Source organism: Enterobacter sp. FW301-JW81, assembly GCF_058788735.1.
In genome coordinates this window covers 146,061-203,560 of sequence record NZ_JBYTBA010000007.1, presented here as the reverse complement: position 1 = coordinate 203,560, position 57,500 = coordinate 146,061, and the positions used below count along the sequence as shown (strand labels likewise).

Genomic DNA, 57,500 nt, shown 5'->3' with positions numbered 1-57,500 from the left:
GCGGGGGCCGGATTTGAACCGACGACCTTCGGGTTATGAGCCCGACGAGCTACCAGGCTGCTCCACCCCGCGTCCGTGGATGCGCACTATACTCGGATAGGTTTGTGATGCAACCCCTTTTTCACATAAATCATGATTTTGTATGCAAATTGAACGACATGGCATTGTTTGGGCTATTTTTTGCGCAAAATTTGCCAAAGGGCATGCGATTGCATTTCATTAGCCCTGGCGGTTTGTTATCTTCATCACGCGGAAATGGGCAACTTAAAGACGAGATATAATGAAAGGACGTTGGGCGAAGTATCTGATGACGGGCGCAATGGTAGCCATTCTTGCGGCCTGCTCTTCTAAACCGACCGATCGCGGTCAACAGTATAAAGACGGGAAGTTATCCCAGCCTTTCTCTTTAGTTAATCAACCTGATGCCGTTGGCGCACCGATTAACGCCGGCGATTTTTCCGAGCAGGTTTACCAGATCCGCAACGCGTCGCCGCGTCTGTATGGCTCTCAGAGTAGCGTCTATAGCGCGGTTCAGGACTGGCTGCGTGCGGGCGGTGATACGCGCAATATGCGCCAGTTTGGTATCGATGCCTGGCAGATGGAAGGGGCGGATAACTACGGCAACGTCCAGTTCACCGGGTATTACACGCCTGTGATTCAGGCGCGACACACGCGTCAGGGCGAGTTCCAGTATCCTATTTATCGCATGCCGCCAAAGCGGGGGCGCCTGCCGTCCCGCGCCGAGATTTACTCCGGAGCGCTGAGCGAAAATTACGTTCTGGCCTACAGCAACTCCCTGATGGATAACTTCATCATGGACGTTCAGGGCAGCGGCTACATTGATTTTGGCGATGGTTCGCCGCTTAACTTCTTCAGCTATTCCGGTAAAAACGGCCACGCCTACCGCAGCATCGGCAAGGTGTTGATCGACCGCGGCGAAGTGAAGAAAGAAGACATGTCGATGCAGGCGATCCGCGAGTGGGGCGAAAAACACAGTGAAGCCGAGGTGCGCGAGCTGCTGGAGCAGAACCCGTCGTTCGTCTTCTTCAAACCGCAAAACTTCGCGCCGGTGAAAGGGGCCAGCGCTGTTCCGCTGATTGGCCGGGCGTCGGTGGCATCGGATCGTTCCATTATCCCTGCGGGCACTACGCTGCTGGCGGAAGTGCCTCTGCTGGACAACAACGGCAAATTCAACGGTCAGTATGAACTGCGTCTGATGGTGGCGCTGGATGTCGGCGGAGCGATTAAAGGCCAGCACTTCGATATCTATCAGGGCATTGGCCCGGATGCCGGCCACCGCGCGGGCTGGTATAACCACTACGGACGCGTATGGGTGCTGAAAGCGGCGCCTGGCGCCGGAAACGTATTCAGCGGCTGATTGTGGTATTCTGAGCGGAATACGGATTACTGTTCAGGGTGAGGAAAACCTCACCCTTTTTACATCTGAGGTTTTATGTCTGTGGTAATCAGCGATGCCTGGCGCCAGCGTTTCGGCGGCACGGCACGTCTCTATGGTGAAAAAGCTCTGCAGCTGTTTGCGGATGCGCACGTCTGCGTCGTGGGCATTGGTGGTGTGGGGTCGTGGGCGGCAGAAGCGCTGGCGAGAACCGGTATTGGCGCCATCACGCTGATTGATATGGATGACGTGTGCGTCACCAACACCAACCGTCAAATCCATGCCATGCGTGATAGCGTCGGCCTGGCAAAATCTGAGGTCATGGCGGAACGTATTCGCCTGATTAACCCGGAATGTCGGGTCACGGTGATTGATGATTTTGTGACGGCAGATAACGTCGCCGAATACATGAGCAAAGGCTATAGCTATGTGATTGACGCCATCGACAGCGTGCGTCCCAAAGCGGCGCTGATCGCGTACTGTCGTCGTTACAAGGTTCCACTGGTGACCACCGGCGGCGCGGGTGGGCAAATCGATCCGACGCAGATCCAGGTGGCCGATCTGGCGAAAACCATTCAGGATCCGCTGGCGGCCAAGCTGCGTGAACGCCTGAAGAGCGACTTTAACGTCGTGAAGAACAGCAAAGGCAAGCTGGGCGTTGATTGCGTGTTCTCGACCGAAGCGCTGGTCTACCCTCAGGCGGATGGTTCGGTCTGCGCGATGAAAAGCACGGCGGAAGGGCCAAAACGAATGGATTGCGCCTCAGGCTTTGGTGCGGCCACCATGGTGACCGCTTCCTTTGGCTTTGTGGCGGTGTCTCACGCCCTGAAGAAGATGATGGCGAAGGCGGAACGTCAGGCCTGAGCCTGACGTGCGGCATCCTGCACGGCTTCGCTTAGTGCTATAAGGCCCTGACCGCGCGAGGCGCTCAGCTGCGCGCGCAGTCCCAGCTCATCAAAGAGCGCCAGCGGCGAGCGCGTCAGCAGCTCCGCCGCGCTTTTTCCCTCAATGGCGGTTAACAGTACCGCCAGCAGCCCGCGCACGATACGTCCTTCGCTGTCGCCAAAGAAATGCAGCTTCTCGCCCGTGACGCTTACGCCCAGCCAGACGCGGTTCTCACAGCCCGCGATCTCTTTTGCCTGCGCTTTAAGCTCGTCAGACAGGGTCGGGAGTTGCTTACCGAGAAGGATAAGCTGGCGATATTTATCCTCCCACTGCGAAAGCGGGGCGAAGGTCTGCTTTAAGGTCTCTTCTGTGATGACGGTGCCAAACGGATGTCCGGCTAAATCTGCGTGTGTCATTAATCCACCAGTATTTCAAGGGCGCGATCGACGGCGGCAACCAGCGCGTCTACGTCGCTTTGCGTATTGTAGGGCGCAAACGAGGCGCGCAGCGTACCGCTCACGCCAAGCGCCGCCAGAAGCGGCTGGGCGCAGTGCTGGCCGGCGCGAAGGGCAATGCCATACCCGGCCAGCAGCGTCACCATGTCGCTATGGTGCACGCCCGCAAAATCAAAGGCGAGCAGGCTCGAGTCCTGCACGCGGAACGAGCGGAAACCCGGGCGCTTTTTGAGTTCTTCCTCTGCCAGCGTCGCCAACCCCCGGCTCCAGCTTTCAGCCTGAACAATGTCTGTTTCAGCCAGCCACTCGAGCGCGGCGCTCAGGCCAATGACGCCGGCCACGTTCGGCGTCCCCGCCTCAAGACGGTAAGGTATTTCCTGAGTTTTAAAGCCCTCGAAGGTCACTTCGGTAATCATTTTGCCGCCGCCGAGCCACGGCGTCATTTGCGCCAGCAGTTCCGGTTTACCGTACAGCGCCCCGATACCGGTTGGCCCGTAGAGCTTATGTCCTGAGAAGGCATAAAAATCGATATCAAGCGCCTGCACGTCGGCCGGGAAATGCACCACGCCCTGCGCGCCGTCGACCATCACGACCATGCCGCTGGCATGCGCGATGCGAATGGCCTGCGCCAGGTCCGGGCAGCCGCCGGTAACGTTCGACATCTGCCCGAGCGCCAGAATGCGGCTGCGGGGGGTGATCAACTCTGGTAGGCGGGCCACGTCGGGCAGAAGGTTTGCACCCAGAGGGAGTTTCACCACGCGTGCACCCGTTTGCTCGGCTACCATCAGCCACGGCACCAGGTTTGCGTGATGCTCCGCCTCGCTGACGATGATTTCGTCGCCCGGCTGAAGCAGTGGGCGCGCGTAGCACTGGGCCACCATATTGATGGCCTCGGTCGTGCCGCGCGTCCAGACGATGTTTTTCCCGCTTTCGGCATTGATCAGGCGCGCGACCTGATCGCGTGCGGCTTCATAGCGCGCGGTTAATCGCTGCGCTTCGGCAAACTGGCTGCGATGCACGTTGCCGGCGCTCAGGCTGTAGAACTGCTGCGTCGCCTCAATCACCGCCTGTGGCTTAAGGGCGGTGGCGGCGCTATCAAGGTAAATACCGGCATCGGCCAGCGCCGGAAACTGGGCGCGGAACTGCGCAGGGCTGAAAGCGTTCATGGGATTCCTCATATCAATAATGCGATCGTCGCGCAATTTCAGCGGCAGGGCAAGGAGGTTGATATCTATCAGAATTGTCTGCTTATCCATATGACCCTGAAAAAGCAGGTTATGCTAAATAGTGTTAGGCGGATGTTTTAGCCTGTTATAAATCGAGGTTTGAATAGCATTAATTGCTAAAGGAGAATAATCATGAATAAGACAGCTGCAATCATTTCTGCCTGTGCGTTTACTTTTGCCCTGAGCGCCTGTTCTGGTAACAACTACGTCATGCACACCAACGATGGTCGTTCCATCGTTTCGGAAGGGAAACCGACAACCGATAACGATACCGGGATGATTTCATACAAAGATGCTAACGGGAACAAGCAGCAGATCAACCGCACGGACGTGAAAGAGATGAAAGAGATCGAGCATTAACAGATCGATAAGCAAAAAAAAGCACCGCAAATTGGCGGTGCTACATTAATCACTATGGACAGACAGGGTAAATGTACAGGAAGTGAAAAATTGGTAGCGTTGCTACCGTGGTCTGAATCGCAGACCAATTGCAAACACAACAACACAACATCACAACCGTAAGCCAAAAGCCCTTCAGAACACGCATTCCGAAAAAAGCTCTTCGTTCCGGCTCAGGAAGTGCCGCCACTATAGGTATTTGCTGGTAGTTCCTCAACGGACAAATTATAATGGCTCAGATAAAAAAAACTAATAGGTTAAACGTTGTTTCCTGTTTGTTAAAATCCGTTAACATCTAAGCCAGATAACCATGTCAAAGCGATTGCCACCCCTCAATGCATTACGTGTTTTTGATGCAGCAGCACGTCACCTGAGCTTTACCCGCGCAGCAGATGAGCTTTTTGTGACACAGGCCGCAGTAAGTCACCAAATCAAGTCTCTGGAGGATTTTCTGGGCCTTAAGCTGTTTCGCCGACGCAACCGTTCGTTGCTGTTGACCGAAGAGGGGCAGAGCTATTTTCAGGATATTAAAGAGATTTTTTCCCAGCTAACTGAAGCCACGCGTAAGCTTCAGGCCCGCAGTGCAAAAGGTGCCCTGACCGTCAGTTTATTGCCCAGTTTTGCCATTCAATGGCTGGTGCCGAGACTCTCAAGCTTTAACTCAGCTTATCCGGGGATCGACGTTCGAATCCAGGCAGTAGATCGTCAGGAAGACAAGCTGGCCGATGATGTAGACGTCGCTATTTTTTATGGTCGCGGTAACTGGCCGGGCTTGCGCGTCGAGAAATTATACGCAGAATATCTCCTGCCGGTCTGTTCTCCGCTGCTGTTAACGGGCGACAAGGCGCTGAAATCACCCGCTGACCTGGCTAAGCATACGCTTTTGCATGATGCTTCTCGCCGCGACTGGCAAACTTATACCCGTCAATTAGGTCTTACTCATATAAACGTGCAGCAGGGACCCATTTTTAGCCACAGTGCGATGGTGTTACAGGCTGCCATTCACGGACAGGGCGTGGCATTGGCGAACAACGTGATGGCGCAGTCCGAAATTGAGGCAGGCCGTCTGGTTTGCCCTTTTAATGATGTACTGGTCAGCAAGAATGCGTTTTATCTGGTTTGTCATGACAGTCAGGCAGAACTGGGTAAAATAGCCGCTTTCCGGCAGTGGATACTGGCGAAGGCGGCAAGCGAGCAAGAAAAATTCCGCTTCAGGTATGAACAATAACGTTTGTGTGCCGGGCACGCATCAATTCAGGACTTAAACATGACCAGCCGATTCATGCTGATTTTTGCCGCGGTGAGTGGCTTTATTTTTGTTGCACTGGGCGCTTTTGGCGCACATGTTTTAAGCAAATCTTTGGGCGCAGTAGAGATGGGCTGGATCCAGACCGGCCTTGAATATCAGGCGTTCCATACGTTGGCTATTTTTGGGCTGGCGGTGGCGATGCAGCGCCGTATTAGCATCTGGTTTTACTGGAGCAGCGTCTTTCTGGCGCTGGGCACGGTGCTTTTCAGCGGCAGCCTTTACTGTCTGGCACTTTCGCATTTACGCCTGTGGGCGTTTGTTACACCTGTCGGCGGCGTCAGCTTCCTGGCGGGTTGGGTATTAATGTTTATCGGAGCTATCCGTCTGAAACGCAAGGGCGTTGTTCATGAATAAGGTTGTTTTATATTGTCGCCCGGGGTTTGAGAAAGAGTGCGCCGCGGAAATTACCGATAAAGCGGCGAAGCGCGAAGTCTTCGGCTTTGCCCGCGTTAAAGAGAACGCGGGCTATGTGGTATTCGAATGCTATCAGCCTGAAGATGCAGATAAGCTGGCGCGCGAACTGCCGTTCAGCTCATTGATCTTCGCCCGCCAGATGTTTGTTGCGGGCGAGCTGCTGAAGGATCTTCCGCCGGAAGATCGCATCACGCCAATCGTCGGCATGCTGCAGGGCGTGGTGGAGAAGGGCGGCGATCTGCGCGTTGAAGTCGCGGATACCAACGAAAGCAAAGAGCTGATGAAGTTCTGCCGCAAGTTTACCGTGCCGCTGCGCGCGGCGCTGCGCGATGCGGGCGTGTTGACGAACTACGAAACGCCGAAGCGTCCGGTGGTGCATATCTTCTTTATTGCGCCGGGCTGCTGCTATACAGGCTACTCGTATACCACCAACAACTCTCCATTCTTTATGGGCATCCCGCGTCTGCGCTTCCCGGCCGATGCGCCAAGCCGATCCACCCTGAAGCTGGAAGAGGCATTCCACGTCTTTATCCCGGCGGATGAGTGGGATGAGCGTCTGGCAAACGGCATGTACGCCGTCGATCTCGGCGCGTGCCCGGGCGGCTGGACCTATCAGCTGGTGAAACGCAATATGTGGGTTTCCTCTGTCGATAACGGCCCTATGGCGCAAAGCCTGATGGACACCGGGCAGGTTACCTGGCTGCGTGAAGACGGCTTCCGCTATCGCCCGAACCGTAACAACATCTCGTGGATGGTGTGCGATATGGTTGAGAAACCGGCAAAAGTGGCCGCACTGATGGCCTCCTGGCTGGTGAACGGCTGGTGTCGCGAGACCATTTTCAACCTCAAGCTGCCGATGAAAAAGCGCTACGAGGAAGTGTCGCAGAACCTGGCCTATATTCAGGAGCAGATGGACGAACACGGTATTAACGTGGTCATTCAGGCGCGTCAGCTGTATCACGATCGTGAAGAGGTGACGGTGCATGTTCGTCGCTGGTGGGCGGCCGTGGGTGGGCGTCGCGACGAGCGATAGTGCGTGCTTTGTTTTGCCCGGTGGCGCTGCGCTTACCGGGCCTACAAAACCGTATAGTCGTTTTAGCGTTCTAACCGCAACTGCTGTAAATTCCCGTCTAGCTGCAAATCTGTCTGTAGCGTCGCCACATCCCGGCAGATAAACGCCATCTCTTTATGCGCTTCCAGCTTTTTGCGCCATTTTTCCGGTACCTCATCCAGCCTGGTGTATATCCCCTCCAGGCTCTGAAAATCCGTCAGCAGCTGGGCGGCACTCTTCGGCCCTATGCCCGCCACACCCGGTACCTTCGAGCTACTTATCCCCGCCAGACCCCAGTAGTCGGGCAGCTGCTCAGGCGAGACGCCAAACTCACCGGCGATGAAGGGGGCGTCAAGCCAGCGTTTCTGGAAGTAATCGCGGATACGGATCGTGGGAGAGAGGAGCTGACAGTAGCCTTTATCGGTTGAGACGATTGTCGCCTGATGCCCGGCGCTGGCAATCTTTACCGCAAGCGTAGCCGCCAGGTCGTCAGCCTCATTGCCGTGCGCGCCCCAGCAGGGGACACCGCGTTGTTCAAAGGCGGCGCGGATAACGGGCATTTCGGCATGCAGGTCGTCCGGCATCGGCGCACGTCCTGCCTTATAGTCCGGGAGGCGCTGATGCCGCCAGCCGCTGTTGCGCGCTTCGTCATCAAACACGGCCACGGCATGCGTCGGTTCGCTGTGGCGAATGAGTTGCTCCAGCGCGTGCAGGCAGGTGTCCTTACAGGGCGTGCCCTGTACCGCATGGATCCGGCGAATCAGGTTGAGCGCGTCGACGATAAGCAAATGAACAGCCACAGATAATCTCCCTAAAATCTAATGGGTAAAGGGTATCATTGTCGGCAGGAGGAAACGAATAGCGTGAGGAAAAACAGGAAGAAGCCTCGCAAAACGAGGCTTCCTGAGAGGCTTAATCGCAGGTAACGATCTTCATTGCCAGGCCGCCGCGAGAGGTTTCGCGGTATTTGGCGTTCATATCCTTACCGGTTTCGTACATGGTTTCGATAACCTTATCGAGACAGACGCGCGGCTCGCTGGTGCGGCGCAGCGCCATACGCGCCGCGTTCACCGCCTTCACGGAGGCAATCGCGTTACGCTCGATGCACGGTACCTGTACCTGTCCGGCTACCGGGTCACAGGTCAGCCCCAGGTTGTGCTCCATGCCGATTTCGGCCGCGATGCACACCTGCGCTGGACTTGCGCCCAGGAGCTCTGCCAGACCCGCCGCCGCCATGGAGCATGCCACGCCGACTTCACCCTGACAGCCCACTTCCGCACCGGAAATGGACGCGTTCATCTTGTACAGGGAGCCAATCGCGCTGGCGACCAGCAGGTAGCGCGCCAGAGAGTTCGCGTTTACTTCGCGGATAAACTTGTCGTAGTACGCCAGCACTGCCGGAACAATGCCGCAGGCACCGTTGGTCGGTGCTGTCACAACGCGGCCGCCTGCGGCGTTCTCTTCGTTCACCGCCAGGGCGAACATGTTGATCCAGTCCACAACGGCCATCGGGTCCGTGGTCGTTTTGTCGGTGCTGACCAGCATACGGCGCAGTGCAGCCGCACGACGCGGCACGCGAAGCTTGCCCGGCAGAACGCCTTCGGTGGTGATGCCGCGCTCAATACCGCCGCGCATCACTTCCCAGACGCTGGTGAAGTGCTGTTCCAGCTCTTCTTTACTGTGCAGGGCCAGCTCGTTTTTCATCATCAGGCCGGAGAGGGACAGGCCCGTCTCCTGGCAGTGACGCTGGAGGTCCGCCGCCGTTTTGTACGGATATGGCACCTCGACGGACGAGGTATTGGTTTGACCAAAGTGGTCTTCGTCGACGATAAAACCGCCGCCGATAGAGTAGTAAGTCTGGCTGTATACCGCTTTGTCGCCGGCCAGCGCGGTGATACGCATACCGTTTTCGTGCAGCGACAGGTTGTCCGCATGGAAATTCATGCAGTGGTCAACCGGGAATTCCACTTCGTGTTCGCCGTTTGCCAGCAGCAGGCGACCGTGGGTGTTGACGTCCTGGATGAAGCCAGGGATCGCATCAATATCAACGGTATCCGGCAGGTTTCCCGCCAGGCCCATGATAATGGCGATATCGGTATGGTGGCCTTTCCCGGTCAGGGAAAGCGAGCCGTACACATCGACAACCACGCGGGTGATGTCGTGCAGGATGCCGCGTGCAATCAAGTCATCCGTGAACTGCTTACCGGCTTTCATTGGTCCGACGGTGTGAGAGCTGGAAGGACCAATACCGATTTTGAAGATATCGAATACGCTAATCATGATGCGTCCATTGCTATCAGTCAGAGGGGAGGAGTGCGCCGCCCGAGGACGGCGCTGGAGATATTAGCTGAACAGCGAGTAGAAAATGGCGGAGATGGCAATCAGGCCCATAATCACAACGAATACGTTGCTGATATGACCGCTGTATTTACGCATCGCAGGGACTTTCTGAATCGCGTACATCGGCATCAGGAACAGAATCATCGCGATAATCGGGCCGCCCAGGGTTTCAATCATGCCCAGGATGCTTGGGTTCAGCGTTGCTACCGCCCAGGTGGTAAGCAGCATGAACAGCGCAGTGATTTTGTTCAGCTTGTTGATTTCAATGCTCTTGCCTTTACCGCGCAGAGATTTAATCACCATACCGTTGAAGCCTTCACGCGCGCCCAGATAGTGGCCGAGGAAGGATTTGGTGATAGCGATAATCGCGATGATAGGAGCCATCCACGCAATAACCGGTGCGTTAAAGTGGTTCGCCAGGTAAGACAGAATAGAGATGTTCTGCTCTTTCGCTGCCGCCAGATCCGCCGGAGAGAGGCTCAGTACGCAGCTGAAGACGAAGAACATAACGGTCAGTACCATCATGATGTGAGCGCGTGCCAGGATGCTGGAGCACTTCTTCTCTGCGCCATTACCGTACTCTTCACGTTTCGCAACGGCGAAGGAAGAGATGATTGGGGAGTGGTTGAAGGAGAAGACCATCACCGGAATTGCCAGCCAGAAGGTCATCAGCAGGCCGTTACCGGTTGCAGATGCGCTGCTCAGGGACAGGGTTTCCAGCGCTGCACCGTTCCACTGTGGGATCAGGTAGCAGGCCAGCACCATCAGTGCAATCACGAACGGGAACACCAGCACGCTCATCGCTTTCACGATCATCTGCTCACCGAAGCGCACGATGGTCATCATGCCCACAATCAGGATCAGAGAAAGAATGGCACGCGGAGGCGGCGTCATGTGCAGCTGGTGCGCCATGAAGCTTTCTACGGTGTTGGTGATCGCCACGCTGTAAACCAGCAGGATTGGATAAATTGCGAAGAAGTAGAGCAGGGTAATCAGTTTACCTGCGCCAACGCCGAAATGTTCTTCAACAACTTCAGTGATGTCTTCGCCCGGATTTTTACCGGACAGCACGAAGCGGGTCAGACCGCGGTGTGCGAAGAAGGTCATCGGGAAAGCAATGATAGCCATAATGATCAGCGGGATCAGACCGCCGACGCCTGCGTTGATAGGAAGGAACAGTACACCAGCGCCGATTGCTGTGCCGTAAAGGCCAAGCATCCACATGGTATCCGTTTTGCGCCAACCACTTCGGGATTCAATCGAAGCAACGGTGCTGGTTTGAGTGGTTTCCATCTGTATCTCCTGGAGGAAGCGAATTGTCAGGTTTTTTAGTCAAATCCGATGAAAAAGTGCCTGACGGTAATATGAAATTCGTTCAGTGACGGTTTTTTAATAATTTTCGCCCGTAACTATTGGCGGGCGGAAAGATACATTCTCGTTATGAATCTATCAGTGATCCCGATCCCAAATGCAATAATCCACTTATGATGTGGGCATCTTTAGACCATTTATCTGTTAAAAAAACATCAAAGAGAATTTACGGGCGCGAAGGCTACCACTAACGACATGTGGGCTGAAAGACAGACCCGTGATATAGGTGTCTTTGGCTGTAAAGAAATGGGTTTTTAGTATTTTCTGGCAGGTAATTTGGATTAAGGCTGATAATTTACGGTTGTTAAAACCAGGTAATCGTTTGCTTTTGTGAAAAAATTGTAAAGACATAAGTAATGCCTATGAATTGCTTCAGTAATAAAAAAAGCCGGGACGCGCGACAGGGCGGCCCGGCTTTGATGAGACGCTGCTAAGCGCTATGTGCAGATTTCGTAGCAAGGAATATAGGCTGAGCCCGGGAGCTTCATGCGGTGCTGAGCGACGAAGCCCTGCAGCATGTCATCCATACGGCGCATCATCTCCGGGTCGCCGTGGATCTTGTACGGACCGTACTGCTCAATTGCGCGGATGCCGACTTCTTTGACGTTGCCCGCCACAATCCCGGAGAAGGCGCGACGCAGATCGGCCGCCAGGACTTCCACCGGCTGGTCCGGGTAGAGTTTCAGGTTCGCCATATTCTCGTGCGAAGGCTCAAACGGGATCTGCAGGTCCGGCGCAATACGGATGGACCAGTTAAAGCTGTAGGCATCGCCAGTATCACGGCGGTTCTCTTTCACCAGCGGCATCGCTTTTTTCATCTGACGCGCCACTTCCGCGGCATCATCAATGATGATGCGATAGTGACGACGCGCGGCTTCGCCCAGCGTGTGCACGATAAACTCGTCCAGCACGCGGAAGTAGTCTGCGCTCTCTTTTGGCCCGGTCAGGATCAACGGCAGAACCTGATCTTTGTTGGCCGGGTTCATCAGAATCCCCAGCAGATAGAGCAGCTCTTCCGCTGTCCCTACGCCGCCCGGGAAGATGATAATGCCGTGGGCGATACGGACAAACGCCTCAAGACGTTTCTCGATATCCGGCATGATGATCAGCTCGTTTACCAGCGGGTTAGGTGGCTCAGCGGCGATGATTGATGGCTCGGTCATGCCGATAAACCGCCCCTCTTTATAACGCTGCTGCGCGTGCCCGACAGCCGCACCTTTCATGGGGGCTTCCATCGCACCCGGGCCACAGCCGGTACAGATATTCAGCTCGCGCAGGCCGAGCTGCGTCCCCACCCGACGGGCATAGAGATACTCGGTTTCGTTAATGGAGTGACCGCCCCAGCAAACGACCATGTTCGGGGCTTCGCCGACGTGCAGGGCGCGGGCGTTGCGCAAAATAGAGAACACCAGGTTGGTAATATGGACCGAGCTTTCCAGGTCGAGATGCTGGAAACGTCCTGCGTTGTGGATCTGCCCGTTAACAAACAGGATGTCACGCAGCACGGCAAACAGGTTAGCCTGAAGTGAACGAATTATGCGCCCGTCGACGAAGGCGTCTTCCGGCGGGTTGATGACTTCAAGCTTCACGCCACGCTCGCGGCGCAGCACGTTGATATCAAAGCTTTCGAAGCGGGACAGCAGTTCTTTACTGTTATCTGTCAGGCTTCCGGAGTTCAGTACGGCAAGTGAACAGTTACGAAACAGTTGATAAAGATCGCTGCTGGCCGTGCGTTTAAGCATGTCCACTTCCAGCTGCGACAACATATCCATTGAGCCAAGCGGGCTAATATGTGTAATCAAGTGAGCTCCTTACGGGACGATTATCGTCTTTCCCTGTTGATTACAATAGCCCTGCCGCGTGACGTTTCACAACCTAAAGCGCGGAAGATACCGCGCATATTGTGAAAATATTTATATTACTGGCGTACCAGCCGACCTGTCGCAGGTACAAATTCGGTATTGGTCCGCCACGGGTTGATATCCAGACCGCCGCGTCGGGTATAGCGCGCGTAAACGCTCAGCTTTTCTGGCTGACAGAAACGCTGAATATCGCTAAAGATGCGCTCCACGCACTGCTCGTGGAATTCGTTGTGATGGCGGAACGACACCAGATAGCGCAGCAGCTTTTCCCGGTCGATTTTCGGGCCGCGGTACTGGATCTGCACTGAACCCCAGTCCGGCTGGTGGGTAATCAGGCAGTTGGACTTCAGCAGATGGCTGACCAGCGTCTCTTCGACCACCTTTCCGCTTGCCGCGTTTTCGAGGTAATCGGCGCTGAATTCATAGTTCTTCACCTCGATATCCTGATCGTCGATGCAGGTTCCGTTGAAGTGGGCAATTGGCTGGCCCTCCAGCTCGTGCAGGCGATACAGTGAAACGCTCACCTTGCCCTGCGCGCAGGCGCTTAAGTCGCGCTCCAGCGTGTGCTGAACGTCGTCCCAGCTGTTGAACGTAGTCTGGTTAAAGCTGTTGAGATAGAGCTTGAAGCTTTTGGATTCCACAAGATTCTGGCTGGCGTAATCCAGCTCAACGTGGCCCACCGCCACCTGCGGCAGCCCGCGCGCGTTGAGCCACGAGAGTTCGTACAGCGTCCAGATATCACCGCCGATAAACGGCAGCGCGTCCGCATGCAGGCCCAGAGGATCGCGATTCAGGCTGCGCGGCACGCCCTGCAGCAGGCTTGCATCGTAGGTATCGCGGTAGTCGGTCGATTTACCCAGCGTTAAGCCGGTTAACGCCTGATGATTTTCGTAAGACATGTTTCATAGCCACTTTACAGGTACACTTATGCCCTGAGTTTATCCTGTCTGACAAGAAGAGAGAAATCGGTGGACATCGAAACGGCAAATGCCCTTACTACCTTCACAACCCGTTATTGCGACGCATGGCATGAAAAGCAGGGCACGTGGCCGCAAAGCGCTGATTTATATGGCGTACCCTCGCCGTGCATTATCTCTTCATCCGACGATTACGTTATCTGGCAACCAAAGCCCAATGCTGGTGCGCAAAATGTAAATGCGGTTGAACGGGCGATGGACCTTGTGGTACAACCAGCGATTCATGCGTTTTACGCCACGCAGTTTGCAGGGGATATGCCCGCGCGATTTGATGATATCACGCTGACGCTGTTGCAGACCTGGAGCGAAGACGATCTGCAGCGTGTTCAGGAAAACCTGATTGGTCATCTGGTCACGCAAAAACGCCTTAAGCTTTCTCCGACGCTCTTTATCGCCACGCTCGACAGCGAACTGGACGTTATCTCCGTCTGTAACCTGTCCGGCGAAGTCATTAAAGAGACTATCGGCACCCGCAATCGCGAGACCCTCGCCCCCTCACTTGCGGATTTCCTTACCCGACTTGAGCCACTTCTGTAATCCATGATGCTACAGCGCGTGTGAGAGATCTCTTACACGGTTTGTGAGAGATCGCTGGAACATTCAGTATCGCCTCATTTAATTAAGATTAATATCACGCTGTTTTTCAATGGATTACTTGTTGTTAACCGCACTTTTAGGAATATCTGACGGTTTACAACCCTGACAGGGTGGGTTGTAAGACGAAGCGGAATAGCGGATTCTATCTCCGTCGACAGGAAGCCGACACGAGAAACGAACATCAGGATGATGGCGTTTCTTACTCAGGACTCGTCAGGATGGCGCTGCAGGAAGGCTTCAGGATGAAGCAAGTGGATAACGCAGGATGCGTAAGGGACACCTCCAGGAAGGAGAATGAGAACCGGTCAGGATGGTCGGTAGGTCAGGAAGACCAGGACGTTTCAGGATGAAACAAACACGTCAGGATGATGTGTGCAGGATGCACAGGTTTACGGATGACCAGGCCTTCGGGCTTCAGGAAAAGTTGTCACGGATGAGCAGGGAGCACGAATTGTAGCTGGAATGCTGCGAAACGAACCGGGAGCACTGTTTTTACAGTGCTCCCTTTTTTTATTTCTGCCTTCCGCAATGCTATGCTGCGCGCCGTTCACTTTTTCAGTTGAGGTTACCATGACGCAACACGATAGCGTTCGTGCTCAGTTGCACGCCATCGAAGCCCTTTTGCGCCAACATCAGCTGTGGCAGGAGACCGCGCCGCAGCCAGATGCGTTCGCAAGCACCCAGCCCTTCTGCCTGGATACGCTGGCCCCGTTTGAGTGGCTGCAGTGGGTGTTAATTCCGCGTATGCACGCCCTGCTTGAGGGCGGTCACCCGCTGCCGCAGGCATTTGCTGTCTCTCCCTATTATGAAATGGCGCTGGAGGCGACGCACCCCGCGCGCGACGTGATGCTGGCCGAACTGGAAAAACTGGACTCCCTGTTTGCCGGTGAAGATGCATGACGCTTGAGATCCTCTATCAGGACGAGTGGCTGGTGGCGGTGAACAAACCGTCAGGCTGGCTGGTGCACCGAAGCTGGCTCGATCGCGACGAGAAAGTGGTGGTGATGCAAACGGTACGCGACCAGATTGGTCAGCATGTTTTTACCGCCCATCGTCTCGACAGGCCGACCTCCGGCGTGCTGCTTATGGGGCTGTCCAGCGAAGCCGGCCGTCTGCTGTCGCAGCAGTTCGAACAGCACCAGATCCAGAAACGCTACCACGCAATCGTCCGCGGCTGGCTGACCGACTCCGCCACGCTGGACTACCCGCTGGTAGAGGAGCTGGACAAAATCGCCGATAAATTTGCCCGCGATGACAAAGGTCCGCAGCCCGCAGTGACGGATTATCGCGGCATGGCGACGACCGAAATGCCGGTGGCCACCAGCAAATTTCCGACCACACGCTACAGCCTGGTTGAGCTTTTGCCCAAAACCGGGCGTAAGCACCAGCTGCGACGCCATCTTGCGCATCTGCGTCACCCAATTATAGGCGACAGCAAACATGGGGATTTACGTCAGAACCGCAGCGCGGCCGAGCATTTCGGCTGCGGCCGTCTGATGTTACACGCGAGCGAGCTCAGCCTGACGCACCCGTTTACCGGCGAACCGCTGACTATCCGCGCGGGGCTGGACGACGTCTGGATGCAGGCGCTGTCACAGTTTGGCTGGCTGGGGCAACTCCCCAAAAATGAAAGGGTTGAGTTTGTATCGGGCAACGTTCAGGATGAACGGTAAGCGCATTCATTATGGGAAAATTACATGGCTGAAGTAGGCATTTTTGTCGGCACAATGTACGGCAACTCGCTGCTGGTAGCGGAAGAGGCTGAGGCAATACTCGCCAGCCAGGGTCATAAAGCCACGGTCTACGAAGACCCGGAACTGGCGGACTGGGAAAAGTATAAAGATAAATACATTCTGGTGGTGACCTCCACCACCGGGCAGGGCGATCTGCCGGACAGCATCGTGCCCCTGTTCCAGGGTATTAAGGACCAGCTTGGCTATCAGCCGGACGTGCACTACGGCATCATTGCCCTGGGCGACAGCTCTTACGCCAACTTCTGCGGCGGCGGAAAGCAGTTCGATGCGCTTCTGCAGGAGCAGAGCGCCCAGCGCGTCGGCGAGATGCTGCTGATTGACGCGGGTGAACACCCTGAACCCGAAAGCGAATCGAACCCGTGGGTGGAGAACTGGGCCTCACTTCTCAAATAACGCTCTGCCCGGCGGCGCTTCGCTTGCCCGGGCCTACGGGTTTTCCAGAGGCCGGGTCAGGCGGAGCCGCCACCCGGCAATACACCCCGCACCAAACGCCAATTCCGTGAACCACCTTCCACTATCCTGGGCTTATGCCATAAACAACCTCTCATACACCCTTAAATACTGTGTTTCTGCACGGTGAGGTGAAGAGGCACTCCTTCATATACTTTCCCGGTCACTATAAAACGGCTTCAGGCCGTACCAAAACGACAAACACAAATCTCATTCTGATTACCCTACGGTGCTGTACAGAGTGAACCTGGCGAAAGCTATGTTTCAGGAGTGCAACAATGAGTACATTAAGCCACGCAGCGAGCGGCGCTGAAAAGCGCACCAATGCCCGCTACTGGATAGTGGTGATGCTGTTTATCGTCACGTCCTTTAACTATGGTGACCGCGCCACGCTGTCGATTGCTGGTTCGGAAATGGCAAAAGATATCGGCCTTGATCCCGTGGGCATGGGTTACGTTTTCTCCGCATTCTCATGGGCCTATGTCATCGGGCAAATTCCTGGCGGCTGGCTGCTGGACCGCTTTGGCTCTAAGCGCGTCTATTTCTGGTCCATCTTTATCTGGTCGATGTTTACCCTGTTGCAGGGCTTCGTCGATATCTTCAGCGGCTTCGGCATTATCGTGGCGCTCTTCACGCTGCGCTTCCTGGTGGGCTTAGCGGAAGCACCTTCCTTCCCGGGCAACAGCCGCATTGTGGCGGCATGGTTCCCGGCGCAGGAGAGGGGAACGGCGGTAGCGATTTTCAACTCCGCACAGTACTTCGCAACGGTGATCTTTGCGCCAATCATGGGCTGGCTGACGCATGAGGTGGGCTGGTCACACGTCTTCTTCTTCATGGGCGGGCTTGGGATCGTCATCAGCTTCGTCTGGCTGAAAGTGATCCACGAACCCAATCAGCATCCTGGCGTGAACAAAAAAGAGCTGGAGTACATCGCGGAAGGTGGAGCGCTGATCAACATGGATCAGAAATCCGCAAAAGCAAAAGTCCCGTTTAGCCAGAAATGGGCGCAGATCAAACAGCTCGTCGGCTCGCGCATGATGATCGGCATCTATCTGGGCCAGTACTGTATTAACGCTTTAACCTACTTTTTCATCACCTGGTTCCCAGTGTACCTCGTGCAGGCTCGCGGCATGTCGATTCTGAAAGCGGGATTTGTTGCCTCGGTTCCGGCAATCTGCGGCTTCGTCGGTGGCGTGCTCGGCGGGGTGATTTCCGACTGGCTGATGCGCCGCACGGGGTCACTGAACATCGCGCGTAAAACGCCGATTGTGCTCGGCATGCTGCTCTCCATGACTATGGTGTTCTGTAACTACGTCAGCGCGGAGTGGATGATTATCGGCTTTATGGCGATGGCCTTCTTCGGTAAAGGCATTGGTGCGCTGGGCTGGGCGGTGATGGCGGATACGGCGCCGAAGGAGATCAGCGGCCTGAGCGGCGGCCTGTTCAACATGTTCGGCAACATCTCCGGCATTGTGACGCCAATCGCTATCGGTTACATCGTCGGTACCACCGGCTCTTTCAACGGCGCGCTGATTTACGTGGGTGTGCATGCGCTGGTGGCGGTACTGAGCTACCTGGTGCTGGTGGGAGATATTAAACGCGTCGAACTTAAACCTGTAGGGGAGCGTGGATGATGACAACGCAATCAAGCCCTATCGTCACCGAGATGAAGGTCATTCCGGTGGCCGGACAGGACAGCATGCTGCTCAACATTGGCGGCGCCCATAACGCCTGGTTTACCCGTAATATCGTCGTGCTGACAGACAGCGCAGGGAATACCGGCGTGGGCGAAGCGCCGGGCGGAGAGGTGATTTACCAGACGCTGGTCGACGCCATTCCGCAGGTGGTGGGCCAGGAGATTGCCCGTCTGAACAAGGTGGTTCAGCGGGTGCATAAGGGCAATCAGTCGGCAGATTTTGATACGTTAGGTAAAGGTGCCTGGACGTTCGAACTGCGCGTCAACGCGGTTGCCGCGCTGGAGGCGGCCCTGCTCGATTTACTGGGCCAGGCGCTGAATGTCCCGGTCTGCGAGCTGCTGGGGCCCGGGAAACAGCGCGATGCGGTGACGGTGCTGGGATACCTGTTCTACGTAGGCGACCGTAATAAAACCGATCTGCCTTATCTGGACCGTTCGCCGGGCAACCATGAGTGGTATCACCTGCGCCATCAGGAGGCGCTGACCGGCGAGGCGGTGGTGCGTCTGGCGGAAGCCGCGCAGGATCGCTACGGCTTTAAGGATTTCAAGCTGAAGGGCGGCGTGCTGCCCGGCGAGCAGGAGATTGAAACGGCCCGGGCGCTGAAGAAGCGCTTCCCGGATGCGCGCATCACCGTTGACCCGAACGGCGCATGGCTGCTGGATGAAGCGATTAGCCTGTGCAAAGGGCTGGGGGATGTCCTGACCTATGCGGAAGACCCCTGCGGCGCGGAGCAGGGCTTTTCGGGCCGCGAAGTGATGGCCGAGTTCCGTCGTGCCACCGGGCTGCCGGTGGCGACCAATATGATCGCCACCAACTGGCGCGAAATGGGCCATGCGGTGATGCTCAACGCCGTCGACATTCCGCTGGCGGACCCACACTTCTGGACGCTCTCAGGCGCGGTGCGTGTAGCGCAGCTGTGCGATGAGTGGGGCCTGACCTGGGGCTGTCACTCGAATAATCATTTCGATATTTCGCTGGCGATGTTTACCCACGTTGGCGCGGCAGCGCCGGGTAACCCGACCGCCATCGACACCCACTGGATTTGGCAGGAGGGGGAAGCCCGCCTGACGAAAAATCCGCTGGAAATCAAAAATGGCAAGATTGCCGTACCGGATGCACCGGGCCTGGGCGTGGAGCTTGACTGGGATCAGATCCATAAAGCCCATGAGGCGTATAAAAAATTGCCGGGCGGCTCGCGTAACGACGCGGGTCCGATGCAGTACCTTATTCCCGGCTGGACATTTGACCGTAAGCGCCCTGTTTTTGGACGTCACTGATAAAAGGATTGAACGATGAGTACTTTTTCTACCCCTGTAGTCACCGCCATGCAGATCGTTCCGGTTGCGGGCCATGACAGCATGTTGATGAACCTGAGCGGCGCGCATGCGCCATTCTTTACCCGCAATATTGTGATTATTAAAGACAATGCCGGCCATACCGGCGTGGGTGAAATTCCGGGCGGGGAGAAGATCCGTAAAACGCTGGAAGATGCCATTCCGCTGGTGGTGGGCAAAACGCTGGGTGAGTACAAAAATGTTCTCAATACCGTGCGCAACACCTTTGCCGATCGCGATGCCGGTGGCCGTGGCCTGCAGACCTTCGATCTGCGCACCACAATCCACGTGGTGACCGGTATTGAATCCGCCATGCTGGATCTGCTGGGCCAGCATCTGGGCGTTAACGTTGCGTCGCTGCTGGGCGAAGGGCAGCAGCGCAGCGAGGTCGAAATGCTGGGCTATCTGTTCTTTGTCGGCGACCGCAAGCTGACGCCGTTGCCGTATCAAAGCCAGCCGGACGACCAATGCGACTGGTACCGGCTCCGCCACGACGAGGCGATGACCCCGGATGCGGTGGTACGTCTGGCTGAGGCCGCGTACGAAAAATATGGCTTCAATGATTTCAAACTGAAGGGCGGCGTGCTGGCCGGTGAGGAAGAGGCGGAAGCCATCACCGCGCTGGCAAAACGTTTCCCGCAGGCGCGCGTAACGCTCGATCCGAACGGGGCCTGGTCCCTTAATGAAGCGATCGCGATCGGCAAGCAGCTGAAAGGCGTGCTGGCCTACGCGGAGGATCCGTGCGGGGCTGAGCAAGGCTTCTCTGGCCGGGAAGTGATGGCGGAATTCCGTCGCGCCACGGGGCTGCCGACCGCGACCAATATGATTGCCACCGACTGGCGTCAGATGGGACACACCCTGTCATTACAGTCTGTTGACATTCCGCTGGCTGACCCGCACTTCTGGACGATGCAGGGGTCGGTGCGCGTAGCGCAGATGTGCCACGAGTTTGGCCTGACCTGGGGCTCGCACTCCAACAACCACTTCGACGTGTCGCTGGCGATGTTCACTCACGTTGCCGCCGCCGCGCCGGGCAAGATTACCGCTATCGACACGCACTGGATCTGGCAGGAAGGTAACCAGCGCCTGACCAAAGCGCCGTTTGAGATAAAAGGGGGCATGGTGCAGGTGCCTTCAACGCCGGGGCTGGGGGTTGAGCTGGATATGGACCAGGTCATGAAGGCCCACGAGCTGTATCAAAAACACGGCCTGGGCGCACGCGACGACGCGATGGCGATGCAGTATCTGATCCCGGACTGGACATTCGACAATAAACGCCCGTGCATGGTACGATAAACGCATTGGGACCGCTCCCATGAGCGGTCTTTTACGTGGTGTATGCTTAACGTAACGACTATGCGTAAGGATGGCTTATGAAAATTGTTATCGCACCGGACTCGTATAAGGAAAGTTTGAGTGCGCTTGAGGTTGCGACAGCGATAGAGCGTGGTTTTCGCGAGATCTTTCCCGAGGCGGTTTACGTCAAACTGCCGGTCGCGGACGGTGGCGAAGGGACGGTTGAGGCGATGATCGCGGCAACGCAGGGACGCATTGTGCATGTTCCGGTGACCGGCCCGCTGGGTGAGCGCGTGGAAGGGTTTTATGGCTTATCCGGTGACGAGCAGAGTGCTTTTATTGAAATGGCGGCTGCAAGCGGCCTGGAGCTGGTCGTCCCTTCGCAGCGTAACCCCCTGAAAACGACCTCCTGGGGCACGGGCGAACTTATTCGCCACGCGCTGGACGCAGGCGTTAAGCATATCATTATTGGCATTGGCGGCAGTGCGACCAATGACGGTGGCGCAGGGATGGTGCAGGCGCTGGGAGCAAAGCTGCTGGACGACAGCGGGCAGCCCCTAGGACAGGGCGGGGGCGAGCTGGGAAAACTTGTCCGTATCGACCTGAGCGGGCTGGACAAACGTCTGGCGGAGTGCCGGATAGAAGTCGCCTGTGATGTGACGAACCCGCTCACCGGAAAGGATGGCGCGTCAGCCGTATTTGGCCCGCAAAAGGGGGCCACGCCTGAGATGATCGTTACCCTGGACAACGCGCTCGCACAGTATGCGAGAGTCATTGCCCGGGATCTGGATATCGATGTGCTAAACCTTGCGGGCGGCGGTGCGGCGGGTGGCATGGGGGCAGCGCTGTACGCCTTTTGCGGCGCGCAGCTGCGCCAGGGCATTGAGATCGTGACCGATGCGCTACACCTGGCCGACCAGGTGGCCGATGCGGATCTGGTGATCACGGGAGAAGGCCGCATCGATAGCCAGACGATCCACGGTAAAGTCCCTGTGGGCGTGGCGAAAGTGGCGAAACGCTTTAACAAACCCGTCATCGGGATTGCAGGTAGCCTGACGGCGGACGTTGGCGTGGTGCACGATCACGGTATTGATGCGGTGTTCAGCGTGATCTACACCATCTGCTCGCTGGAAGATGCGCTGGAAAATGCCAGCGAGAACGTCAGAATGGCCGCAAGGAATATCGCGGCGGTGCTGAAAGTCGGGCAGGGGATGTAGTTCTCCCTCTCCCTTGAGGGAGAAGGCTGGGGTGAGGGGGAACATACGGCTCTGGTGGTCATTCCGTTCACTTCATGTTTCTTGCTACTCTGTAACGGCATGACCTGTGAACGTGCCAGGGTGGCTCACTCGCCACCACCCTGGCAACCCGGGCTCCCGGCGGTAAATCGCCGCTTCGCGGTTCCCTCAGCTTATTCCTTCAGGCTATCGGGTCGGGCATCCCTGCAGGCCACGCCCTCTCGGCGCATCCCTGCGCCTCGCCCCGGCCTTACGGAAACGCCTCGGCGATTTACAGCCGGACCAGGGCATCGCTGTAAACCATTCATTTTCCTGAAGCAACATTCACCGCTTCCGGTTAAAAATTACTGGTGATTCCGGACCCCTGTGGGAGAGGGGCGGGGTGAGGGCATCAGGCCGCACCTGCAATTGTAGGCCCGGTAAGCGTAGCGCCACCGGGCTTTTACCTCAGTTCCCTAACACCTTCATCGCTTCCCGCGTCACGTTATCCATCTCATCCAGCAGCTCCAGAAACTCCGGTTCAAGCTCCGATTCCGGGGTACCTGCACGCAGCTGCTGCTCCAGCAGCTGGCAGAGGTTTTTCAGCCGTGGTACGCCGCTGTATCCGCAGCTACCGTGCAGCTTGTGGATCGCTTCCAGCAGTTCTTCCGGGTTTTCACCCACCAGCTGCTCTTCAACCTTGTTGCGAATTTCCGGCAGAAACGCGACCAGCATTTGCAGCATTTCGCGGGCCAAATCGGGTTTACCTGCCGCCTGGCGCAGCGCGAGCTGCCAGTCAAAGGTCGCGTTCTGATTGACGCTGATTTCAACCGGCTCACTGGACACCGTGTACGTCCCGCCAATATGACCCGGCTTATAGCGTAACAGCAGGTTATGAAGCTTCTCTTCATCGATTGGCTTCGCCAGATAGTCATTCATCCCGGCGCTCAGCAGCTTCTCTTTCTGGCCGGCCATCGCATGCGCGGTGACCGCAATAACCGGAGTTTGCTGCTGGTGCGGTAGCTGGTGGATCAGCTCGCAGGCCCGAATGCCATCCATGCCCGGCATCTGAATATCCATCAGGATTAAATCGAGCTGCATCTGCTTAGCCTGCTCGACCGCCTGCGCGCCGCTGGTGCACAGCTCAACGTGCTGAACCTGGTCCTCAAGCAATGCGCCAATGAGCTTCAGGTTTGCCGGATTATCATCCACCGCCATTACGCTCATCGGTAATTTTTGCTCGTCGTTAATCAGCGGGAGGGCATGCTGGCTAAGACGGCAGTACTCCGTGAGCGCGGGCAGCAGGCGGGTTGAAGTGAGCGGTTTAAGCAGACACGCGGCGGCCCCGTCATTTTTCAACTCTTCTGCATTGAGCTGGGCGTGGCAAGGCAACGCCAGCAGCAGATAGTCGGTCATCGACGCGGCTTTCGCCAGCCGCTCCTGCTGCATGGTCAGTTCGCCGGTGAAGGTGACCGGGATCCCCATCAGCAGAATGTCGTAATGTTCAACCGCAAGGGCTGAGAAGGTGGGGCTGTAGACCACCTCCAGCGGCGTGGTGCTTAAGATATCGAGCGCGCACTGCGCTGCCGCCGCGTTCGGTTCAACGTAAGCAAGACGCTTGCCTTTCAGGCAGTCCGTCACCGGGCCATCGGTCAGCACGTTCGGATTGAGATCCAGATTAATATGGAACCAGAAGGTTGAGCCGCGGTTCGGCTGGCTGTGGAAAGAGATATCGCCGCCCATCTCGTTCACCAGGCGTTGCGTGATCACCAGCCCCAGGCCGGTACCGCCATGACGGCGGGAGATGCTGGCGTCCGCCTGACGGAACGCCTGGAACAGCCGCGACTGATCCCGCTCCGGAATACCGATACCGGTATCGCGGATCTGAACTTCAATCTGGACCTTATTGCTGCTGATGGAGCGTTTCTCTACCAGAATGTCGATGTTACCGCTTTCGGTGAATTTAATGGCATTCCCGACAAGGTTGGTAATGACCTGCTGCAGGCGCAGCGGATCGCCAATGACGTTATCCGGCACGTCGTTTTTAATGTTGAGCGTCAGCTCAAGGCCTTTGTCGTGCGACGAGTGCGCGAGCAGCGTCACCACTTCATCGAGCGTGCTGCGCAGCGGGAACGGAATGCTTTCCAGGATAAGCTTGCCCGCTTCCAGCTTGGAGAAGTCCAGCACGTCGTTAATGATCGCCAGCAGGTTGTTGGCCGAGCGCTCAATGGTGTGCAGATGATCCCGCTGAGTAGGGTTCAGCTCGCTTTTCAGGGTCAGGCGGGTAAAGCCGATCACGCCGTTGAGCGGCGTACGCAGCTCGTGCGACATATTGGCAAGGAATTCAGATTTAATACGCGCCGCTTCCTGAGCGCGCTTTTTCGCCAGATCCAGCTCAACGTTCTGAATCTCCATCTGCTCGAGCGTTTCGCGCAGGTCGGACGTGGCCTGGTCGACGTTATGCTGCATCTCTTCGTGGTACGCCGCCAGCGACATGGCCATCGAGTTGATGCCGTTTTTCAGCATATCCAGCTCGCCCAGCATAAATCCTTCCACGCGGCTGTCGAGCTGTCCCCGGCGGATGCGGTCAACCGTGTTGACCATGTTGCGGATAGGCCCCGTCACGTCGCGCATCAGGCGCCAGCCAAAGATGAGCGCAATACCAATGCAGAACAGCATCATTACGCCAGAGATAAAGATTTCTTTGTACTGCTGCAGTCGGACCGACTTGAGATCCAGCTCCAGCGCCACATATCCCAGCATGTTATCGCTGGATTTGGCGTCCGATTGCGCGGACTCATCGGGTGAATAGCTTTCCGAAACGATCGGCGTGCGCAGAATCATGATATCGCCGCGCCGCAGCACGGTGAGGTGGCGCGGGAAAGGCGTTCCGTCCGGGATCTTCAGGGCAGCCGGATCGAGATGAAAATTCGAGGTCACAAACAGGCGGTTATGTTCATCGTACACCGAGATGGCGCGGACGATATCCGAATGACGGCGGTGGAGTACGCTGATTAACTGACCAATGGATTCGCGATTTTGCAGGTTCATGCCGTACTCGCTGGAGACGGCAAGCGGTTCGATAATGCTGGCTCCCGCATCTTCCAGCTGCCGCTGCAAATCGTTATAGCGGTGCACCACAAAGAAGATACTCAGCAGCAAACCGATGAGAACGGTGGGGGCGAGGATCAAAATCATCATGCGCGCGCGCAGGCTGTAGTTGGTCATGGCGTTCCGTTATGGGACAATTAAGATAATTATGTTTATTTGAGAAAAATCTCGGCGATGGCGCAATTCTACTCTGCAAAGCGACGCGTGACGACGCGTGAAATCATAACCGTTGAAGCCACGGACCTCGATCCTTTCGGTCAGGGGGTGGCGCGTCACAACGGTAAGGCTCTGTTTATAACAGGTTTGCTGCCAACAGAACGAGCAGAAATTACGCTGACGGAAGATAAACGCCAGTTCGCGCGCGGGCAGGTTAAGCGTCGCCTCAACGACAGCCCGGAGCGCGTCAAGCCCCGCTGTGCGCATTTTGGCGTTTGCGGAGGCTGCCAGCAACAGCATGCGAGCACAGAATTACAGCAAAAAAGCAAAAGCAGCGCCCTGGCGCGCCTGCTTAAACATGACGTTAATGAGATCCTCGCCGACGAGCCCTGGGGCTATCGCCGTCGCGCGCGCCTGAGCCTGAGCTATCAGCCCAAAACGGCGCGGCTGGAGATGGGATTCCGCAAGGCCGGCTCCAGCGACATCGTTAATGTGAAGCAGTGCCCCATTTTGGTGCCCCATCTTGAGGCGTTGCTTCCGGACGTGCGCACCTGCCTTTCTGAACTGGACGGCGTTCGCCACCTTGGGCACGTGGAACTGGTTATGGCAAACAATGGCCCGCTGATGGTCCTGCGCCATACCGCGCCGCTGTCGAAAAAAGATCGCGAAAAACTGGAACGCTTTTCGCATTCCCACGACCTGGCGCTTTTCCTGGCACCACAAAGCGAGATACTTGAGCAGGTTACCGGCGATGCGCCCTGGTATGCGTCAAACGGGCTACGCTTAACGTTCAGCCCGCGGGATTTCATTCAGGTAAATGACGGCGTTAATCAGCAGATGGTTGAGAAAGCGCTGGCGTGGCTGGACGTTCAGAAAAGCGATCGGGTGCTCGACCTGTTCTGCGGAATGGGCAACTTCACGCTGCCGCTGGCGCGAGTGGCAGCCAGCGTCGTCGGCGTGGAAGGCGTTGACGCGCTGGTGGCGAAAGGGCAGGAGAACGCACAACAGAACGGCTTGCAAAATGTGACATTCTTTCATCAAAATCTTGAGGAAGATGTGACTCAACAGCCGTGGGCAAAGCAGGGCTTTGATAAAATTCTTCTCGACCCGGCGCGTGCAGGTGCCCCGGGTGTAATGCAGCATATAATTAAACTCGCGCCGAAGCGTGTGGTCTATGTTTCCTGTAACCCGGCAACGCTTGCCCGCGATAGCGAGGCATTACTTAGCGCGGGTTACCAGATTCAGCGTCTGGCAATGCTGGACATGTTCCCGCACACTGGGCATCTGGAATCGATGGTGTTGTTCGAGCACATTTAATGAGTTTGGCTTGTCGACTTCGACAGGCCCTGGTCCCTAAAGGAGAGGACAATGGTTGCGGTAAGAAGTGCACATCTGAATAAAGCTGGGGAATTTGACCCACAAAAATGGATCGCAAGTCTGGGAATTTCCAGCCAGCAGTCGTGTGAACGCTTAACCGAAACCTGGGCCTATTGTCTGCGCACCACGCAGGGGCATTCCGACGCCGATCTTCTCCTGTGGCGCGGCGTGGAGATGGTTGAAATCTTATCCATGCTGAACATGGACATCGAAACGCTGCAGGCCGCGCTTCTCTTCCCCCTCGCGGATGCGGACGTGGTCAGCGAAGACGTGCTTGGCGACAGCGTTGGGAAATCCGTCGTTGCGCTTATCCACGGCGTGCGCGATATGGCGGCCATTCGTCAGCTTAAAGCCGCGCATACCGATTCCGTCTCCTCAGAACAGGTCGATAACGTTCGTCGGATGCTGCTGGCCATGGTGGATGATTTCCGCTGCGTGGTCATCAAGCTTGCCGAGCGTATCGCCCACCTGCGTGAAGTGAAGGATGCGCCGGAAGACGAGCGCGTGCTGGCTGCCAAAGAGTGTACGAACATTTATGCACCGCTGGCGAACCGCTTAGGGATTGGTCAGCTGAAGTGGGAGCTGGAAGATTACTGCTTCCGCTATCTGCACCCGGCGGAATACAAGCGCATTGCTAAACTCCTGCACGAGCGTCGTATCGACCGCGAACACTATATCGATGAATTTGTCGGCGGTTTGCGCCAGGCGATGAAAGAAGAGAACGTGCGTGCCGAAGTCTACGGTCGACCAAAGCACATCTACAGCATCTGGCGCAAAATGCAGAAAAAACACCTCGCCTTTGACGAGCTGTTTGACGTGCGCGCCGTGCGCATCGTGGCGGAGCGTCTGCAGGATTGCTACGCCGCGCTGGGGATAGTTCACACTCACTTCCGCCATCTGCCGGATGAGTTCGATGACTATGTCGCCAACCCGAAACCTAATGGCTATCAGTCTATCCATACCGTTGTGCTTGGCCCTGGCGGCAAAACGGTCGAGATTCAGATCCGTACCAGGCAGATGCACGAGGACGCTGAGCTGGGCGTCGCCGCACACTGGAAATACAAAGAAGGCACCTCCGGCGGGGCGCGTTCAGGCCATGAAGACCGCATTGCCTGGCTGCGTAAGCTGATTGCGTGGCAGGAAGAGATGGCCGACTCCGGCGAGATGCTCGACGAAGTGCGCAGCCAGGTCTTTGACGACCGGGTGTATGTCTTTACCCCGAAAGGGGACGTGGTCGACCTGCCGGCAGGCTCCACGCCGCTCGATTTTGCCTACCACATCCACAGCGATGTGGGGCACCGCTGCATTGGGGCGAAAATTGGCGGGCGTATCGTACCGTTCACCTATCAGCTGCAGATGGGTGACCAGATTGAAATCATCACCCAGAAGCAGCCCAACCCGAGCAGGGACTGGCTTAACCCGAACCTGGGTTATGTCACCACCAGCCGAGGGCGCTCGAAAATTCACGCCTGGTTCCGTAAACAGGATCGTGACAAGAATATCCTTGCCGGTCGCCAGATCCTGGACGACGAGCTGGAGCATATCGGGATAAGCCTGAAAGAGGCGGAGAAATTCCTGCTGCCGCGCTACAACTTTAACGAGCTTGACGAGCTGTTAGCGGCTATTGGCGGCGGTGATATCCGTCTGAATCAGATGGTGAACTTCCTGCAGGCGCAGTTCAATAAGCCAAGTGCCGCAGAGCAGGATGCGGCGGCGCTGAAGCAGCTGCAACAGAAAACCTACGCGCCGCAGCAGCGCAGCAAAGACAACGGTCGCGTGGTCGTCGAGGGCGTGGGCAATCTGATGCACCACATTGCTCGCTGCTGCCAGCCGATTCCGGGGGACGACATCGTCGGCTTTATCACTCAGGGGCGCGGGATCTCGATTCACCGCTCCGACTGCGACCAGCTTGCCGAGCTTCAGTCTCATGCGCCGGAGCGCATCGTAGAAGCGGTCTGGGGCGAAAGCTATTCCGCCGGTTACTCGCTGGTGGTTCGCGTCACCGCGAACGACCGCAGCGGTCTGTTGCGCGATATCACCACCATTCTCGCCAACGAGAAGGTCAACGTGCTGGGCGTCGCCAGCCGCAGCGATACCCGCGAGCAGCTTGCCACCATCGATATGACCATCGAAATCTATAACCTGCAGGTGCTGGGCCGCGTGCTTGGCAAACTGAACCAGGTGCCGGATGTGATTGACGCGCGTCGTCTGCACGGCGGTTAACTGCACTTTCTTATGTAGGCCGGGTAAGGCTTTGCCGCCACCCGGCTTGTTTTTTAATGGAACAGATTATGACTCAAATCGACCGCCTGCTCGGCATCATGAAACGTCTTCGCGACCCGGAAAACGGCTGCCCATGGGACAAAGAGCAGACTTTTGCCACCATCGCCCCGTATACCCTCGAAGAGACCTATGAGGTGCTGGACGCCATTTCCCGCGAAGATTTTGACGACCTGCGCGGCGAGCTGGGCGATCTGCTCTTCCAGGTGGTGTTCTATGCGCAAATGGCGCAGGAAGAGGGGCGCTTTAACTTTGACGATATCTGCGCTGCCATCAGCGATAAGCTGGAGCGCCGTCATCCCCATATTTTCGGCGATGCCACCGCAGGGAACAGCACCGAGGTGCTGGCCCGCTGGGAGCAAATTAAAAGCGCCGAGCGCGCAGAAAAATCCCAGCACTCCGCGCTGGATGACATCCCGATGAGCCTGCCCGCGCTGATGCGCGCGCATAAAATTCAGAAACGCTGCTCCGCCGTGGGGTTTGACTGGACCTCCCTCGGCCCGGTGCTGGACAAAGTGCACGAAGAGATTGATGAAGTGATGCACGAAGCGCAGCAGGCGGTAGTGGATGAAGCGAAGCTCGAAGAAGAGATGGGCGATCTGCTGTTTGCAACCGTCAACCTTTCGCGCCACCTGGGTGTAAAAGCGGAAACGGCCCTGCAAAAAGCCAACATAAAATTCGAACGACGCTTTCGCGAAGTTGAGCGGATTGTGGCCTCGCGCGGCCTGAAAATGACCGGAATCGACCTCGAAGCCATGGAAGAAGTCTGGCAGGAAGTAAAACGCCAGGAATCTGATCTCTAACGGAATTTTGCGATCAAGCGCAATTTGTGTGATTTTTTAAATGACAAGCGCTTGATTTGCGTCAAAAACATTTACCCAAAAGGGGCTATTTTCTCACTCCTTATGTTTGTCATGGCCTGGAATGGAGACGGAGAATGAAAGTTTGTGGCGCTCGCCTTGTTCGGGTATACTACTTTCCCGTCCTGGTTATTCCATCGTTTCACCCTAACTTCTCAGGTTCAGCATGACAACGAACTATATTTTTGTGACCGGCGGGGTCGTATCCTCTCTGGGTAAAGGCATTGCCGCAGCCTCCCTCGCAGCCATTCTTGAAGCCCGTGGCCTCAATGTGACCATGATGAAACTGGATCCGTACATCAACGTCGATCCGGGCACCATGAGCCCAATCCAACACGGGGAAGTGTTCGTTACTGAAGACGGCGCTGAAACCGATCTGGATCTTGGCCACTACGAGCGTTTCATCCGCACCAAAATGACCCGTCGTAACAACTTCACGACTGGCCGCATCTACTCCGACGTTCTGCGTAAAGAGCGCCGTGGTGACTATCTGGGTGCAACCGTTCAGGTTATCCCGCACATCACTAACGCAATCAAAGAACGCATTGTTGCGGGTGGCGAAGGCCACGACGTGGTGCTGGTGGAAATCGGCGGTACCGTAGGTGATATCGAATCCCTGCCATTCCTGGAAGCGATTCGTCAGCTGGCGGTCGATATTGGACGTGAACACGCGCTGTTCATGCACCTGACGCTGGTGCCTTACATGGCAGCCGCAGGTGAAGTGAAAACCAAGCCGACTCAGCACTCTGTGAAAGAGCTGCTCTCTATTGGTATTCAGCCAGACATCCTGGTTTGCCGCTCCGATCGCGCCGTTCCGGCGAACGAACGTGCGAAAATTGCATTGTTCTGTAACGTGCCTGAAAAAGCCGTTATTTCAATGAAAGACGTCGATTCCATTTATAAAATCCCGGGCCTGTTGAAATCTCAGGGCCTGGACGATTATATTTGTAAACGATTCAGCTTGAACTGTCCGGAAGCTAACCTGTCTGAATGGGAACAGGTTATTTACGAAGAAGCCAATCCGGCTGGTGAAGTGACTATCGGTATGGTCGGCAAGTACATTGAACTGCCGGATGCCTATAAGTCAGTGATCGAAGCGCTGAAACACGGCGGTCTGAAGAACCGTGTCTCCGTGAACATTAAGCTGATTGATTCACAGGACGTTGAAACGCGTGGCGTTGAAATCCTGAAAGATCTGGATGCTATCCTTATCCCTGGCGGCTTCGGCTACCGTGGTGTAGAAGGCAAGATCGCCACCGCGCGCTATGCGCGTGAAAACAATATTCCATACCTCGGCATCTGCCTGGGTATGCAGGTTGCGCTGATCGAATTTGCGCGCAACGTAGCGGGAATGGAAAACGCGAACTCTACGGAATTTATGCCAGACTGTAAGTACCCTGTAGTGGCGCTTATCACTGAATGGCGTGACGAAGAAGGTAACGTCGAAGTCCGTACCGAGAAGAGCGATCTGGGTGGCACCATGCGTCTTGGCGCACAGGCTTGCCAGCTGTCTGACGATAGCGTGGTTCGCAAGCTGTATGGCGAGCCGGTCATCACCGAGCGCCATCGTCACCGCTATGAAGTCAACAACATGTTGTTGAAACCAATTGAAGCCGCGGGCCTGCGTGTTGCGGGCCGCTCCGGGGATGATCAGTTAGTCGAGATCATTGAAGTGCCAAACCATCCGTGGTTTGTCGCCTGCCAGTTCCACCCGGAATTTACTTCTACGCCACGTGACGGGCATCCGCTGTTTGCAGGCTTCGTGAAGGCCGCCAGCGAGTACCAGAAGCGTCAGGCGAAGTAAAAAAAGTTAGAACGGCAACGCGTACCTTTGGTACGCGTTGTTTGTCTGGAGTTTTAGTTTAACTTGTACTGAGGAAAATCTAATGTCCAAAATCGTTAAAGTCATCGGTCGTGAAATCATCGACTCCCGTGGTAACCCGACCGTTGAAGCCGAAGTTCACCTGGAAGGTGGTTTCGTTGGTATGGCTGCTGCTCCATCAGGTGCTTCTACCGGTTCCCGCGAAGCGCTGGAACTGCGCGATGGCGACAAATCCCGCTTCCTGGGCAAAGGCGTACTGAAAGCGGTTGGCGCTGTAAACGGTCCTATTGCTCAGGCAATCATTGGCAAAGACGCCAAAGACCAGGCTGGCATCGACAAGATCATGATCGATCTGGACGGTACTGAAAACAAATCTAACTTCGGTGCGAACGCAATCCTGGCTGTTTCCCTGGCGAACGCCAAAGCAGCAGCTGCAGCGAAAGGTATGCCACTGTTCGAGCACATCGCTGAACTGAACGGCACCCCAGGCAAATACTCCATGCCTGTACCAATGATGAACATCATCAACGGTGGTGAGCACGCAGACAACAACGTTGATATTCAGGAATTCATGATTCAGCCAGTTGGCGCGAAATCCCTGAAAGAAGCGGTACGTATGGGTTCTGAAGTGTTCCACAACCTGGCTAAAGTACTGAAAGCTAAAGGTATGAACACTGCTGTTGGTGACGAAGGTGGCTATGCGCCAAACCTGGGTTCTAACGCAGAAGCACTGGCTGTTATCGCAGAAGCTGTAAAAGCGGCTGGCTACGAGCTGGGCAAAGACATCACCCTGGCGATGGACTGTGCAGCATCTGAATTCTACAAAGACGGTAAATACGTTCTGGCTGGCGAAGGCAACAAAGCGTTCACCTCCGAAGAGTTCACCCACTTCCTGGAAGACCTGACCAAACAGTACCCAATCGTTTCTATCGAAGACGGTCTGGACGAGTCTGACTGGGATGGTTTCGCATACCAGACTAAAGTACTGGGCGACAAAATCCAGCTGGTTGGTGACGATCTGTTCGTAACCAACACCAAGATCCTGAAAGAAGGCATCGAGAAAGGCATCGTTAACTCCATCCTGATCAAATTCAACCAGATCGGTTCTCTGACCGAAACTCTGGCTGCGATCAAAATGGCGAAAGACGCTGGCTACACCGCTGTTATCTCTCACCGTTCTGGCGAAACTGAAGACGCTACCATTGCCGACCTGGCTGTGGGTACCGCTGCAGGCCAGATCAAAACTGGTTCTATGAGCCGTTCTGACCGTGTTGCTAAATACAACCAGCTGATTCGTATCGAAGAAGCCCTGGGCGAAAAAGCACCATACAACGGTCGTAAAGAGATCAAAGGCCAGGCATAATTGCTTAAGCCTTAAAATGAAAATGCCAGTCGAATGACTGGCATTTTTTTTGGCTATTTAAAATCGACCGCCATTTGCTCCGGAATGGTCAGCCCCTGGGTGGTTTGCACGCAGCGGGCGATGTAATCCGTAAACCGGGGGGGTTTTGGCATCCCCATGCTCAGCAGCTTATCGTTGCTAAAGCGCACGTTAAGCATGGCAAACGCACCGTATAGCCGCATGGCTTTCAGCATCAGACGTTCGTTGCACGGGCCAAAAAAAGTTTTCAGCTCGCGGCGCATTCTGACCAGCGTTTCGTAGCTGACCTGCGCGTATTTGTCACCGACAGGTGCTTTCTCCAGCGCTTGCGCCATCGCCTGATCGATATCGGCAAAGCGAACGCTGTTCTCTTCACCCGCAGAAATGTGTACCACTTCCCCCGGACGCGCGTCGCTGGTGAGCAGCATTAACAGCGCATCGGCGCAATAATCCACCGGAACAACGTCGATCCGGTCTTCCATTGAGCACATAAACTTCTGCAGCATCAGGCCCATGCTGAAGACCCAGAAAATGCTGCTCGACGGCGTGCAGCCGTGACGGGTATGGCCGACAACGATGGACGGACGGGCGATAAGCAGCGGCAGGTCAGGACACTCCTGGCGCATCAGCTGTTCGATGGTTGACTTCGACAAGGTGTAATCCACCAGGTGTTCAGCATTCTCTCTGAATTCAGCGCTTTCGGCGACCAGGGAATCCTGCTCCGGCGTGCATGACATTGCTGTGCCAACGTGGAGGAAACGCTGCAGTCCTGTGACCTGCTCCATACGGCGCGCCAGCGCGAGCGTACCTTCAACGTTGACCTTCCAGATCAGTGGGTTATTACCAAATGAGGCAACGGCCGCACAGTTAACGACATGCGTTACCTGGTTCAGTCGAGGATCGTTCAGAAAGGCTTCAGGCTGGCTGAGATCGCCAATGAGTATGTTATCCACGCTCAGGGAAGCCAGCTTGTCTTCGGGAACGTTGAACTTGCGCATATTCTCCAGCACGCGCTCCAGCCCGCTTTGCGGATCGCCGGCGCGCGCGAGCAAAAGAAGTTTTACGGATCGATCGTGGGTCAGGATTTTTTCAAGTACTGCACCGCCCAGAAATCCGGTCACGCCTGTAATCAATAACATCTTCATTAATACCGTCTCATTATGATTGATGAGGCGGATTGTAGGCGTGCAAAAGTAAACGGCATTTAAATAATAAAACGCCGAAACCGACAGCGTCTTAAGCTTATTTTAAGGAAAGGAAATCAGGTGGATTTATTGGACACTGCAGGCAGGATAAAAATTCAATTTATTAATATTTATATTTTAAATTGTTGATTTTTATTGTTTTTAAGGCTGTTGCTCAGCGAGAAAATAGTAATTCAGAATGTAATAAATATAATACTTTGTTACACCAATCATTTACTGAATAAATGATTTAAATACCACTTAACTAAAATCAAACGACGTGAATCGCAGGCTATTTTATTTAGCCTGCGAAGGATTTTTAGAGCAACAGGGGAAGCGTGGCGCTGGCCGTTTGCTGGCTAACGTCACCGTAACGGCCGTCCAGCGCAATCATGGACGTGGTCAGCAACTCAACCAGCAGCATAACCCCAACCTTCGCATTGAGCGCGCCTGCGCTCAGTGGCCCTTCTGGCTTGGCGGCAACCAGCTGCATATCGCTCAGAGACGCCAGCGGGCTGCGGGGCGTATTGCTGAGCGCCAGAACCTTAACGCCGCGCTTGCGGGCAAGTTTCACCACGTGGAGTAAATCCCGCGTTGAACCCGAGCTGGAGATGGCCACGACCAGGGTCTCCTGCGAAAGCGTTGTCGCATTCATGGCCGCGCGGTGCATATCGCTAAACAGCTGTGCGGGTTTCCCCAGACGCAACAGCTTGTAGTGCAGATACTCCCCGAGGATCGCGCTGGCCGCGACGCCGTAAATCTGCACGGACTGCGCCTGATGCAGCGCCAGCGCGGCCTTTTCAAGCAGCGCACGGTCGAGGAGTCTGGCGGTATCCTGCAAAGCCTGCACCGACTCATCCACGACGTTATCAATGTCATCTCCCGACTGACGCGCGGGCTGGCCCTGCTGAATATCCAGCGCAAGCGCCATTTTGAATTCGTTATAGCCCTTGCAGCCCAGCGTCCGGCAAAGACGCGTGACGCTGGCCTCGCTGGTGTGGCTCTCGCGCGCCAGCTCGGTGATCGTCAGGTAGAGCACCCGGGCAGGATCGCTGAGGACAAACTCGCCGAGTTTTTGTTGCGTTGGGCTGTATCCGGAAGCCTCCTGGCGGAGCTTCAGCAGCAGGTTTTCATGGTCCGACATGCCAGGTCCTTAATGTGTTTCTCTGCGCCTAGTGTGGCGGAAAGCGGGGGAAAGATGCCAGTCATTTTGAAAAAGTATGATCGGGCTCCTGGTTTTTGATGATAATTTTCACTATTAAATATTAATGTGGTAAAAATTTTCATCGTCAAATGGGGGAATGAAAAAATGATGCAAATGTTCAGTGGGGCTTCTTCGGGCGGATGGTTTGAAAAAGCGCAGCGCTTCGGCAAATCCTTTATGTTGCCTATCGCCGTATTGCCCGCGGCGGGTCTGCTGCTGGGGATAGGCGGCGCGTTATCCAATCCCAATACGCTGACGGCTTATCCATTTTTAGACGTGGGTTGGCTGCAGGCGATTTTCACCATCATGAGCAGCGCCGGTTCAATTGTGTTTGCGAACCTCTCGGTGCTGTTTGCCGTTGGGGTGGCCGTCGGGCTGGCAAAAAGCGATAAGGGCACGGCTGGGCTGGCGGCGCTGCTCGCGTTTCTGGTGATGAATGCCACCATCAACGCGCTGCTGATCCTTACCGGCAAACTGGTGCATGAGAACCCGGGTGCCGTGGGGCAGGGCATGACGCTGGGTATTCAGACGCTGGAAACCGGCGTGTTTGGCGGTGTAGTGATTGGGCTGGTGACCTGCGCGCTCCATCATCGGTTTAATAAAATTGCGCTTCCGCAGTTTCTCGGGTTCTTTGGCGGCTCGCGCTTTGTCCCCATTATCAGCTCCCTGGCAGCGATACTCGTCGGGGCGGCAATGACCGTGGTCTGGCCGCATTTCCAGAAACTGATTTTTGGTCTCGGCGGGCTGGTGGATGCCACCGGCTATCTGGGTACTCTGCTGTACGGCTTTATTCTACGCATGCTGGGTCCGTTTGGTTTGCACCACATTTTCTATCTGCCTTTCTGGACCACCGCGCTTGGCGGCAGTGAAATCGTCAACGGTCATTTGGTTGAGGGCACACAGCGGATCTTCTTCGCCCAGCTGGCCGATCCCACCACGCGCCAGTTCTACGAAGGCACGTCACGCTTCATGTCCGGGCGCTTTATTACGATGATGTTTGGCCTGCTCGGCGCGTGTCTGGCGATGTACCACACGGCAAAACCAGAGAACAAAAAACGCGTGGCCGGGCTACTGCTCTCTGCGGCGTTAACCTCGTTCCTGACGGGGATTACCGAACCCATCGAGTTCTCCTTCCTGTTTATTGCGCCAGTGCTCTACGTCATCCATGCGCTGTTTGACGGGCTGGCCTTCATGCTCGCGCACATGCTGCATATCACCATCGGGCAAACCTTCTCCGGCGGCTTTATCGACTTCGTGCTGTTCGGCATTTTGCAGGGCGAGGCCAAAACTAACTGGATGTTCGTTCCGCTGGTCGGCGTGCCGTGGTTCTTCCTTTACTACTTTACGTTCCGCTACCTGATTAACCGCTTCGATTTCGCCACGCCGGGCCGCGAAAAGGAGGCGGTGGCTGACGAGGTGACCCTCCCGCAAAGCGAACGCGCCGCGGCGGTGATCGCCGGATTAGGCGGAAAAGAGAATCTGGAAGAGGTGGACTGCTGCGCCACGCGTCTTCGCGTCACGGTCAAAGACGGCAGCAAGGTGAATGACGCGGCGCTGAAGGCCACCGGCGCGCGCGGCGTTATCGTGCGCGGTAACGGTGTACAGGTCATTTATGGCCCGCACGTCACGATTATCAAAAACGAAGTGGAAGAGATCTTATCGTAATGAAAACCGTACTGGATAACCTGAAGGGAAAACTGGTCGTCTCCTGTCAGGCGCTGGAAAACGAACCGTTACACAGCCCGTTTATTATGTCGCGAATGGCGCTGGCGGCGGCACAGGGCGGAGCCGCCGCCATTCGCGCCAACAGCGTGGTGGATATCGCGGCCATTAAACAGCAGGTGTCGCTGCCCGTTATCGGCATCATCAAGCGGGATTATCCCGAGAGCGAGGTGTTTATCACCGCGACGATGAAAGAAGTGGATGAGCTCATGACCGTCTCCCCTGAAATCATTGCCCTTGACGCGACGGCGCGGGAACGCCCCGGAGGGGAAGCCCTGGGCGCACTGGTCGCGCGCATCCGCTCACATTATCCCTCGGTGTTGCTGATGGCGGATATTGCCTCCGTGGACGAGGCCGCGACGGCGCAGGCGCTGGGTTTTGATTGCATCGGCACCACGCTTTATGGCTATACGGCGGACACCGCGGGCCATTCGCTTCCTGAGAATGACTGTGCGTTCCTGAAGGCGGTGCTGGCAGCGGTTACGGTTCCCGTGGTTGCCGAAGGCAACGTGGATACCCCAGAGCGTGCGGCCAGATGCCTGGCGCTGGGCGCGCATACGGTTGTTGTCGGCGGCGCAATCACCCGTCCCCAGCAAATTACCGAACGGTTTATGGCGGCGATAGGCGCGCAAAGCACCGATGGAGCATGACCATCCGGCGGGGATCTGCGATACTTATCGTTTATCCCCTTTACTGAGATGACTATGCAGTACCCGATTAACGAGATGTTCCAGACCCTGCAAGGCGAGGGTTACTTTACCGGCGTTCCCGCTATCTTTATCCGTTTACAGGGATGCCCGGTTGGCTGTGCCTGGTGTGATACCAAACATACGTGGGATAAGCTCGCAGATCGGGAAGTGTCGCTGTTTAGCATTCTGGCGAAAACCAAAGAGAGCGATAAGTGGGGCGCGGGCAGTTCAGAAGATCTGCTGGCCATTATTGGTCGTCAGGGCTGGACGGCGCGCCACGTGGTGATCACCGGCGGTGAGCCCTGCATCCACGATCTGACCCCGCTGACCGAGCTGCTCGAAAAGAACGGCTACAGCTGCCAGATTGAAACCAGCGGCACCCATGAAGTGCGCTGCTCGCACACCACCTGGGTGACGGTATCGCCAAAAGTGAATATGCGCGGCGGGTACGACGTGCTGTCTCAGGCGCTGGAGCGCGCGGATGAGATTAAGCACCCTGTCGGGCGCGTGCGTGATATCGAAGCGCTGGATGAACTGCTGGCGACGCTGACGGACGAAAAGCAGCGGGTGATTGCCCTGCAGCCTATCAGCCAGAAAGAGGACGCGACGCGCCTGTGCATTGAAACCTGTATTGCGCGTAACTGGCGCTTATCAATGCAGACGCACAAGTACCTGAATATTGCCTAAAAAAAAGCCCGGTGGCGCTAGCGCTTACCGGGCCTGCGGTTCGAGGCGTTTGTAGGCCGGGTAAGGCGAAGCCGCCACCCGGCAAGCATCACTCGCCGCGATACACGCAGCCTGCCGTACAGGTCTCTTTGATCATCACCGCGCTCAGCAGCGGTACCAGCGGTTTCATCTGATCCCAAATCCATTTCGCCAGAACTTCGCTGGTCGGGTTTTCAAGGCCCGGGATATCATTCAGGTAGTAATGATCCAGACGATCGTAGGTCGGCTTAAACGCCGCCTTTAGTTCAGCAAAATCCATGATCCAACCGGTATGCGGATCAACTTCACCGGTGATCTCAAGACGCACCATAAACGAATGCCCGTGCAGACGGCCGCATTTATGTCCTTCAGGAACATGCGGAAGGTGGTGGGCGGCTTCGAAGGTGAAATCTTTAAACAGTGTGGTGGACATGATCGCTCTCAGTAATGCGGAAAAAACCGCCGCATAGTACCGGAAAGCACAATTTTTAGCATTAACTAAAACGGCTCTGAAGCCTGAACGTCCGTTAAACGGCGTTTTTCTCGGTTTTTCTTAATAAATTTCAAAGCGTTAATTAATCGGTTTTATCGCTAAGAATGATGACTAAAACAGGTTAGTCCATTTGGTTATTTATTATTTCCATCCCTTCTTTAATTGTTATTATCCTCGCCGTTAACCTTATCTCTAGTTTGGTCTTTTTGCATAAATTCCGCTTTGCTACTGGAACATAACAACGCATGACAACACAGGCCCCACCTTCAAATTTGCTTCCCCTGAACCCGGAGCAACTGGCGCGCCTTCAGGCAGCCACCTCTGATTTTTCTCCCACTCAGCTTGCCTGGGTCTCCGGTTATTTCTGGGGAATGCTCAACCAGCAGCCTGGCGCTGTGGCAGGGGCACCGGCAACGGCCGTTGAAATTCCGGCCATTACCCTGATTTCGGCTTCTCAGACGGGCAATGCCCGCCGCGTGGCCGAAGCGCTGCGTGACGATCTGCTGGCCGCCAAACTGAACGTGAACCTGGTCAACGCCGGGGATTATAAATTCAAGCAAATCGCGTCGGAAAAACTGCTGGTGGTTGTCGCCTCTACCCAGGGTGAAGGTGAGCCCGCTGAAGAAGCGGTGGCGTTGCACAAGTTCCTGTTCTCGAAAAAAGCGCCAAAACTGGACGGCACCGCGTTTGCCGTCTTTGGCCTGGGCGATACCTCCTATGAATTCTTCTGCCAGTCTGGTAAAGACTTCGACAGCAAGCTGGCGGAGCTGGGCGCAGAGCGCCTGCTGGACCGCGTAGATGCGGATGTTGAATACCAGCCCGCCGCCGCGGAATGGCGTGCGCGCATCGTTGAGGTGCTGAAAGCCCGCGTGCCGAAAGAGACGCCGGCGCAGGCCGCGTTCGCCGCGACGGGTGCCGTCAACGACATTCACACCAGCCCGTACACCAAAGAGGCCCCGCTGGTCGCGAGCCTGGCGGTGAACCAGAAAATTACCGGCCGCGACTCGGAAAAAGACGTGCGCCATATCGAGATCGATCTCGGCGACTCTGGCCTGCGCTACCAGCCGGGCGACGCGCTGGGGGTCTGGTATCAGAACGATCCGGCGCTGGTGAAGGAGCTGGTTGAGCTGCTGTGGCTGAAGGGTGACGAGCCTGTCACCGTTGACGGCAAAACCCAGCCGCTTTCCGACGCGCTGCAGTGGCACTTCGAGCTGACGGTGAACACCCCGAATATCGTCGAAAATTATGCCACCTTAACGCGCAGCGAATCGCTGCTGCCGCTGGTGGGCGACAAGGCGAAGCTGCAGCATTACGCGGCGACCACGCCGATTGTCGATATGGTGCGTTTCTCTCCGGCACAGCTGGACGCCGACGCGCTGATTGGGCTGCTGCGTCCGCTGACTCCACGCCTGTACTCCATTGCCTCTTCCCAGGCAGAAGTGGAGAGCGAAGTGCATATCACCGTGGGCGTGGTGCGTTATGACATTGAAGGCCGCGTCCGCACGGGCGGAGCCTCGGGTTTCCTGGCTGACCGCGTGGAGGAAGACGGTGAGGTTCGCGTCTTCATCGAGCACAACGACAACTTCCGCCTGCCGACGAACCCGGAAACCCCGGTCATCATGATTGGCCCGGGCACCGGCATTGCGCCTTTCCGCGCCTTTATGCAGCAGCGCGCGGCGGACGAGGCGCCGGGTAAAAACTGGCTGTTCTTCGGCAACCCGCACTTTACGGAAGATTTCCTCTACCAGGTTGAGTGGCAGCGCTATGTGAAAGAGGGCGTACTGACCCGCATCGATCTGGCCTGGTCCCGCGACCAGAAAGAAAAAGTATACGTACAAGACAAACTGCGCGAACAGGGCGCAGAGCTGTGGCGCTGGATCAATGACGGTGCCCACATTTATGTCTGCGGCGACGCCAATCGCATGGCGAAGGACGTTGAGCAGGCACTGCTGGAAGTGATTGCCGAATTCGGCGGTATGGATGCCGAAACGGCGGATGAATTTTTAAGTGAGCTGCGCGTTGAGCGCCGTTATCAGCGAGATGTCTACTAATGAGCGAAAAACATCCAGGGCCACTGGTGGTCGAAGGTAAACTGACAGACGCCGAGCGCATGAAGCTGGAAAGCAACTACCTGCGCGGCACCATTGCTGAAGATCTGAATGACGGTCTCACCGGCGGTTTCAAAGGCGACAACTTCCTGCTGATCCGCTTCCACGGGATGTACCAGCAGGATGACCGCGACATTCGCGCCGAGCGTGCTGAACAGAAGCTGGAGCCGCGCCATGCGATGCTGCTGCGCTGCCGCCTGCCGGGCGGGGTGATCACCACCAAACAGTGGCAGGCCATCGACAAGTTTGCGGGTGAAAACACCATTTACGGCAGCATCCGTCTGACCAACCGTCAGACCTTCCAGTTCCACGGCATTCTGAAGAAGAACGTGAAGCCGGTGCACCAGATGCTCCACTCCGTCGGGCTGGACGCGCTGGCGACCGCCAACGACATGAACCGTAACGTGCTCTGCACGTCGAACCCGTATGAGTCCGAGCTGCACGCCGAAGCGTACGAGTGGGCGAAGAAGATCTCCGAGCACCTGCTGCCGCGCACCCGCGCTTATGCAGAGATCTGGCTCGATCAGGAAAAAGTCGCGACCACGGACGAAGAGCCGATCCTGGGCCAGACCTACCTGCCGCGTAAGTTTAAAACTACGGTGGTGATCCCGCCGCAGAACGATATCGACCTGCACGCTAACGACATGAACTTCGTGGCGATTGCCGAGAACGGCAAGCTGGTCGGCTTTAACCTGCTGGTGGGCGGCGGCCTGTCCATTGAGCACGGTAACAAGAAAACCTATGCCCGCACCGCGAGCGAGTTCGGCTTCCTGCCGCTGGAGCACACGCTGGCCGTGGCCGAAGCCGTGGTTACTACCCAGCGCGACTGGGGCAACCGTACCGACCGTAAAAATGCGAAAACCAAATACACCCTGGAGCGCGTGGGTGTTGAGACGTTCAAAGAGGAAGTGGAACGTCGCGCGGGGATCAAATTTGAGCCTGTCCGCCCTTACGAATTCACCGGCCGCGGCGATCGTATTGGCTGGGTAAAAGGCATCGACAATAAATGGCACCTGACGCTGTTTATCGAAAACGGCCGTATTCTGGACTACCCGGGCCGTCCGCTGAAAACCGGTTTGCTGGAAATTGCGAAGATCCATAAAGGCGAGTTCCGCATTACCGCCAACCAGAACCTGATTATTGCCGGCGTGCCGGAGAGCCAGAAGGCGAAGATCGAGAAGCTGGCGCGCGATCATGGGTTGATGGATGCGGTTAAACCGCAGCGCGAAAACTCAATGGCCTGCGTGTCGTTCCCGACCTGCCCGCTGGCGATGGCCGAAGCGGAACGTTTCCTGCCGTCATTTACTGACAAGGTAGAAGCGATTCTGGAAAAACACGGCATTCCGGACGAGCATATTGTTATGCGCGTCACCGGCTGTCCGAACGGCTGCGGTCGCGCGATGCTGGCCGAGCTCGGCCTGGTGGGCAAAGCGCCGGGTCGCTACAACGTACACCTGGGCGGCAACCGTATGGGGACGCGTATTCCGCGGATGTATCGCGAAAATATCACGGAACCGGAAATTCTCGATTCCATTGACGAGCTTGTCGGGCGCTGGGCGAAAGAGCGCGAAGCGGGTGAAGGCTTCGGCGACTTTACGGTGCGTGCGGGCATCATTCGCCCGGTGCTCGATCCCGCCAGGGATTTCTGGGAGTAACCCATCCTTTGCCCGGTGGCGCTTCGCTTACCGGGCCTACGGGTTTTGTAGGCCGGGCAAACGTAGTGCCGCCCGGCAAAACAGGCAAACGAGGTTCTTATGTCCGTACTCGATCTAAACGCCCTTAATGACCTGCCAAAAGTCGAACGCATTCTGGCGCTGGCAGAAACCAACGCTCAACTGGAAAAGCTGGACGCCGAAGGGCGCGTGGCGTGGGCGCTGGAAAACCTGCCAGGAGACTACGTGCTGTCGTCAAGCTTTGGTATTCAGGCGGCGGTCAGCCTGCATCTGGTGAATCAGATCAGCCCGGACATTCCGGTGATCCTCACCGATACCGGCTACCTGTTCCCGGAAACCTACCAGTTTATTGATGAGCTGACGGACAAGCTCAAGCTGAACCTCAAAGTTTACCGCGCGACGGAAAGCGCGGCCTGGCAGGAGGCGCGCTACGGCAAGCTGTGGGAGCAGGGCGTTGAGGGCATTGAGAAATACAATGCGATCAACAAAGTTGAGCCGATGAACCGGGCGCTGAAAGAGCTTAATGCGCAGACGTGGTTCGCGGGTTTGCGCCGTGAGCAGTCCGGCAGCCGCGCCACGCTGCCGGTGCTGGCAGTTCAGCGCGGGGTCTTTAAAGTGCTGCCGATTATCGACTGGGATAACCGGACGGTGTACCAGTACCTGCAAAAACACGGGCTGAAGTACCATCCGCTGTGGGATCAGGGCTACCTGTCAGTGGGGGATACCCACACCACGCGCAAATGGGAACCGGGAATGGCGGAAGAAGAGACGCGATTCTTTGGGCTGAAGCGCGAGTGCGGGTTGCACGAAGGGTAATTTCATTGACTCCCTCTCCCTGTGGGAGAGGGTTGGGGTGAGGGCATCAGGCCGCACGGCGTTCAAAAACCTCAGGCTTTCCCCGCTTTCGCCAGCTCTTTTACCAGCGGCAGCATCACTTTCACCACATCCCGGCTGCGGTGTTCAATGCGCTGCGGCAGGGCGCTATCAATGTGCTGCTGATTATCCAGCATTACGTTATGCCAGCTTGTCCCGTTCGGGAAGGCTTTCGATTTGGCCCGCTGCTGATAGCCATCTTTCTTGCCCAACGCCCAGTTTGTCGCTTCGACGTACAGCACCGGAATGCCCGCCTTATCGAACACTTCCCCGTCGTTGCAGCAACCCGTTCCTCGCGGATAGCCCGGATTACCGCCGGGGTTGCTGGTGGCATAAACCCCGTGGCTGCGGGCAATCGCCAGTGCCCGGTCGCGTGTCAGCTTCCGCACGGTACCCGGCGTACTCTGCCCGCTGTTGAAATAAAGCTTATCGCCGACGATCAGGTTATCGAGGTTGATCACCAGCAGCGTATTTTTCTTCTCTTCAGCGCTCATGCGCTTCAGGAGATTCTCAGCGCCGAGTTTGCCCTCTTCTTCACCGCTGGTGGCAACGAAACGAATGCCATACTGGGTGGGAATATTCTTCATCCGCTCGGCCAGTTCGAGCATCACGCCCAGGCCTGCCGCGTTATCGTCCATGCCCTGCAGCGTCAGACCTCCGAGGTTGTTATCCGTATCGGCGTCGCTCATCGGCGCGTAGGTATCGAGGTGCGCCATAATAATAATCTGCTCGTTTGCGCTACCTTCATGCGCTGCGATAACCGTACTGCCGGTCACGTTATGCCAGTTTTTGGTTTTATTTCTGGAGGTATAAACGTAGCGGCTGTGAAACGATCGGATATCGCTCTGGTAACCCATATCGGCAAACTGCTGGCGAATATAGTCAGCGGAGAGCATTTCCGCCGGTGAGCCGGTCATGCGTCCGGGGAAGACGGTGGCAATGTGCCGCGCCTGCATATTGGCGATTTCACCATACGGTTGATTTTTTGCCTGAGCCGGAAGGATAAAGCAAACGCCGAGCGCCAGGGCAGCAATACGGTGGCGCGTTGCGGAAAACATAGTGAGTCCTTAAAAACAGAGCAAAATTTTGACCCGTCTAGTATGAAACTGTGATCGTCCTTACACAATTTGAATTGCTCTTAAATGCCCGAAATTTCGCGTGTTAAGCACTTTTTGATATTTGCTTTTTCATCGCGTTATTCCATTGAGTAACTACTCATTCCAATTCGTAATTTCATTCGCTCTAAGCCGCCCCCTATAGTCCCTCTATTCCTCGTTGTTAGTGAGTTGTTGCTTGTGGACTATCTGCCCTTATTTGCCGCGATTAAAGAGAAACCGGTGCTGGTTGTTGGTACGGGTGAGATTGCCGATCGCAAAATCGCGTTTCTGCAGCGCGCGGGCGCGCGAGTGCAGGTCGTCGCGGGGGCGGATTTCGACGAGTCACAAATCGACAGCGTGGTGCTGGTGATTGCGGCGACGGAGGATCGCGAGCTGAACCGACGCGTCTCCGATGCCGCTCAGGCGCGCTATCGCCTGGTGAACGTGGTCGACGACCAGCCTTTGTGCTCGTTCATCTTCCCGTCGATCGTCGATCGCTCTCCGCTGCTGGTCGCTATCTCTTCCGGCGGCACCGCACCGGTGCTGGCGCGCGTGCTGCGTGAAAAAATTGAAGCGCTGCTGCCGACCAGCCTCGGGCGTATGGCGGAGAAGGCCAGCTACTGGCGCAACCATCTAAAAACTCGCCTGACCAGCGTAACGGAGCGTCGTCGCTTCTGGGAGCGCGTGTTTCGCGGCCGCTTTGCCAGCCTGATGCATGCCGGTAACGAGACGGCGGCGCAAAAAATACTCGAAGACGAACTGGATAACCCCGGCAGTACGGGCGGGGAGATCATTCTGGTGGGCGCGGGGCCGGGCGATGCCGGGCTCCTGACGCTGCGCGGCCTGCAGGTGCTGCAGGACGCGGACGTGGTGTTCTATGACCATCTGGTTACCGACGGCGTGCGCGAGCTGATCCGTCGCGACGCGGAGAAAATCTGCGTCGGTAAACGGGCGGGCGAGCACTCCGTCCCGCAGCACGATACCAATCAGATGCTGATTGACGCCGCAAAAGCCGGAAAAACCGTGGTGCGCCTGAAAGGGGGCGATCCGTTTATTTTCGGCCGCGGCGGCGAAGAGCTGCAGGCGGCAGCCGAAGCCGGGGTACCGTTCCAGGTGGTGCCCGGCATCACGGCGGCCTCGGCGGTAACGGCCTACGCCGGTATTCCGCTGACCCATCGCGATTACGCCCAGAGCGTGACCTTTGTGACCGGCCACTACAAGGCGGACAGCACGCCGTTTGACTGGTCGCACCTCGCCCAGAGCCGACAGACGCTGGCTATCTACATGGGCACGATGAAGGCGGCGGACATCAGCGAACAGCTTATTCAGCACGGCCGCGCTGCGACGACGCCCGTGGCCGTCATTTCTCGCGGTACGCGCGTCGATCAGCACGTTGCTATCGGCACGCTTGACGATCTTGCAACCCTGGCGAAAGACGCCCCAATGCCCGCCCTGATCGTGGTGGGGGAAGTGGTGCAGCTGCACAGCACGCTCGCCTGGTTTCAGCACACAACCGACACAGAAGGCTTTGGCGCTTCTGTCATAAATTTGGCTTAAGGAACGGTTATGGACCAAAAACGTCTTACACACCTGCGGCAGCTCGAAGCGGAAAGTATCCATATTATCCGCGAAGTGGCTGCCGAGTTTTCTAACCCGGTGATGATGTACTCCATCGGTAAAGATTCCAGCGTCATGCTGCATCTGGCGCGTAAAGCGTTTTATCCGGGTACGCTGCCGTTCCCGCTGCTGCACGTTGATACCGGCTGGAAATTCCGTGAAATGTACGAGTTCCGCGACCGTACCGCGAAAGCCTACGGCTGCGAGCTGCTGGTGCATAAAAACCCGGAAGGGGTGGCGATGGGCATTAACCCGTTCGTGCACGGTAGCGCCAAACATACCGACATCATGAAAACCGAAGGGCTGAAGCAGGCGCTGAATAAATACGGTTTTGATGCGGCCTTCGGCGGCGCGCGCCGCGACGAGGAGAAATCCCGCGCCAAAGAGCGTATCTACTCCTTCCGCGACCGCTTCCACCGCTGGGACCCAAAAAACCAGCGCCCGGAGCTGTGGCACAACTATAACGGTCAGATCAACAAAGGCGAAAGCATTCGCGTCTTCCCGCTCTCCAACTGGACCGAGCTGGATATCTGGCAGTACATCTACCTGGAAAACATCGAAATCGTTCCGCTGTATCTGGCCGCCGAGCGTCCGGTGCTGGAGCGCGACGGCATGCTGATGATGATCGATGACGATCGCATCGACCTGCAGCCGGGTGAAGTGATCAAACAACAGATGGTACGCTTCCGTACCCTCGGCTGCTGGCCGCTGACCGGCGCGGTGGAATCCAGCGCGCAGACGCTGCCGGAGATCATCGAAGAGATGCTGGTGTCGACCACCAGCGAGCGACAGGGGCGCGTGATTGACCGCGACCAGGCAGGCTCCATGGAGCTGAAGAAACGTCAGGGTTATTTCTAAGGAGCCGCCATGAACACCACTATTGCTCAACAAATTGCCAACGAAGGCGGCGTGGAAGCGTATCTGCACGCCCAGCAACACAAAAGCCTGCTGCGTTTTCTGACCTGCGGCAGCGTGGATGACGGGAAAAGCACCCTGATTGGCCGCCTGCTGCACGATACGCGCCAGATTTACGAAGATCAGCTCTCTTCCCTGCACAACGACAGTAAACGTCACGGTACCCAGGGCGAAAAGCTGGATCTGGCGCTGCTGGTGGATGGCCTGCAGGCGGAGCGCGAGCAGGGCATCACCATCGACGTGGCCTACCGCTACTTCTCCACCGAGAAGCGCAAATTTATCATCGCCGACACCCCGGGGCACGAGCAGTACACCCGCAATATGGCGACCGGTGCGTCGACCTGCGACCTGGCGATCCTGCTGATCGACGCCCGTAAAGGCGTGCTGGATCAGACCCGTCGCCACAGCTTTATCTCCACGCTGCTGGGGATCAAACACTTGGTGGTGGCGGTCAACAAGATGGATCTGGTGAACTTCAGCGAAGAGAAGTTCGAGGAGATCCGCCAGAGCTATCTGACCTTTGCTGAACAGCTGCCGGGCAACCTCGATATTCGCTTTGTGCCGCTCTCGGCGCTGGAAGGGGATAACGTTGCCTCACAGAGCGCGAACATGCCGTGGTACAGCGGCCCGACGCTGCTGGAAGTGCTGGAAACCGTTGAGATCCAGCGCGTGGTCGACACCCAGCCGATGCGTTTCCCGGTGCAGTACGTCAACCGTCCGAACCTCGATTTCCGCGGCTTCTCGGGCACCCTCGCGTCAGGCTCCGTGAAGGTGGGTCAACGCGTCAAGGTGCTGCCATCCGGCGTGGAATCGACCATCGCCCGTATCGTCACCTTTGACGGTGACCTGCAGGAAGCGGGCGCCGGTGAGGCGGTAACCCTGGTGTTGAAAGACGAGATTGATATCAGCCGGGGCGACCTGCTGGTGGACGCTCAGGAAACGCTGGTGGCGGTGCAGGGGGCGTCCGTGGACGTGGTATGGATGGCGGAGCAGCCGCTGACCGCGGGCCAGAGCTACGACATCAAAATTGCCGGCAAGAAAACCCGTGCCCGCGTGGACGGTATTCAGTTCCAGGTAGACATCAACAACCTGACCCAGCGCGAGGTCACCGAGCTGCCGCTGAACGGCATTGGTCTGGTCGATCTGACCTTCGACGAACCGCTGGTGCTGGATCCGTATCAGCAGAACCCGGTGACGGGCGGGCTGATCTTTATCGACCGCCTGACCAACGTCACCGTCGGCGCGGGAATGGTGCGCGAGCCAAACGAGCAGGCGAGCGTGGCATCTGAATTCAGCGCTTTCGAGCTGGAACTGAACGCGCTGGTGCGTAAGCACTTCCCGCACTGGGGCGCACGCGATCTGCTGGGAGGCAAGTAATGGCTGCCCATGATGAGAACGTCGTCTGGCATCCTCATCCGGTCACCGTCGCCCAGCGCGAACAGCTCCACGGTCACCGTGGGGTTGTGCTGTGGTTTACCGGGCTGTCCGGCTCGGGTAAATCGACGGTTGCAGGCGCGCTGGAAGAGGCGTTGCATCAGCAGGGCGTAAGCACGTACCTGCTGGATGGCGACAACGTGCGCCACGGCCTGTGCAGCGATTTAGGGTTCAGCGACGACGATCGTAAAGAGAACATCCGCCGGGTGGGCGAAGTGGCCAGCCTGATGGCCGACGCCGGGCTGGTGGTGCTGACCGCGTTTATCTCTCCGCACCGCGCCGAGCGCCAGATGGTGCGCGAGCGCGTGGGTCATGAGCGCTTTATTGAAGTGTTTGTCGACACCCCGCTGGAGGTTTGCGAAGCACGCGATCCGAAAGGGCTGTACAAAAAAGCCCGCGCCGGTGAACTACGCAACTTCACCGGAATTGACGCGGTATACGAAGCGCCTGAATCGCCTGAGATTCACCTCGAAGGTCAACAATTGGTAACAAATTTAGTAAGCCAATTATTAGACCTGCTGAGACGGGACGATATTATCAGATCCTGAGACGGTATCGTTCGGGAGCTGTCTTCCCGAACGATGAGTCACGGTCACAGGATTAGCTATGCGCAACAGTGAAAATTATATTATCACCACCGGGTCGGAGCCGCTCGCGACCGACGACGAAACGACCTGGTCATTTCCTGGGGCCATCATTGGCTTCGTCTCATGGCTGCTGGCGCTTGGCATCCCGTTTCTCATCTACGGCGGTAACACGCTGTTCTTCTTTCTCTACACCTGGCCTTTCTTCCTGGCGCTGATGCCCGTGGCGGTTGTCGTCGGCATTGCGCTGCACTCGCTGCTCAACGGCAGGCTTCTGTACAGTACCGCGATCACGATTGTGACGGTGGTCCTGATGTTTGGTCTGTTATTTTTGTGGCTCATGGGCTAACTTCAGCCATAATTCAAACCGTAACCAACTGTGTGACGATATTGTGCAGGACGATTCTGCGGAAAAAATGTGGTACATTTGCCCGCGATGTTGCGGCATCTCTGTTACCCCGGCGTAGTGCCCTGGGGAAGTCTTGGGATGAGGATGCCGTTTTTCAGGGGGCAGGATGGGTAAACTAACGCTGCTGTTGCTGGCTTTGCTGATCTGGCTGCAATATTCGCTGTGGTTCGGTAAGAACGGACTGCACGACTATAGCCGGGTGAGCGATGACGTCGCGGCTCAGCAGGCAACAAACGCCAAACTTAAGGCGCGAAACGATCAACTCTTTGCTGAAATTGATGACCTCAATGGCGGGCAAGAGGCGATTGAGGAACGCGCACGCAATGAACTCAGTATGACAAAGCCGGGCGAAACCTTTTATCGTCTGGTTCCGGATGCGTCTAAACGCAATCAGGGCTCAGCACAGAACAATCGATAATCAGGCCCAGGATTACGACATGGCAGCAACTTTTTCGGACGTATGTGCCGTGGTGCCGGCCGCAGGTTTTGGCCGGCGCATGCAAACAGAATGTCCCAAGCAGTACCTCTCTATTGGCGATAAAACGATCCTTGAGCACGCCGTGGCGGCGCTGCTGGCGCACCCCAGGGTGACGCGCGTGGTCATCGCCATCAGCCCGGGCGATGCGCGCTTCGCGCAGCTACCGCTGGCAAATCACCCGCAGATTACCGTTGTCGACGGCGGTGCCGAGCGCGCCGATTCCGTGCTGGCGGGCATTCAGGCTGCCGGAAACGCGCAGTGGGTGCTGGTGCATGACGCGGCGCGTCCGTGCCTGCACCAGGACGATCTGGCGCGCCTGCTGACGCTGAGTGAAACCAGTAACGTGGGCGGCATTCTCGCCGCCCCGGTGCGCGACACCATGAAGCGGGCTGAGCCAGGCAAAGCGGCCATCGCCCACACCGTCGAGCGCGTTGACTTATGGCACGCGCTGACGCCACAGTTTTTCCCCCGCGAATTACTCCACGATTGCTTAACGCGTGCGCTGAATGAAGGGGCGACCATTACGGACGAAGCCTCTGCGCTGGAGTATTGCGGTTTCCACCCAACGCTTGTTGAAGGGCGTGCTGATAATATTAAAGTGACGCGTCCCGAGGATTTACAGCTCGCGGAATTCTATCTTACCCGTTCGACCCATCAGGAGAAGGCATAATGCGAATTGGACACGGTTTTGATGTACACGCCTTTGGCGGAGAAGGCCCAATTATCATTGGCGGCGTGCGCATTCCTTATGAAAAAGGACTGCTGGCCCATTCTGATGGCGACGTGGCGCTGCATGCCCTGACCGACGCGCTGCTCGGCGCGGCTGCGCTGGGGGATATCGGCAAGCTATTCCCGGACACCGACCCGGCGTTTAAAGGCGCTGACAGCCGCGAGCTGCTGCGCGAAGCGTGGCGCCGCATTCAGGCTAAAGGCTACACCCTCGGCAACGTCGACGTGACGATTATCGCCCAGGCGCCGAAAATGCTGCCGCATATTCCGCAGATGCGCGTGTTTATTGCGGAAGATCTGGGCTGCCATATGGACGACGTCAACGTCAAAGCGACGACCACCGAGAAGCTGGGCTTTACCGGCCGCGGCGAAGGGATTGCCTGTGAAGCCGTGGCGCTGCTGGTGAAGGCGAGCAAATGACAGACTTCGACAACCTGACATACCTGCACGGTAAACCGCAGGGGAACGGGGTGCTAAAAGCCAGCCCTGAAGACTTCCTCGTGGTGGAGGATCTGGGCTTTGAGCCGGATGGCGAAGGCGAACATATCCTGGTGCGTATTCTGAAAAATGGCTGCAATACCCGTTTCGTGGCCGACGCGCTGGCAAAATTCCTCAAAATTCACGCCCGCGAAGTCAGCTTTGCCGGGCAGAAAGATAAACACGCCGTCACTGAACAGTGGCTCTGCGCGCGCGTTCCGGGCAATACGATGCCTGATTTAAGTAAATTTGAGCTTGAGGGCTGTAAGGTACTGGAATTCGCCCGCCACAAGCGCAAGCTGCGTCTGGGCGCGTTGAAAGGGAACGACTTTACGCTGGTGCTGCGGGAAGTGACCGACCGCGATGACGTCGAGAAGCGCCTGAATGCCATCAGCGCGCAGGGCGTGCCGAACTACTTTGGCGCGCAGCGCTTTGGCATCGGCGGCAGCAACCTGCAGGGTGCGCTGCGCTGGGCGCAAAGCGATGCGCCGGTTCGCGACAGGAATAAACGCAGTTTTTGGTTGTCGGCGGCCCGCAGTGCGTTGTTTAATCAGATTGTGAGCGAAAGGCTGAAAAAACCGGACGCGAATCAAGTTGTTGTTGGCGATGCGCTACAATTAGCGGGACGCGGAAGCTGGTTTGTGGCAACGGCCGAAGAAATGGCCGATGTTCAGTCGCGCGTGGACGCAAAAGCGCTGATGATTACCGCCGCGTTGCCCGGCACGGGCGACTGGGGAACCCAGGGCGGAGCTCTGGCTGCCGAGCAGTCTGCCGTCGCGGATGCGCAGGCATTACAATCCTTGCTGGTGCGGGAAAAAGTCGAAGCAGCACGCCGCGCGATGCTGCTCTATCCGCAGCAGTTAAGCTGGAACTGGTGGGATGACGTGACCGTTGAGTTACGCTTCTGGCTGCCGGCAGGTAGCTTTGCCACCAGTGTTGTCAGGGAACTTATCAACACCTCGGGTGATTATGCGAATATTGCTGAGTAACGATGACGGGATCCACGCGCCAGGCATTCAGACGCTGGCGAAATACCTTCGCGAATTCGCGGATGTGCAGGTCGTGGCACCCGATCGTAACCGCAGTGGAGCGTCTAACTCGCTGACGCTGGAGTCGTCGCTTCGCACCTTTACCTTTGAAAATGGCGATATTGCCGTGCAGATGGGCACGCCAACCGACTGCGTTTTTCTGGGCGTGAACGCGCTGATGCGACCGCGTCCGGATATCGTCGTTTCCGGCATTAACGCCGGGCCCAACCTCGGCGATGACGTGATTTACTCCGGCACCGTGGCGGCCGCAATGGAAGGGCGCCATCTCGGATTTCCGGCGCTGGCGGTCTCGTTAAACGGCCACACGCACTACGACACCGCTGCCGCGGTAACCTGTTCGATCCTGCGAGCGCTTGGCCGTGAGCCGCTGCGCACCGGGCGCATTCTAAACATCAACGTGCCGGATCTTCCTCTTGATGAAATTAAAGGCATCCGCGTCACCCGTTGCGGGAGCCGGCATCCGGCCGATCAGGTGATCCCGCAGCAGGATCCTCGCGGCAATACGCTTTACTGGATTGGCCCTCCCGGCGATAAGTGCGACGCGGGTCCGGATACCGACTTTGCCGCCGTGGATGAAGGCTATGTTTCGGTTACCCCGCTGCACGTAGATTTAACCGCATATAGCGCGCATGATGTGGTGTCGGGCTGGCTGGATCGCGCAGGAGTGAACGCGCAATGGTAAACAAACGTGTACAAACTCTTCTGGAACAACTCCGCGCGCAGGGGATCCGCGACGAGCACGTGCTTGACGCGCTCGCCCAGGTTCCGCGTGAGAAATTTGTAGACGAGGCGTTTGAACACAAAGCGTGGGAAAACGTGGCGCTGCCCATCGGGCAGGGTCAGACGATTTCGCAGCCCTATATGGTGGCGCGCATGACGGAGCTGCTGGAGCTCACGCCCGACTCCCGCGTGCTGGAGATTGGCACCGGCTCGGGGTACCAGACCGCGATCCTGGCGCATCTGGTGCATCACGTTTGCTCCGTTGAGCGGATTAAAGGTTTACAGTGGCAGGCGCGTCGTCGCCTGAAACAACTTGATTTACACAATGTTTCGACACGACACGGTGATGGATGGCAGGGTTGGCAGGCTCGCGCCCCGTTTGACGCTATCATCGTGACGGCGGCCCCGCCTGAAATTCCTGCGGCACTGTTGTCGCAGCTGGATGAGGGGGGCATTCTTGTTCTGCCTGTCGGGGACGAGCAGCAGCTTTTGAAGCGCGTTCGTCGGCGCGGCGGCGAGTATATTATCGACACCGTGGAAGCCGTGCGCTTTGTGCCTCTGGTAAAAGGGGAGTTGGCCTGAGACTCGGAATTATCCAGGGTTATTAAGGCAAATTCAGCGTATGGTGTGGCGCGAAAGATTCGTACCATCACGGTAAATTTTAAGTCACTGGTAGTTAACACATTCCTGGGGGATAAATGAGCGCGGGAAGCCCTAAATTCACCATCAGCCGTGTTGCGGCATTATCACTGGTTTCGCTCTGGCTGGCAGGCTGTACAAGTTCTAACAATGCTCCTGCGCCCGTCAGTTCCGTCGGTGGAAACAGCGGCTCCGGTAACACGACCAGCGGAATGTTGATCACGCCGCCGCCTAAAATGGGTACTGCTGCACCGCAGCAAACACCACAAATTCAGCCTGTGCAACATCCTGTTACACAGCCAATGCAGGTTCAGCCAGTCGAACAACCTGTTCAGACCCAAAATGGCCGCATAGTCTATAACCGTAAGTATGGGAACATTCCGAAAGGTAGCTATACCGGTGGCAGTACCTATACCGTGAAGCGCGGCGATACGCTGTTCTACATTGCGTGGATCACCGGGAACGATTTCCGTGACCTTGCTCAGCGCAATAACGTCCAGGCCCCGTACGGTCTGGAAGTCGGGCAAACGCTCCAGGTTGGCAACGCAACGGGTACGCCGCTTACGCCTGGCAACACCGTTTCAGCGGCCGACGTGACTGCGCAAAATAACAGCGTGAAGCCTGCACAAAAATCCACCACGGTGGTTGCTTCACAACCTGTAATTACGTATTCTGAGGATTCAGGTGATCAGACTGCTAACAAAATGTTGCCGAATAATAAAGGGACTGCGACTGTTGTCACAGCACCGGTAACGGCACCTGTGGTTAGCTCTACTGAACCGACTGCCAGCAGTATGACATCCAGTTCGCCAATCTCTGCGTGGCGCTGGCCAACTGACGGCAAGGTTATCGAAAACTTCTCTTCCTCCGAAGGGGGAAATAAAGGGATCGATATCGCAGGGAGTAAAGGACAGGCTATCACCGCGACCGCAGATGGGCGCGTTGTATATGCCGGTAACGCTCTGCGCGGTTACGGTAATCTTATTATCATCAAACATAACGATGATTACCTGAGTGCCTACGCCCATAACGACACAATGCTGGTCCGGGAACAACAAGAAGTTAAGGCGGGGCAAAAAATCGCTACCATGGGTAGCACCGGAACCAGTTCTACACGCTTGCATTTTGAAATTCGTTACAAGGGGAAATCCGTAAACCCGCTGCAGTATTTGCCGCAGCGATAATTTGACGGGGCATGCCAGCCAGGGTGTCTCGTTCAGGGATCACGGGTAGGAGCCACCTTTATGAGTCAGAATACGCTGAAAGTTCATGATTTAAATGAAGACGCGGAATTTGATGAGAACGGAGTAGAGGCTTTTGACGAAAAAGCCTTAGTAGAAGAGGAACCCAGTGATAACGATTTGGCTGAAGAAGAGCTGTTATCGCAGGGCGCCACACAGCGTGTACTGGACGCGACTCAGCTTTACCTTGGGGAGATTGGTTACTCCCCACTGCTAACGGCCGAAGAAGAAGTCTATTTCGCACGTCGTGCTTTGCGTGGTGATGTTGCCTCGCGTCGTCGCATGATTGAAAGTAACCTGCGACTGGTCGTGAAAATTGCCCGCCGTTACGGCAATCGCGGTCTGGCTCTGCTGGATCTGATTGAAGAGGGCAACTTAGGTCTCATCCGCGCAGTTGAGAAGTTTGACCCGGAACGCGGGTTCCGTTTCTCAACCTACGCGACCTGGTGGATTCGTCAGACCATCGAACGGGCTATTATGAACCAGACCCGTACGATTCGCCTGCCGATTCACATCGTCAAAGAGTTGAACGTGTATCTGCGTACCGCGCGCGAGTTGTCCCATAAACTGGACCACGAGCCAAGCGCAGAAGAAATTGCCGAACAACTCGATAAACCGGTTGATGACGTAAGCCGTATGCTGCGTCTCAACGAGCGCATTACCTCCGTTGACACCCCGCTGGGTGGCGACTCCGAAAAAGCGCTGCTGGACATCCTGGCCGATGAAAAAGACAACGGCCCGGAAGACACCACGCAGGACGATGACATGAAACAGAGCATCGTCAAATGGCTGTTCGAACTGAACGCCAAACAGCGTGAAGTGCTGGCGCGTCGTTTCGGTTTACTGGGGTATGAAGCTGCGACACTGGAAGACGTCGGCCGCGAAATTGGTCTGACCCGTGAACGTGTTCGTCAGATTCAGGTTGAAGGTCTGCGCCGCCTGCGTGAAATCCTGCAGGGGCAAGGTCTGAACATCGAAGCGCTGTTCCGCGAATAAGCAACCTTTCGTCAAAAAGGCCCGTCGTGAGACGGGCCTTTTTCTTTTGGGCTACGGCTGCGCCGTTTCGTGCAGCAGACGCCACGTTATTTTGTCGCCTTCCTGATTAAGCACCGCGGTTGACCAGCGTACGTTGACGGGCTGGTCCGGCCGGGTTTGCGTCTCCCGGTAGTGAAGCACTGCATCCCGATCGCCGCTCTGGATCGTGGTTAATTCATCAATGACGATCTTCAGGCCGGGACGACTTCCACGCTGTTTTTCCAGAAAACTGGCCAGGCCGTTATAGTCGACCTGCACACCGCCCGGCGGAATCATCAGAAAATCCGGGCTGAAGCGGGCGAGCAGGGCGTCGTAATCGCCTTCGCCTTTGCCTAACCAGTCCTCAAGCGCAATGTGGAGGTCGATAATGTCGTGTTCGAAAGGCGTCATGAATTCTCCTGTCGCAGCTGGGTGAGCACCTGCGTATTGTTAAGACGAAAAACGTACATTACAGGCAGTAAGGTAATGCCTGCGGCAAAAATAAACATCCCGTGCCATGCGGCGAGCGGCGGCAGCCAGATTTGCGCCAGGTTCAGCGCCTGCGCCAGCAGCAGGGCGCCGGCAAAAAAGCTCAGCTGACGATTGAGATTCCACAGGGCGCTGGCATCCGGCATATCTTCCCGGCACGTGGTCAGAAACGCGCTGCTCTGAGCCGTGCTGCTGCACAGGCTTCCTCCCGCGCCCATCAGGGTAAACGCGACGGCAGGCAGCAGCGTTGACGAGCTGACGTCAATCAAAAGCAGAATACCCGCCGCCTGCAACAGGCAGCCGATGACAATCAGCGGTCGTGGGCCGATACGGTTAAAATAACGTCCCGTCGCCGTGATGGCTATAAACGATGCCACAGACCACGGCAGCATCAGCATTCCCGTTACGGCCGGGCTCATGTTCGCCTCGTGCTGAAGATAAAACATCCCCGTGACGTTCACCCCAATAAACATGCCGGGCACACAGACGTAGACAAGCATGGAAAAACGCAAAAGCGGGTCCGCGAGCAAAGGCAGGTTTAGCAGTCTGGCCGCATTCATCGCGGGCACTTCGTGCTTAAGCCACAGGCAGGCCAGAGCAAAGGTCATGATAGCCACCGGGAGCGTGGCGAAAAATATCCATCGCCAGCTTAGCGTCTGCACCAGCAGTCCCCCGACAGCAGGAGAACAGGCGGGAGCAAGCAACGCAACCAGCATGACCGCCGAGGAGAGCCGGGCGCGTTCGTGAGGCTTAAACTGCTGCCAGGTCAGCGCCTGCCCGACGGGGATCAGTAAGCCACCTCCCACGCCCTGCAGCACGCGCCAGGCGATCAGACTTTCAAGCGTTGCAGCCAGGCCTGCCGCCGCAGAGGCTGCGCTGAACAGAAAAAGCGAGAGCAGGATGACGCGCTTTGGCCCGATGCGGCGCGTCAGCACGGCGCTGA

At 56.6% G+C, this 57,500-nt stretch carries 52 protein-coding genes (1 of these 52 only partly in view); 38 read left to right on the top strand and 14 right to left on the bottom strand.

What is annotated here, in order from left to right:
- Nucleotides 1-280: 280 nt before the first annotated feature.
- Together mltA and tcdA are read left to right on the top strand one after the other, a co-directional pair.
- Nucleotides 281-1,378 (top strand): murein transglycosylase A, encoded by a 1,098-nt coding sequence (gene mltA / locus AC3WOK_RS20655; RefSeq protein WP_059311721.1) that lies wholly within the window; start codon nt 281-283, stop codon nt 1,376-1,378.
- Between the two features lie 75 nt (nt 1,379-1,453).
- Entirely contained in the window at nt 1,454-2,260 is an 807-nt protein-coding gene (gene tcdA / locus AC3WOK_RS20650) for a tRNA cyclic N6-threonylcarbamoyladenosine(37) synthase TcdA (protein ID WP_059311722.1), read from the top strand.
- On the opposite strand, the gene csdE is transcribed toward tcdA, so the two are convergent.
- Both csdE and csdA read right to left on the bottom strand, forming a co-directional pair.
- Nucleotides 2,251-2,697 carry a cysteine desulfurase sulfur acceptor subunit CsdE gene (csdE, locus tag AC3WOK_RS20645; protein WP_047347997.1) on the bottom strand — a complete coding sequence of 149 codons (447 nt, stop codon included), beginning with the start codon at nt 2,695-2,697 and terminating at the stop codon, nt 2,251-2,253. The genes tcdA and csdE overlap by 10 nt on opposite strands.
- The gene (gene csdA / locus AC3WOK_RS20640; RefSeq protein WP_063957270.1) at nt 2,697-3,902 is read right to left on the bottom strand and encodes a cysteine desulfurase CsdA; all 1,206 of its coding nucleotides are present in this window, start codon (nt 3,900-3,902) and stop codon (nt 2,697-2,699) included. Before csdA ends, csdE begins: the two co-directional genes overlap by 1 nt.
- Nucleotides 3,903-4,094: 192 nt before the next feature.
- On the opposite strand from csdA, the gene AC3WOK_RS20635 reads away from it, so the two are divergent.
- The 4 genes from AC3WOK_RS20635 to rlmM all read left to right on the top strand — a co-directional run bounded on the left by AC3WOK_RS20635 (nt 4,095) and on the right by rlmM (nt 7,117).
- Nucleotides 4,095-4,322, top strand: a complete 228-nt coding sequence (locus tag AC3WOK_RS20635; protein ID WP_008499648.1) for a YgdI/YgdR family lipoprotein — start codon at nt 4,095-4,097, stop codon at nt 4,320-4,322.
- Nucleotides 4,323-4,671: 349 nt separating this feature from the next.
- Nucleotides 4,672-5,589: a glycine cleavage system transcriptional regulator GcvA gene (gene gcvA, locus AC3WOK_RS20630; protein WP_047347998.1), complete on the top strand. Its 918-nt coding sequence runs from the start codon at nt 4,672-4,674 to the stop codon at nt 5,587-5,589.
- Nucleotides 5,590-5,628: 39 nt separating this feature from the next.
- The gene (locus tag AC3WOK_RS20625; protein WP_008499646.1) at nt 5,629-6,024 is read left to right on the top strand and encodes a DUF423 domain-containing protein; all 396 of its coding nucleotides are present in this window, start codon (nt 5,629-5,631) and stop codon (nt 6,022-6,024) included.
- Nucleotides 6,017-7,117: a 23S rRNA (cytidine(2498)-2'-O)-methyltransferase RlmM gene (gene rlmM / locus AC3WOK_RS20620; protein ID WP_047347999.1), complete on the top strand. Its 1,101-nt coding sequence runs from the start codon at nt 6,017-6,019 to the stop codon at nt 7,115-7,117. The genes AC3WOK_RS20625 and rlmM overlap by 8 nt, the downstream gene beginning before the upstream one ends.
- A 62-nt stretch (nt 7,118-7,179) precedes the next feature.
- On the opposite strand, the gene xni is transcribed toward rlmM, so the two are convergent.
- The 5 genes from xni to queF form a co-directional block, all read right to left on the bottom strand.
- Nucleotides 7,180-7,935, bottom strand: a complete 756-nt coding sequence (gene xni / locus AC3WOK_RS20615; RefSeq protein WP_059311723.1) for a flap endonuclease Xni — start codon at nt 7,933-7,935, stop codon at nt 7,180-7,182.
- A gap of 112 nt (nt 7,936-8,047) precedes the next feature.
- Complete coding sequence (locus tag AC3WOK_RS20610) at nt 8,048-9,415, bottom strand: L-serine ammonia-lyase (protein WP_059311724.1); 1,368 nt, start codon at nt 9,413-9,415, stop codon at nt 8,048-8,050.
- A 63-nt stretch (nt 9,416-9,478) separates the two neighbouring features.
- Complete coding sequence (locus tag AC3WOK_RS20605; RefSeq protein ID WP_492355048.1) at nt 9,479-10,768, bottom strand: HAAAP family serine/threonine permease; 1,290 nt, start codon at nt 10,766-10,768, stop codon at nt 9,479-9,481.
- A 515-nt stretch (nt 10,769-11,283) separates the two neighbouring features.
- A complete protein-coding gene (gene ppnN / locus AC3WOK_RS20600) occupies nt 11,284-12,648 on the bottom strand; it encodes a nucleotide 5'-monophosphate nucleosidase PpnN (protein ID WP_047348003.1) in 1,365 nt (454 codons plus the stop codon).
- A 116-nt stretch (nt 12,649-12,764) separates the two neighbouring features.
- A complete protein-coding gene (gene queF, locus AC3WOK_RS20595; protein ID WP_447856145.1) occupies nt 12,765-13,607 on the bottom strand; it encodes an NADPH-dependent 7-cyano-7-deazaguanine reductase QueF in 843 nt (280 codons plus the stop codon).
- Between the two features lie 69 nt (nt 13,608-13,676).
- On the opposite strand from queF, the gene syd reads away from it, so the two are divergent.
- The 8 genes from syd to AC3WOK_RS20555 all read left to right on the top strand — a co-directional run bounded on the left by syd (nt 13,677) and on the right by AC3WOK_RS20555 (nt 22,030).
- A complete protein-coding gene (syd, locus tag AC3WOK_RS20590) occupies nt 13,677-14,222 on the top strand; it encodes a SecY-interacting protein (RefSeq protein ID WP_492355047.1) in 546 nt (181 codons plus the stop codon).
- A 630-nt stretch (nt 14,223-14,852) separates the two neighbouring features.
- Entirely contained in the window at nt 14,853-15,182 is a 330-nt protein-coding gene (locus AC3WOK_RS20585; protein WP_059311758.1) for a YqcC family protein, read from the top strand.
- Complete coding sequence (gene truC, locus AC3WOK_RS20580) at nt 15,179-15,955, top strand: tRNA pseudouridine(65) synthase TruC (RefSeq protein ID WP_492355046.1); 777 nt, start codon at nt 15,179-15,181, stop codon at nt 15,953-15,955. The genes AC3WOK_RS20585 and truC overlap by 4 nt, the downstream gene beginning before the upstream one ends.
- Nucleotides 15,956-15,979: 24 nt before the next feature.
- Entirely contained in the window at nt 15,980-16,429 is a 450-nt protein-coding gene (locus tag AC3WOK_RS20575) for a flavodoxin (protein ID WP_023294459.1), read from the top strand.
- 335 nt (nt 16,430-16,764) lie between these two features.
- A complete protein-coding gene (gene gudP / locus AC3WOK_RS20570) occupies nt 16,765-18,120 on the top strand; it encodes a galactarate/glucarate/glycerate transporter GudP (protein WP_059311729.1) in 1,356 nt (451 codons plus the stop codon).
- Nucleotides 18,120-19,460 carry an enolase C-terminal domain-like protein gene (locus tag AC3WOK_RS20565; protein ID WP_492355052.1) on the top strand — a complete coding sequence of 447 codons (1,341 nt, stop codon included), beginning with the start codon at nt 18,120-18,122 and terminating at the stop codon, nt 19,458-19,460. Before gudP ends, AC3WOK_RS20565 begins: the two co-directional genes overlap by 1 nt.
- A gap of 15 nt (nt 19,461-19,475) precedes the next feature.
- The gene (gene gudD / locus AC3WOK_RS20560; RefSeq protein ID WP_492355045.1) at nt 19,476-20,813 is read left to right on the top strand and encodes a glucarate dehydratase; all 1,338 of its coding nucleotides are present in this window, start codon (nt 19,476-19,478) and stop codon (nt 20,811-20,813) included.
- A gap of 77 nt (nt 20,814-20,890) precedes the next feature.
- Complete coding sequence (locus tag AC3WOK_RS20555; protein ID WP_063429849.1) at nt 20,891-22,030, top strand: glycerate kinase; 1,140 nt, start codon at nt 20,891-20,893, stop codon at nt 22,028-22,030.
- Nucleotides 22,031-22,495: 465 nt separating this feature from the next.
- Here the strand turns inward: AC3WOK_RS20555 and barA are convergent, their stop codons facing one another.
- Nucleotides 22,496-25,255 (bottom strand): two-component sensor histidine kinase BarA, encoded by a 2,760-nt coding sequence (gene barA / locus AC3WOK_RS20550; RefSeq protein WP_134348883.1) that lies wholly within the window; start codon nt 25,253-25,255, stop codon nt 22,496-22,498.
- Nucleotides 25,256-25,312: 57 nt separating this feature from the next.
- Between barA and rlmD the strand changes: the two genes are divergently transcribed.
- The 5 genes from rlmD (at nt 25,313) to eno (ending at nt 32,996) form a co-directional block, all read left to right on the top strand.
- Nucleotides 25,313-26,611: a 23S rRNA (uracil(1939)-C(5))-methyltransferase RlmD gene (rlmD, locus tag AC3WOK_RS20545; protein WP_063956898.1), complete on the top strand. Its 1,299-nt coding sequence runs from the start codon at nt 25,313-25,315 to the stop codon at nt 26,609-26,611.
- Between the two features lie 51 nt (nt 26,612-26,662).
- The gene (gene relA, locus AC3WOK_RS20540) at nt 26,663-28,894 is read left to right on the top strand and encodes a GTP diphosphokinase (RefSeq protein WP_047348011.1); all 2,232 of its coding nucleotides are present in this window, start codon (nt 26,663-26,665) and stop codon (nt 28,892-28,894) included.
- A gap of 68 nt (nt 28,895-28,962) precedes the next feature.
- Complete coding sequence (gene mazG, locus AC3WOK_RS20535; protein WP_447856140.1) at nt 28,963-29,754, top strand: nucleoside triphosphate pyrophosphohydrolase; 792 nt, start codon at nt 28,963-28,965, stop codon at nt 29,752-29,754.
- 223 nt (nt 29,755-29,977) lie between these two features.
- Nucleotides 29,978-31,615, top strand: a complete 1,638-nt coding sequence (gene pyrG, locus AC3WOK_RS20530) for a glutamine hydrolyzing CTP synthase (RefSeq protein ID WP_492355044.1) — start codon at nt 29,978-29,980, stop codon at nt 31,613-31,615.
- Nucleotides 31,616-31,697: 82 nt separating this feature from the next.
- Complete coding sequence (eno, locus tag AC3WOK_RS20525) at nt 31,698-32,996, top strand: phosphopyruvate hydratase (RefSeq protein WP_045330584.1); 1,299 nt, start codon at nt 31,698-31,700, stop codon at nt 32,994-32,996.
- Nucleotides 32,997-33,049: 53 nt separating this feature from the next.
- Here eno and AC3WOK_RS20520 read toward each other — a convergent pair whose 3' ends face one another.
- Entirely contained in the window at nt 33,050-34,159 is a 1,110-nt protein-coding gene (locus AC3WOK_RS20520) for an SDR family oxidoreductase (RefSeq protein WP_492355043.1), read from the bottom strand.
- A 358-nt stretch (nt 34,160-34,517) separates the two neighbouring features.
- Nucleotides 34,518-35,342 (bottom strand): MurR/RpiR family transcriptional regulator, encoded by an 825-nt coding sequence (locus AC3WOK_RS20515; RefSeq protein WP_063430509.1) that lies wholly within the window; start codon nt 35,340-35,342, stop codon nt 34,518-34,520.
- 165 nt (nt 35,343-35,507) lie between these two features.
- Here AC3WOK_RS20515 and AC3WOK_RS20510 point away from each other — a divergent pair, with 165 nt between their 5' ends.
- Genes AC3WOK_RS20510 through queE form a run of 3 tightly spaced genes read left to right on the top strand, consistent with a single transcriptional unit; the run spans nt 35,508 to nt 38,500 of the window.
- The gene (locus tag AC3WOK_RS20510) at nt 35,508-37,067 is read left to right on the top strand and encodes a PTS transporter subunit EIIC (RefSeq protein WP_063957267.1); all 1,560 of its coding nucleotides are present in this window, start codon (nt 35,508-35,510) and stop codon (nt 37,065-37,067) included.
- Nucleotides 37,067-37,774: an N-acetylmannosamine-6-phosphate 2-epimerase gene (locus AC3WOK_RS20505; protein WP_063956892.1), complete on the top strand. Its 708-nt coding sequence runs from the start codon at nt 37,067-37,069 to the stop codon at nt 37,772-37,774. The genes AC3WOK_RS20510 and AC3WOK_RS20505 overlap by 1 nt, the downstream gene beginning before the upstream one ends.
- Nucleotides 37,775-37,828: 54 nt before the next feature.
- Nucleotides 37,829-38,500: a 7-carboxy-7-deazaguanine synthase QueE gene (queE, locus tag AC3WOK_RS20500; RefSeq protein ID WP_023309006.1), complete on the top strand. Its 672-nt coding sequence runs from the start codon at nt 37,829-37,831 to the stop codon at nt 38,498-38,500.
- 88 nt (nt 38,501-38,588) lie between these two features.
- On the opposite strand, the gene queD is transcribed toward queE, so the two are convergent.
- Entirely contained in the window at nt 38,589-38,951 is a 363-nt protein-coding gene (gene queD, locus AC3WOK_RS20495) for a 6-carboxytetrahydropterin synthase QueD (RefSeq protein ID WP_010434567.1), read from the bottom strand.
- Nucleotides 38,952-39,256: 305 nt separating this feature from the next.
- Here queD and cysJ point away from each other — a divergent pair, with 305 nt between their 5' ends.
- From cysJ to cysH, 3 genes are all read left to right on the top strand, one after another.
- Nucleotides 39,257-41,062: an NADPH-dependent assimilatory sulfite reductase flavoprotein subunit gene (gene cysJ / locus AC3WOK_RS20490; RefSeq protein WP_492355042.1), complete on the top strand. Its 1,806-nt coding sequence runs from the start codon at nt 39,257-39,259 to the stop codon at nt 41,060-41,062.
- Nucleotides 41,062-42,774 (top strand): assimilatory sulfite reductase (NADPH) hemoprotein subunit, encoded by a 1,713-nt coding sequence (cysI, locus tag AC3WOK_RS20485; protein ID WP_063430515.1) that lies wholly within the window; start codon nt 41,062-41,064, stop codon nt 42,772-42,774. The genes cysJ and cysI overlap by 1 nt, the downstream gene beginning before the upstream one ends.
- A gap of 99 nt (nt 42,775-42,873) precedes the next feature.
- On the top strand, nt 42,874-43,608 hold the full coding sequence (gene cysH, locus AC3WOK_RS20480) for a phosphoadenosine phosphosulfate reductase (RefSeq protein ID WP_059311740.1): 735 nt from the start codon (nt 42,874-42,876) through the stop codon (nt 43,606-43,608).
- Nucleotides 43,609-43,679: 71 nt separating this feature from the next.
- Here the strand turns inward: cysH and AC3WOK_RS20475 are convergent, their stop codons facing one another.
- Complete coding sequence (locus tag AC3WOK_RS20475; protein ID WP_063430519.1) at nt 43,680-44,723, bottom strand: aminopeptidase; 1,044 nt, start codon at nt 44,721-44,723, stop codon at nt 43,680-43,682.
- A gap of 246 nt (nt 44,724-44,969) precedes the next feature.
- Here AC3WOK_RS20475 and cysG point away from each other — a divergent pair, with 246 nt between their 5' ends.
- From cysG to rpoS, 13 genes are all read left to right on the top strand, one after another.
- Nucleotides 44,970-46,319: a siroheme synthase CysG gene (cysG, locus tag AC3WOK_RS20470; protein WP_492355051.1), complete on the top strand. Its 1,350-nt coding sequence runs from the start codon at nt 44,970-44,972 to the stop codon at nt 46,317-46,319.
- A 9-nt stretch (nt 46,320-46,328) separates the two neighbouring features.
- Complete coding sequence (gene cysD / locus AC3WOK_RS20465) at nt 46,329-47,237, top strand: sulfate adenylyltransferase subunit CysD (RefSeq protein WP_010434549.1); 909 nt, start codon at nt 46,329-46,331, stop codon at nt 47,235-47,237.
- A gap of 9 nt (nt 47,238-47,246) precedes the next feature.
- On the top strand, nt 47,247-48,671 hold the full coding sequence (gene cysN / locus AC3WOK_RS20460; protein ID WP_447856136.1) for a sulfate adenylyltransferase subunit CysN: 1,425 nt from the start codon (nt 47,247-47,249) through the stop codon (nt 48,669-48,671).
- Nucleotides 48,671-49,276, top strand: coding sequence for an adenylyl-sulfate kinase (gene cysC, locus AC3WOK_RS20455; RefSeq protein ID WP_059311745.1), 606 nt, complete (start codon nt 48,671-48,673; stop codon nt 49,274-49,276). Before cysN ends, cysC begins: the two co-directional genes overlap by 1 nt.
- Before the next feature lie 58 nt (nt 49,277-49,334).
- The gene (locus tag AC3WOK_RS20450; protein ID WP_045286500.1) at nt 49,335-49,661 is read left to right on the top strand and encodes a DUF3561 family protein; all 327 of its coding nucleotides are present in this window, start codon (nt 49,335-49,337) and stop codon (nt 49,659-49,661) included.
- A gap of 166 nt (nt 49,662-49,827) precedes the next feature.
- A complete protein-coding gene (gene ftsB / locus AC3WOK_RS20445) occupies nt 49,828-50,139 on the top strand; it encodes a cell division protein FtsB (RefSeq protein WP_008499609.1) in 312 nt (103 codons plus the stop codon).
- Between the two features lie 19 nt (nt 50,140-50,158).
- On the top strand, nt 50,159-50,869 hold the full coding sequence (ispD, locus tag AC3WOK_RS20440) for a 2-C-methyl-D-erythritol 4-phosphate cytidylyltransferase (protein ID WP_059311746.1): 711 nt from the start codon (nt 50,159-50,161) through the stop codon (nt 50,867-50,869).
- Nucleotides 50,869-51,348, top strand: a complete 480-nt coding sequence (ispF, locus tag AC3WOK_RS20435) for a 2-C-methyl-D-erythritol 2,4-cyclodiphosphate synthase (RefSeq protein WP_008499607.1) — start codon at nt 50,869-50,871, stop codon at nt 51,346-51,348. Before ispD ends, ispF begins: the two co-directional genes overlap by 1 nt.
- Nucleotides 51,345-52,394 (top strand): tRNA pseudouridine(13) synthase TruD, encoded by a 1,050-nt coding sequence (truD, locus tag AC3WOK_RS20430; protein ID WP_492355041.1) that lies wholly within the window; start codon nt 51,345-51,347, stop codon nt 52,392-52,394. The genes ispF and truD overlap by 4 nt, the downstream gene beginning before the upstream one ends.
- The gene (surE, locus tag AC3WOK_RS20425; RefSeq protein WP_375150148.1) at nt 52,375-53,136 is read left to right on the top strand and encodes a 5'/3'-nucleotidase SurE; all 762 of its coding nucleotides are present in this window, start codon (nt 52,375-52,377) and stop codon (nt 53,134-53,136) included. The genes truD and surE overlap by 20 nt, the downstream gene beginning before the upstream one ends.
- Nucleotides 53,130-53,756: a protein-L-isoaspartate(D-aspartate) O-methyltransferase gene (locus tag AC3WOK_RS20420; protein ID WP_059311749.1), complete on the top strand. Its 627-nt coding sequence runs from the start codon at nt 53,130-53,132 to the stop codon at nt 53,754-53,756. The genes surE and AC3WOK_RS20420 overlap by 7 nt, the downstream gene beginning before the upstream one ends.
- 116 nt (nt 53,757-53,872) lie before the next feature.
- The gene (gene nlpD / locus AC3WOK_RS20415; RefSeq protein ID WP_492355040.1) at nt 53,873-54,997 is read left to right on the top strand and encodes a murein hydrolase activator NlpD; all 1,125 of its coding nucleotides are present in this window, start codon (nt 53,873-53,875) and stop codon (nt 54,995-54,997) included.
- Nucleotides 54,998-55,057: 60 nt separating this feature from the next.
- A complete protein-coding gene (gene rpoS / locus AC3WOK_RS20410; protein ID WP_008499600.1) occupies nt 55,058-56,050 on the top strand; it encodes an RNA polymerase sigma factor RpoS in 993 nt (330 codons plus the stop codon).
- A gap of 51 nt (nt 56,051-56,101) precedes the next feature.
- Here the strand turns inward: rpoS and AC3WOK_RS20405 are convergent, their stop codons facing one another.
- Nucleotides 56,102-56,479 (bottom strand): DUF4440 domain-containing protein, encoded by a 378-nt coding sequence (locus tag AC3WOK_RS20405; RefSeq protein WP_059311751.1) that lies wholly within the window; start codon nt 56,477-56,479, stop codon nt 56,102-56,104.
- Nucleotides 56,476-57,500, bottom strand: the 3' portion of a protein-coding gene (locus AC3WOK_RS20400; RefSeq protein ID WP_492355039.1) for an MFS transporter. Its footprint extends 178 nt past the window's final position; 1,025 of the gene's 1,203 nt are visible here — the last part of the coding sequence; the start codon falls outside the window, past its right edge — the gene reads right to left on this strand; the stop codon is at nt 56,476-56,478. Before AC3WOK_RS20400 ends, AC3WOK_RS20405 begins: the two co-directional genes overlap by 4 nt.

Excerpts from the sequence above, each read along its gene's own strand:
- queF (WP_447856145.1), bottom strand. The coding sequence starts at position 13,607 with ATGTCTTACGAAAATCATCAGGCGTTAACCGGCTTAACGCTGGGTAAA.
- csdA (WP_063957270.1), bottom strand. The coding sequence starts at position 3,902 with ATGAACGCTTTCAGCCCTGCGCAGTTCCGCGCCCAGTTTCCGGCGCTG.
- rlmD (WP_063956898.1), top strand. The coding sequence starts at position 25,313 with ATGGCGCAATTCTACTCTGCAAAGCGACGCGTGACGACGCGTGAAATC.
- eno (WP_045330584.1), top strand. The coding sequence starts at position 31,698 with ATGTCCAAAATCGTTAAAGTCATCGGTCGTGAAATCATCGACTCCCGT.
- queD (WP_010434567.1), bottom strand. The coding sequence starts at position 38,951 with ATGTCCACCACACTGTTTAAAGATTTCACCTTCGAAGCCGCCCACCAC.
- AC3WOK_RS20605 (WP_492355048.1), bottom strand. The coding sequence starts at position 10,768 with ATGGAAACCACTCAAACCAGCACCGTTGCTTCGATTGAATCCCGAAGT.
- relA (WP_047348011.1), top strand. The coding sequence starts at position 26,663 with ATGGTTGCGGTAAGAAGTGCACATCTGAATAAAGCTGGGGAATTTGAC.
- rpoS (WP_008499600.1), top strand. The coding sequence starts at position 55,058 with ATGAGTCAGAATACGCTGAAAGTTCATGATTTAAATGAAGACGCGGAA.
- gcvA (WP_047347998.1), top strand. The coding sequence starts at position 4,672 with ATGTCAAAGCGATTGCCACCCCTCAATGCATTACGTGTTTTTGATGCA.
- ispD (WP_059311746.1), top strand. The coding sequence starts at position 50,159 with ATGGCAGCAACTTTTTCGGACGTATGTGCCGTGGTGCCGGCCGCAGGT.
- pyrG (WP_492355044.1), top strand. The coding sequence starts at position 29,978 with ATGACAACGAACTATATTTTTGTGACCGGCGGGGTCGTATCCTCTCTG.
- AC3WOK_RS20405 (WP_059311751.1), bottom strand. The coding sequence starts at position 56,479 with ATGACGCCTTTCGAACACGACATTATCGACCTCCACATTGCGCTTGAG.
- AC3WOK_RS20635 (WP_008499648.1), top strand. The coding sequence starts at position 4,095 with ATGAATAAGACAGCTGCAATCATTTCTGCCTGTGCGTTTACTTTTGCC.
- rlmM (WP_047347999.1), top strand. The coding sequence starts at position 6,017 with ATGAATAAGGTTGTTTTATATTGTCGCCCGGGGTTTGAGAAAGAGTGC.
- surE (WP_375150148.1), top strand. The coding sequence starts at position 52,375 with ATGCGAATATTGCTGAGTAACGATGACGGGATCCACGCGCCAGGCATT.
- cysI (WP_063430515.1), top strand. The coding sequence starts at position 41,062 with ATGAGCGAAAAACATCCAGGGCCACTGGTGGTCGAAGGTAAACTGACA.
- AC3WOK_RS20420 (WP_059311749.1), top strand. The coding sequence starts at position 53,130 with ATGGTAAACAAACGTGTACAAACTCTTCTGGAACAACTCCGCGCGCAG.
- AC3WOK_RS20565 (WP_492355052.1), top strand. The coding sequence starts at position 18,120 with ATGACAACGCAATCAAGCCCTATCGTCACCGAGATGAAGGTCATTCCG.
- AC3WOK_RS20520 (WP_492355043.1), bottom strand. The coding sequence starts at position 34,159 with ATGAAGATGTTATTGATTACAGGCGTGACCGGATTTCTGGGCGGTGCA.
- AC3WOK_RS20505 (WP_063956892.1), top strand. The coding sequence starts at position 37,067 with ATGAAAACCGTACTGGATAACCTGAAGGGAAAACTGGTCGTCTCCTGT.
- barA (WP_134348883.1), bottom strand. The coding sequence starts at position 25,255 with ATGACCAACTACAGCCTGCGCGCGCGCATGATGATTTTGATCCTCGCC.
- truD (WP_492355041.1), top strand. The coding sequence starts at position 51,345 with ATGACAGACTTCGACAACCTGACATACCTGCACGGTAAACCGCAGGGG.
- AC3WOK_RS20625 (WP_008499646.1), top strand. The coding sequence starts at position 5,629 with ATGACCAGCCGATTCATGCTGATTTTTGCCGCGGTGAGTGGCTTTATT.
- csdE (WP_047347997.1), bottom strand. The coding sequence starts at position 2,697 with ATGACACACGCAGATTTAGCCGGACATCCGTTTGGCACCGTCATCACA.
- AC3WOK_RS20585 (WP_059311758.1), top strand. The coding sequence starts at position 14,853 with ATGACGCAACACGATAGCGTTCGTGCTCAGTTGCACGCCATCGAAGCC.
- AC3WOK_RS20555 (WP_063429849.1), top strand. The coding sequence starts at position 20,891 with ATGAAAATTGTTATCGCACCGGACTCGTATAAGGAAAGTTTGAGTGCG.
- mltA (WP_059311721.1), top strand. The coding sequence starts at position 281 with ATGAAAGGACGTTGGGCGAAGTATCTGATGACGGGCGCAATGGTAGCC.
- AC3WOK_RS20510 (WP_063957267.1), top strand. The coding sequence starts at position 35,508 with ATGATGCAAATGTTCAGTGGGGCTTCTTCGGGCGGATGGTTTGAAAAA.
- cysJ (WP_492355042.1), top strand. The coding sequence starts at position 39,257 with ATGACAACACAGGCCCCACCTTCAAATTTGCTTCCCCTGAACCCGGAG.
- AC3WOK_RS20475 (WP_063430519.1), bottom strand. The coding sequence starts at position 44,723 with ATGTTTTCCGCAACGCGCCACCGTATTGCTGCCCTGGCGCTCGGCGTT.
- cysC (WP_059311745.1), top strand. The coding sequence starts at position 48,671 with ATGGCTGCCCATGATGAGAACGTCGTCTGGCATCCTCATCCGGTCACC.
- cysD (WP_010434549.1), top strand. The coding sequence starts at position 46,329 with ATGGACCAAAAACGTCTTACACACCTGCGGCAGCTCGAAGCGGAAAGT.
- cysH (WP_059311740.1), top strand. The coding sequence starts at position 42,874 with ATGTCCGTACTCGATCTAAACGCCCTTAATGACCTGCCAAAAGTCGAA.
- AC3WOK_RS20610 (WP_059311724.1), bottom strand. The coding sequence starts at position 9,415 with ATGATTAGCGTATTCGATATCTTCAAAATCGGTATTGGTCCTTCCAGC.
- gudP (WP_059311729.1), top strand. The coding sequence starts at position 16,765 with ATGAGTACATTAAGCCACGCAGCGAGCGGCGCTGAAAAGCGCACCAAT.
- queE (WP_023309006.1), top strand. The coding sequence starts at position 37,829 with ATGCAGTACCCGATTAACGAGATGTTCCAGACCCTGCAAGGCGAGGGT.
- nlpD (WP_492355040.1), top strand. The coding sequence starts at position 53,873 with ATGAGCGCGGGAAGCCCTAAATTCACCATCAGCCGTGTTGCGGCATTA.
- AC3WOK_RS20575 (WP_023294459.1), top strand. The coding sequence starts at position 15,980 with ATGGCTGAAGTAGGCATTTTTGTCGGCACAATGTACGGCAACTCGCTG.
- cysN (WP_447856136.1), top strand. The coding sequence starts at position 47,247 with ATGAACACCACTATTGCTCAACAAATTGCCAACGAAGGCGGCGTGGAA.
- AC3WOK_RS20515 (WP_063430509.1), bottom strand. The coding sequence starts at position 35,342 with ATGTCGGACCATGAAAACCTGCTGCTGAAGCTCCGCCAGGAGGCTTCC.
- truC (WP_492355046.1), top strand. The coding sequence starts at position 15,179 with ATGACGCTTGAGATCCTCTATCAGGACGAGTGGCTGGTGGCGGTGAAC.
- mazG (WP_447856140.1), top strand. The coding sequence starts at position 28,963 with ATGACTCAAATCGACCGCCTGCTCGGCATCATGAAACGTCTTCGCGAC.
- ftsB (WP_008499609.1), top strand. The coding sequence starts at position 49,828 with ATGGGTAAACTAACGCTGCTGTTGCTGGCTTTGCTGATCTGGCTGCAA.
- tcdA (WP_059311722.1), top strand. The coding sequence starts at position 1,454 with ATGTCTGTGGTAATCAGCGATGCCTGGCGCCAGCGTTTCGGCGGCACG.
- ispF (WP_008499607.1), top strand. The coding sequence starts at position 50,869 with ATGCGAATTGGACACGGTTTTGATGTACACGCCTTTGGCGGAGAAGGC.
- gudD (WP_492355045.1), top strand. The coding sequence starts at position 19,476 with ATGAGTACTTTTTCTACCCCTGTAGTCACCGCCATGCAGATCGTTCCG.
- AC3WOK_RS20450 (WP_045286500.1), top strand. The coding sequence starts at position 49,335 with ATGCGCAACAGTGAAAATTATATTATCACCACCGGGTCGGAGCCGCTC.